This is a genomic window from Achromobacter deleyi, from assembly GCF_902859705.1.
Lineage (GTDB): Bacteria > Pseudomonadota > Gammaproteobacteria > Burkholderiales > Burkholderiaceae_B > Achromobacter > Achromobacter deleyi.
In genome coordinates this window covers 340,064-394,241 of the sequence record NZ_CADIJO010000004.1, presented here as the reverse complement: position 1 = coordinate 394,241, position 54,178 = coordinate 340,064, and the positions used below count along the sequence as shown (strand labels likewise).

The 54,178-nt window shown below is 65.1% G+C and carries 50 protein-coding genes (1 of these 50 only partly in view); 30 read left to right on the top strand and 20 right to left on the bottom strand.

Annotated features, from left to right (window positions below):
- From HV798_RS08940 to HV798_RS08925, 4 genes are all read left to right on the top strand, one after another.
- Positions 1–479 (top strand): SPOR domain-containing protein (locus HV798_RS08940; RefSeq protein WP_175216350.1); only part of this gene is annotated, 479 nt, incomplete at its 5' end.
- Between the two features lie 83 nt (positions 480–562).
- Complete coding sequence (locus tag HV798_RS08935; protein ID WP_025139995.1) at positions 563–1,195, top strand: thiol:disulfide interchange protein DsbA/DsbL; 633 nt, start codon at positions 563–565, stop codon at positions 1,193–1,195.
- A 164-nt stretch (positions 1,196–1,359) separates the two neighbouring features.
- Positions 1,360–2,571 carry an ABC transporter substrate-binding protein gene (locus HV798_RS08930; protein WP_175195780.1) on the top strand — a complete coding sequence of 404 codons (1,212 nt, stop codon included), beginning with the start codon at positions 1,360–1,362 and terminating at the stop codon, positions 2,569–2,571.
- Entirely contained in the window at positions 2,550–3,527 is a 978-nt protein-coding gene (locus HV798_RS08925; RefSeq protein WP_175195778.1) for an alpha/beta hydrolase, read from the top strand. Before HV798_RS08930 ends, HV798_RS08925 begins: the two co-directional genes overlap by 22 nt.
- A 34-nt stretch (positions 3,528–3,561) precedes the next feature.
- On the opposite strand, the gene metC is transcribed toward HV798_RS08925, so the two are convergent.
- On the bottom strand, positions 3,562–4,755 hold the full coding sequence (gene metC, locus HV798_RS08920) for a cystathionine beta-lyase (protein ID WP_425486132.1): 1,194 nt from the start codon (positions 4,753–4,755) through the stop codon (positions 3,562–3,564).
- 94 nt (positions 4,756–4,849) lie between these two features.
- Positions 4,850–5,545, bottom strand: coding sequence for a nitroreductase (locus HV798_RS08915; RefSeq protein ID WP_175195776.1), 696 nt, complete (start codon positions 5,543–5,545; stop codon positions 4,850–4,852).
- 92 nt (positions 5,546–5,637) lie between these two features.
- On the opposite strand from HV798_RS08915, the gene HV798_RS08910 reads away from it, so the two are divergent.
- A complete protein-coding gene (locus HV798_RS08910; RefSeq protein ID WP_025140000.1) occupies positions 5,638–6,264 on the top strand; it encodes a LysE family translocator in 627 nt (208 codons plus the stop codon).
- A gap of 73 nt (positions 6,265–6,337) precedes the next feature.
- Here HV798_RS08910 and HV798_RS08905 read toward each other — a convergent pair whose 3' ends face one another.
- A complete protein-coding gene (locus HV798_RS08905) occupies positions 6,338–7,405 on the bottom strand; it encodes an MBL fold metallo-hydrolase (protein ID WP_175195774.1) in 1,068 nt (355 codons plus the stop codon).
- Positions 7,406–7,478: 73 nt separating this feature from the next.
- Here HV798_RS08905 and HV798_RS08900 point away from each other — a divergent pair, with 73 nt between their 5' ends.
- Both HV798_RS08900 and HV798_RS08895 read left to right on the top strand, forming a co-directional pair.
- Positions 7,479–7,859 carry a MerR family transcriptional regulator gene (locus HV798_RS08900; protein WP_175195772.1) on the top strand — a complete coding sequence of 127 codons (381 nt, stop codon included), beginning with the start codon at positions 7,479–7,481 and terminating at the stop codon, positions 7,857–7,859.
- A gap of 10 nt (positions 7,860–7,869) precedes the next feature.
- The gene (locus HV798_RS08895; protein WP_025140003.1) at positions 7,870–8,202 is read left to right on the top strand and encodes a YnfA family protein; all 333 of its coding nucleotides are present in this window, start codon (positions 7,870–7,872) and stop codon (positions 8,200–8,202) included.
- A gap of 102 nt (positions 8,203–8,304) precedes the next feature.
- On the opposite strand, the gene HV798_RS08890 is transcribed toward HV798_RS08895, so the two are convergent.
- On the bottom strand, positions 8,305–9,273 hold the full coding sequence (locus HV798_RS08890; protein ID WP_025140004.1) for a Bug family tripartite tricarboxylate transporter substrate binding protein: 969 nt from the start codon (positions 9,271–9,273) through the stop codon (positions 8,305–8,307).
- A gap of 92 nt (positions 9,274–9,365) precedes the next feature.
- Positions 9,366–10,544: a M20 aminoacylase family protein gene (locus tag HV798_RS08885; protein ID WP_175195770.1), complete on the bottom strand. Its 1,179-nt coding sequence runs from the start codon at positions 10,542–10,544 to the stop codon at positions 9,366–9,368.
- Between the two features lie 246 nt (positions 10,545–10,790).
- Here HV798_RS08885 and HV798_RS08880 point away from each other — a divergent pair, with 246 nt between their 5' ends.
- The 7 genes from HV798_RS08880 (at position 10,791) to HV798_RS08850 (ending at position 21,312) form a co-directional block, all read left to right on the top strand.
- On the top strand, positions 10,791–11,969 hold the full coding sequence (locus tag HV798_RS08880) for an isovaleryl-CoA dehydrogenase (RefSeq protein ID WP_025140006.1): 1,179 nt from the start codon (positions 10,791–10,793) through the stop codon (positions 11,967–11,969).
- A 13-nt stretch (positions 11,970–11,982) separates the two neighbouring features.
- On the top strand, positions 11,983–13,830 hold the full coding sequence (gene aceK / locus HV798_RS08875) for a bifunctional isocitrate dehydrogenase kinase/phosphatase (protein WP_175195768.1): 1,848 nt from the start codon (positions 11,983–11,985) through the stop codon (positions 13,828–13,830).
- A gap of 34 nt (positions 13,831–13,864) precedes the next feature.
- A complete protein-coding gene (locus HV798_RS08870; RefSeq protein WP_025140008.1) occupies positions 13,865–15,046 on the top strand; it encodes an acetyl-CoA C-acetyltransferase in 1,182 nt (393 codons plus the stop codon).
- A gap of 289 nt (positions 15,047–15,335) precedes the next feature.
- Entirely contained in the window at positions 15,336–16,943 is a 1,608-nt protein-coding gene (locus HV798_RS08865; protein WP_025140009.1) for a carboxyl transferase domain-containing protein, read from the top strand.
- A 56-nt stretch (positions 16,944–16,999) separates the two neighbouring features.
- Positions 17,000–19,045 (top strand): acetyl-CoA carboxylase biotin carboxylase subunit, encoded by a 2,046-nt coding sequence (locus tag HV798_RS08860; protein WP_175195767.1) that lies wholly within the window; start codon positions 17,000–17,002, stop codon positions 19,043–19,045.
- A 129-nt stretch (positions 19,046–19,174) separates the two neighbouring features.
- Positions 19,175–20,407 carry an MFS transporter gene (locus HV798_RS08855; protein ID WP_025140013.1) on the top strand — a complete coding sequence of 411 codons (1,233 nt, stop codon included), beginning with the start codon at positions 19,175–19,177 and terminating at the stop codon, positions 20,405–20,407.
- A 143-nt stretch (positions 20,408–20,550) separates the two neighbouring features.
- Positions 20,551–21,312, top strand: coding sequence for an SDR family oxidoreductase (locus tag HV798_RS08850; protein WP_175195765.1), 762 nt, complete (start codon positions 20,551–20,553; stop codon positions 21,310–21,312).
- A 72-nt stretch (positions 21,313–21,384) separates the two neighbouring features.
- Here HV798_RS08850 and HV798_RS08845 read toward each other — a convergent pair whose 3' ends face one another.
- The 3 genes from HV798_RS08845 to HV798_RS08835 all read right to left on the bottom strand — a co-directional run bounded on the left by HV798_RS08845 (position 21,385) and on the right by HV798_RS08835 (position 23,184).
- Positions 21,385–21,699 carry a helix-turn-helix domain-containing protein gene (locus tag HV798_RS08845; RefSeq protein WP_175195763.1) on the bottom strand — a complete coding sequence of 105 codons (315 nt, stop codon included), beginning with the start codon at positions 21,697–21,699 and terminating at the stop codon, positions 21,385–21,387.
- Positions 21,696–22,034, bottom strand: coding sequence for a type II toxin-antitoxin system RelE/ParE family toxin (locus tag HV798_RS08840; protein ID WP_175195761.1), 339 nt, complete (start codon positions 22,032–22,034; stop codon positions 21,696–21,698). The genes HV798_RS08845 and HV798_RS08840 overlap by 4 nt, the downstream gene beginning before the upstream one ends.
- Positions 22,035–22,419: 385 nt before the next feature.
- A complete protein-coding gene (locus HV798_RS08835) occupies positions 22,420–23,184 on the bottom strand; it encodes a sulfite exporter TauE/SafE family protein (RefSeq protein ID WP_175195759.1) in 765 nt (254 codons plus the stop codon).
- 113 nt (positions 23,185–23,297) lie between these two features.
- On the opposite strand from HV798_RS08835, the gene HV798_RS08830 reads away from it, so the two are divergent.
- The 4 genes from HV798_RS08830 to HV798_RS08810 all read left to right on the top strand — a co-directional run bounded on the left by HV798_RS08830 (position 23,298) and on the right by HV798_RS08810 (position 27,355).
- A complete protein-coding gene (locus tag HV798_RS08830; protein ID WP_175195757.1) occupies positions 23,298–24,629 on the top strand; it encodes an aminotransferase-like domain-containing protein in 1,332 nt (443 codons plus the stop codon).
- Positions 24,630–24,771: 142 nt separating this feature from the next.
- Complete coding sequence (locus HV798_RS08825; protein WP_175195755.1) at positions 24,772–25,356, top strand: cysteine hydrolase family protein; 585 nt, start codon at positions 24,772–24,774, stop codon at positions 25,354–25,356.
- A gap of 268 nt (positions 25,357–25,624) precedes the next feature.
- On the top strand, positions 25,625–26,515 hold the full coding sequence (locus HV798_RS08815; protein WP_217481159.1) for a hypothetical protein: 891 nt from the start codon (positions 25,625–25,627) through the stop codon (positions 26,513–26,515).
- 72 nt (positions 26,516–26,587) lie between these two features.
- Complete coding sequence (locus HV798_RS08810) at positions 26,588–27,355, top strand: hypothetical protein (RefSeq protein ID WP_246288631.1); 768 nt, start codon at positions 26,588–26,590, stop codon at positions 27,353–27,355.
- Positions 27,356–27,357: 2 nt separating this feature from the next.
- Here HV798_RS08810 and HV798_RS08805 read toward each other — a convergent pair whose 3' ends face one another.
- The 3 genes from HV798_RS08805 to HV798_RS08795 all read right to left on the bottom strand — a co-directional run bounded on the left by HV798_RS08805 (position 27,358) and on the right by HV798_RS08795 (position 29,100).
- On the bottom strand, positions 27,358–27,972 hold the full coding sequence (locus HV798_RS08805) for an ABC transporter ATP-binding protein (protein WP_025140024.1): 615 nt from the start codon (positions 27,970–27,972) through the stop codon (positions 27,358–27,360).
- Between the two features lie 384 nt (positions 27,973–28,356).
- Positions 28,357–28,785, bottom strand: a complete 429-nt coding sequence (locus HV798_RS08800; RefSeq protein ID WP_175195753.1) for a CopD family protein — start codon at positions 28,783–28,785, stop codon at positions 28,357–28,359.
- A 3-nt stretch (positions 28,786–28,788) separates the two neighbouring features.
- Complete coding sequence (locus HV798_RS08795) at positions 28,789–29,100, bottom strand: DUF3817 domain-containing protein (protein WP_175195751.1); 312 nt, start codon at positions 29,098–29,100, stop codon at positions 28,789–28,791.
- A 296-nt stretch (positions 29,101–29,396) separates the two neighbouring features.
- On the opposite strand from HV798_RS08795, the gene HV798_RS08790 reads away from it, so the two are divergent.
- Entirely contained in the window at positions 29,397–30,353 is a 957-nt protein-coding gene (locus HV798_RS08790; protein ID WP_175195749.1) for a GlxA family transcriptional regulator, read from the top strand.
- Positions 30,354–30,444: 91 nt separating this feature from the next.
- On the opposite strand, the gene HV798_RS08785 is transcribed toward HV798_RS08790, so the two are convergent.
- From HV798_RS08785 to HV798_RS31920, 4 genes are all read right to left on the bottom strand, one after another.
- Positions 30,445–30,777 carry a hypothetical protein gene (locus HV798_RS08785; RefSeq protein WP_175195747.1) on the bottom strand — a complete coding sequence of 111 codons (333 nt, stop codon included), beginning with the start codon at positions 30,775–30,777 and terminating at the stop codon, positions 30,445–30,447.
- A 614-nt stretch (positions 30,778–31,391) separates the two neighbouring features.
- The gene (locus HV798_RS08780) at positions 31,392–31,889 is read right to left on the bottom strand and encodes a hypothetical protein (RefSeq protein ID WP_175195745.1); all 498 of its coding nucleotides are present in this window, start codon (positions 31,887–31,889) and stop codon (positions 31,392–31,394) included.
- Complete coding sequence (locus HV798_RS08775; protein WP_175195743.1) at positions 31,886–32,185, bottom strand: hypothetical protein; 300 nt, start codon at positions 32,183–32,185, stop codon at positions 31,886–31,888. The genes HV798_RS08780 and HV798_RS08775 overlap by 4 nt, the downstream gene beginning before the upstream one ends.
- Before the next feature lie 962 nt (positions 32,186–33,147).
- On the bottom strand, positions 33,148–33,387 hold the full coding sequence (locus HV798_RS31920; RefSeq protein ID WP_425486131.1) for a hypothetical protein: 240 nt from the start codon (positions 33,385–33,387) through the stop codon (positions 33,148–33,150).
- Between the two features lie 204 nt (positions 33,388–33,591).
- Between HV798_RS31920 and HV798_RS08770 the strand changes: the two genes are divergently transcribed.
- Entirely contained in the window at positions 33,592–36,333 is a 2,742-nt protein-coding gene (locus HV798_RS08770; RefSeq protein ID WP_175192238.1) for an nSTAND1 domain-containing NTPase, read from the top strand.
- Between the two features lie 255 nt (positions 36,334–36,588).
- On the opposite strand, the gene HV798_RS08765 is transcribed toward HV798_RS08770, so the two are convergent.
- Complete coding sequence (locus tag HV798_RS08765; protein WP_175192239.1) at positions 36,589–37,782, bottom strand: acetylornithine transaminase; 1,194 nt, start codon at positions 37,780–37,782, stop codon at positions 36,589–36,591.
- 212 nt (positions 37,783–37,994) lie between these two features.
- Here HV798_RS08765 and HV798_RS08760 point away from each other — a divergent pair, with 212 nt between their 5' ends.
- Complete coding sequence (locus HV798_RS08760) at positions 37,995–38,960, top strand: Bug family tripartite tricarboxylate transporter substrate binding protein (protein WP_175192240.1); 966 nt, start codon at positions 37,995–37,997, stop codon at positions 38,958–38,960.
- An 84-nt stretch (positions 38,961–39,044) separates the two neighbouring features.
- Here HV798_RS08760 and HV798_RS08755 read toward each other — a convergent pair whose 3' ends face one another.
- Positions 39,045–39,620: a TetR/AcrR family transcriptional regulator gene (locus tag HV798_RS08755; RefSeq protein ID WP_175192241.1), complete on the bottom strand. Its 576-nt coding sequence runs from the start codon at positions 39,618–39,620 to the stop codon at positions 39,045–39,047.
- A gap of 589 nt (positions 39,621–40,209) precedes the next feature.
- Between HV798_RS08755 and HV798_RS08750 the strand changes: the two genes are divergently transcribed.
- From HV798_RS08750 to HV798_RS08735, 4 genes are read left to right on the top strand one after another with little or no spacing between them, the layout of a single operon-like run.
- A complete protein-coding gene (locus HV798_RS08750; protein WP_175192242.1) occupies positions 40,210–40,992 on the top strand; it encodes a transporter substrate-binding domain-containing protein in 783 nt (260 codons plus the stop codon).
- 27 nt (positions 40,993–41,019) lie between these two features.
- Complete coding sequence (locus HV798_RS08745; RefSeq protein WP_175192243.1) at positions 41,020–41,688, top strand: amino acid ABC transporter permease; 669 nt, start codon at positions 41,020–41,022, stop codon at positions 41,686–41,688.
- Positions 41,685–42,341, top strand: coding sequence for an amino acid ABC transporter permease (locus HV798_RS08740; RefSeq protein WP_175192244.1), 657 nt, complete (start codon positions 41,685–41,687; stop codon positions 42,339–42,341). The genes HV798_RS08745 and HV798_RS08740 overlap by 4 nt, the downstream gene beginning before the upstream one ends.
- Entirely contained in the window at positions 42,322–43,059 is a 738-nt protein-coding gene (locus HV798_RS08735) for an amino acid ABC transporter ATP-binding protein (protein WP_175192245.1), read from the top strand. Before HV798_RS08740 ends, HV798_RS08735 begins: the two co-directional genes overlap by 20 nt.
- Before the next feature lie 19 nt (positions 43,060–43,078).
- Here HV798_RS08735 and HV798_RS08730 read toward each other — a convergent pair whose 3' ends face one another.
- A complete protein-coding gene (locus HV798_RS08730) occupies positions 43,079–44,449 on the bottom strand; it encodes a hypothetical protein (protein WP_246288628.1) in 1,371 nt (456 codons plus the stop codon).
- Positions 44,450–44,469: 20 nt separating this feature from the next.
- Positions 44,470–45,609 (bottom strand): DSD1 family PLP-dependent enzyme, encoded by a 1,140-nt coding sequence (locus HV798_RS08725; protein WP_175192246.1) that lies wholly within the window; start codon positions 45,607–45,609, stop codon positions 44,470–44,472.
- Between the two features lie 225 nt (positions 45,610–45,834).
- Here HV798_RS08725 and HV798_RS08720 point away from each other — a divergent pair, with 225 nt between their 5' ends.
- The 4 genes from HV798_RS08720 to gluQRS all read left to right on the top strand — a co-directional run bounded on the left by HV798_RS08720 (position 45,835) and on the right by gluQRS (position 50,671).
- Positions 45,835–46,794, top strand: a complete 960-nt coding sequence (locus HV798_RS08720) for a TAXI family TRAP transporter solute-binding subunit (RefSeq protein ID WP_175192247.1) — start codon at positions 45,835–45,837, stop codon at positions 46,792–46,794.
- 150 nt (positions 46,795–46,944) lie between these two features.
- Positions 46,945–48,984, top strand: a complete 2,040-nt coding sequence (locus HV798_RS08715; protein ID WP_175192248.1) for a TRAP transporter permease — start codon at positions 46,945–46,947, stop codon at positions 48,982–48,984.
- 248 nt (positions 48,985–49,232) lie between these two features.
- Positions 49,233–49,691, top strand: a complete 459-nt coding sequence (locus HV798_RS08710) for a Smg family protein (protein ID WP_025140043.1) — start codon at positions 49,233–49,235, stop codon at positions 49,689–49,691.
- A 104-nt stretch (positions 49,692–49,795) separates the two neighbouring features.
- Positions 49,796–50,671 (top strand): tRNA glutamyl-Q(34) synthetase GluQRS, encoded by an 876-nt coding sequence (gene gluQRS / locus HV798_RS08705; RefSeq protein ID WP_175192249.1) that lies wholly within the window; start codon positions 49,796–49,798, stop codon positions 50,669–50,671.
- 78 nt (positions 50,672–50,749) lie between these two features.
- On the opposite strand, the gene HV798_RS08700 is transcribed toward gluQRS, so the two are convergent.
- A complete protein-coding gene (locus HV798_RS08700; RefSeq protein ID WP_175192250.1) occupies positions 50,750–53,377 on the bottom strand; it encodes a GDYXXLXY domain-containing protein in 2,628 nt (875 codons plus the stop codon).
- A gap of 62 nt (positions 53,378–53,439) precedes the next feature.
- On the opposite strand from HV798_RS08700, the gene HV798_RS08695 reads away from it, so the two are divergent.
- Positions 53,440–54,178, top strand: partial view of a DNA topoisomerase III gene (locus HV798_RS08695; protein WP_175192251.1) — the 5' end (the start) only. The gene runs 1,916 nt beyond the window's last position; the window shows 739 of its 2,655 coding nt (coding positions 1–739); the start codon lies at positions 53,440–53,442; its stop codon lies beyond the right edge, outside the window.

Here is a 54,178-nt window from a genome sequence, read left to right as displayed (position 1 = left end):
CCACCGGCCCCACCGCCACGGCGCCCGCGCCGCTGCCGGGAGCCGGCACCGCACCGGCTGGCAAGTCCGACGACCTGGGCGCCCTGATCGCCACGCTGCCGACGTCCAACAACGCCCCCGCGGCCGCGCCGGCACAGGCCCCTGCGCCTGCCGCCATCGCGCCGCCCACGCCGATTGCCAAGATGGCGCCCAGCCCTGCGCCCGCAGCCAAGGCGCCAGCCGCATCGTCCGCCCCGGCGGCATCGGCCAATGGTTCGTACTACCTGCAGGCGGGCGCGTTCCGCGGCCAGGACGATGCCGAATCCCTGAAGGCCCGCATCATCCTGCTGGGCTTGCCCGTGGCGGTGCAAAAGGCCGAAGTGAACGGCAAGGCCATCAACCGCGTCCGCGTGGGGCCGTTTGCCCGCCTGGACGACATGAACCGCGCCCGCGGCCGGTTGGGCGAAAACAAGATTGAAACAGCGGTGGTGCGCCAGTAACACGGCGCGCCGATCATGGCTTTTTGATTGAACTTATCCGGGCCCGGCCCTGTCTGTAACCTTTTTGTTCAGGAACATCATCCATGCTGTCCCCCAAGCTCATCCGCATCCTGGCAGCCGCCGCGCTGACCGCCACCGCGTTCTTCAGCCCGGTCAGCCACGCCCAAGGCACCCAGGCCTACGTCGCCATCAATCCGCCGCTGCCGTCCGACACCCCGGGCAAGGTGGAAGTGCTGGAATTCTTCGCGTACACCTGCCCGCATTGCGCCGCCATGGAGCCGATGGTTGAAGACTGGGCCAAGACGGCCCCGGCCGACGTGGTGCTCAAGCAAGTGCCGATCGCCTTCAATGCCGGCATGAAGCCCCTGCAACAGCTGTATTACACCCTGATCGCGCTGGACCGCCCCGACCTGCACGCCAAGGTCTTCACCGCCATCCACGGCGAGCACAAGCGCCTGATCGACAAGAAGGCCATGGGCGACTGGGCCGCCGCGCAAGGCGTGGACCGCGCCAAGTTCGATTCGGTGTTCGATTCGTTCAGCGTCCAGACCCAGGTGCAACGCGCCAACCAGCTGGCCGAGGCCTACCGCATCGACGGCACGCCCTCGTTCGCCGTGGGCGGCAAGTTCATGACGTCGCCGGTGCTGGCGGGCAACAGCTACGAAGGCGCCCTGAAGGAAGTGAACCAACTGATCCCGATGGCGCGCGGCAACTGACCCGCACCTGAATCGCAGTACAAGAACGCCCCGCGCCGCATCGGCCGGGGCGTTTTTCATGGGGTCGTCCCTAAGGCCTGACTGCGTTCAACAGCGCCCGCCGCGGGCTACACTTCCCCCACAATAATTCGCCGCCGACGGCGGCATCCAAGGGTGGAAGACACATGAGACAGCAATTCCTGCGCCGCACGGCGCTGGGCCTGTGCCTGGCGCTTGCCGGCGCCTCTGCACTGGCCAATGACGCCGACGGCGTGAAGATCGGCGTCCTGACCGACATGGCCGGCGTCACCGCCGACGCCACCGGCCGCGGGTCCGTCGAGGCGGCCCGCCTGGCCATCGAAGAACTGGGCGGCACCGTGCTCGGCAAACCCGTCTCGCTGGTCTCGGGCGACCACCAGCACCGGCCCGACATCGGCAGCGGCATGGTGCGCAAGTGGTACGACACCGACGGCGTGGATGTCGTGGTGGACGTGCCCAATTCGTCGGTGGCGCTGGCGGTGCAGGGCATCGCGCGCGAAAAGAAAAAGCTGGTGCTGTTTTCCAGCCCCGGCACCACGGCGCTGACCCAGGCGCAATGCTCGCCCTATGGCGTGCAATGGACCTACACGACCTATGCCCTGTCGCGCGGCACGGCCACCGCCGTAGTCAACGAAGGCAACAAGCGCTGGTTCATCCTGGCATCCGACTACGCCTTCGGCAAGCAGTTGGCCGCCGACACCGAGGCGGTCGTCAAAGCCAACGGCGGCGAGATCGTGGGTACCGTGTTCCATCCGCTGAACGCGTCGGACTTCGCCTCGTTCCTGTTGCAGGCGCAGGCATCCAAGGCGCAGATCATCGCAGTGGCCAACGCGGGCGGCGACACCATTTCGGCGATCAAGCAGGCAGCCGAATTCGGCATCACCGGCGCCGGCCAGAAGCTGGCGGCGATGTTGCTGCTGATCACCGACGTACACAGCCTGGGCCTGCAAGCCGCGCAGCAGACCTACCTGACGGTGCCGTCGTACTGGGACATGAACGACGGCACGCGCGCCTTCACCAAGAAGTTCGAAGCCCGCCTGGGCCGTCCGCCCACCTTCCTGCAAGCGGGGGTCTACAGCTCGGTGCGCCACTACCTGCGCGCCGTGCAGGCGGCCGGCACGACGAATTCCGACGCCGTCATGGCCAAGATGAAATCGCTGCCCATCGACGACCCCTTCAGCCTGAACGCGCATATCCGCGAAGACGGCCTGGTGGTGCGCGACATGATGCTGGCGCAGGTGAAATCGCCGGCCCAGTCCAAGGCGCCCTGGGACTACTACAACATCGTGCGCACCATACCGGGCGATACCCTTGCCTGGCCCCTGTCGGAAAGCCAATGCCCGCTGGTCAAGAAATAAATCAGACGTTTTCCCCGCCGCTGGCGTTGGCCGACTTCGGCAGCTTCTACGCCGGCGGGCGGCAGGTGCGCATCGAAGGGCGCCCGCCGCGCGAGATCGCCTTTACCCGCACCGCGTCGCTGCCGTACGACCCCAACGGCCTGTATCACGTGGAACAGGCCTACGTGCAGTACTTCATTCCCGCCGAGCGGCGGCACCCGCTACCGCTGGTGTTGCTGCACGGCGGCGGCATGACCGGCGCCATGTGGGAACAGACGCCTGACGGGCGGCCCGGCTGGGTGCAGCACTTCCTGCGGCAAGGCCATGCGGTGTACGTGGTCGACAACGTCGAACGTGGCCGCGCGGGCTGGACGCCGTTCGAAGAGGTATGGCCCGAATCGCCCATCGTGCGCAACGCCGAAGAAAGCTGGTCGCTGTTTCGCTTCGGCCAAGCGAGCGACTATGCGCAGCGCCGCGCCTTCGATGGCCAGCGCTTTCCGGTGCAGGCCTTCGATGCCTTCATCCGCCACGCGGTACCGCGCTGGCTGGGCAACAACGATGCGGCGCTGGCCGGGTTTTGCGCGGCGCTGGAGCGCATCGGCCCGTGCCTGGTGCTGGCGCACAGCCATGGCGGCGAAGTCGCCTACCGCGCGCTGCAAGCGCGGCCGGACCTGGTGCAAGGGGTGATCGGCATCGAGCCGTCGGGGTTCTCGGAAGCGGTGGCGCCCGCCAGCGTGGCGGGCAAGCCGTTCCTGTTCGTCTATGGCGACTATCTGGACGCCACGCCGCTCTGGACCCGCCTGTGCCAGGCGGGGCAGGCCTATGCGGAACAACTGGCGGCGCACGGCGCGCACGTCGCGACGTGGCGCCTGGCCGGCATGGGCATCGCGGGCAATTCGCACATGCCCATGATGGACGACAACAGCGACGACATCGCGGCGCGCATCGGCGCCTGGATACGGGCCGAGGCGGTTTGAAGGCGAACTAGCCCGTTGCGCCCCATGAACGACGTCAACCTTGTACTGCCGCCGCCTTTTCCAGCGCCTGCGTCAGGTCGGCGATGATGTCCAGCGGCGACTCCAGGCCGATGTGCAGGCGCACCAGCGCGTTCTGGCCTTCGCCCCAATAGCGGTGATGCGACAGGTCCTTGGGCGACACCAGTTGCACCAGGCTTTCATAGCCGCCCCACGAGAAGCCGATGCCGAACAGTTCCAGCGCATCGACGAACGCACGCGCGGCCGCGGGCGACAGGCGCAGTTCGACCGACAGCATGCCGTTCGAACCGGTGCAATCGCGCTGCCACAGGGCGTGGCCCGGGTCTTCGGGCAGCGCCGGATGGAACAGGCGCACGGTTTCGGGGCGGCCCTTGAAGAACGCGCAGATTTCCAGCGCGTGGCGCGCATGCTGCGCCATGCGGATGGGCATGGTGCGCACGCCGCGCAGCGCCAGCCAGGCATCGTCGGCGCTGATGGAATAGCCCATCGCGTACTGCGTGCGGTTCAGTTGCTTGGCAATCTTTTCGTCATTGGTGACCACCGCGCCCAGCATCAGGTCGGAATGGCCGCCCACGTACTTGGTGCCGGCAATGATGGACACCTGCGCGCCCAGCGTCAGCGGCCGGTAGATGTAGCCCGAGCCCCAGGTGTTGTCGGTGGCCAGCACCAGGCCACGGCGCTGCGCGAACGCGGCCATGGCGCCCATGTCGAGCATCTCGAACAGCAGCGAGCCGGGTGATTCCACATACAGCAGCTTGGTGTTGGGCTGCACCAGCGCGTCCAGGTCTTCGCCCGCGGCGAAGTAGGTCACGCTGATGTTCATGCGCTTGAGCACGGCATCGTCAAGCTCGCGCATCGGGCCGTAGACGCAGTCGGAAATCAAGGCGTGGTCGCCCGCCGAGCACAGCGCCAGCATCACCATCGTCATGGCCGACAGGCCCGACGGCGCCAGGTAGGCATGCGTGCCGCCTTCCAGCTGCGCAAACACCTGTTCCAGCGCCGCGTGCGTGTCCATGCCCATGCGGCCATAGGTGGTGGCGCGGCCGCCCGCGGCCTTGCTGCGCTGGGCTTTTTCCAGCGCGGCCAGGTTCTCGAACCGTACGGTGCTGGCGCGCATCGGCGGCAGCGGCACCGGCGCCGTGCCGGTCTCGGGATTGAACGGGGCGGTGCCCGCATGCTGCAGAACCGTATCGATGTGTTTGGTAGGCATCTTCAGAGGGGAATGCTTGGCGTTAGGACGGGAATCCAGAACCATATCAGGAGCGGGCGGGGCTGTCGCCCCATGCCCTTGTGAACGAGCAGGCCTAGTCGACCCAGCGCACCGTCGATGCCAGGTCCGCGCGGCGGGTGCGGTAGCTGTTGGCGGGGTGGGCGGTATCGGCATAGCCGAACGAAATGGCGCACACCACGCGGCGGTCGGCCGCCAGGCCGAGTGCGTCGCGCAGCACCTCGGGGTACATCGCCAGCGACGCCTGGGCCACGGTGGCCACGCCATTGGCTTGCGCCGCCAGGAGGAAATTGGCGACGTATCCGCCGCAATCGATGGCGCCGTATTCGCCCAGGGCCTCGTCGGTCGTGATGATGGCCACGTGCGGCGCATCGAACAGCTGGAAGTTGCGCAGTTCCTGGCGGCGATAGGCCTCGCGGTCGCCGCGGGCCACGCCCACCGCGTTGTACAGCTGGAAGCCCGATTCGCGGCGCCGGGCCAGGTAGTCGCCCTGGTACTCGCGTGGAAACGGAAAGTCGGGCGTGAAACCCGGCTGCTGCGCACGTTGCTGCAATGCCTGGCTCAAGCGGCGGGCGCCTTCGCCCGAGGCCACCGTCACCTGCCAAGGCTGGCAGTTGCACCACGACGCGGTGCGCGCGGCCAGCGTCAGGATGCGTTCGATGACTGCACGCGGCACCGCATCGGGCAGGAAGGCGCGGCAGCTGTGGCGCGCGCGCAGCCAGTCTTCAAGCGCGGCATCGGGACGCGCGGTGGATTCCGGTACAGCGGACATGGTGTCTCCTTCGTGGCTTCGCATTTATTTCCTCGTATGATGCCAGTTCATTTCCGGCGCGCAAGGCGCCGGCCGACCTTCGCGAGACCCTCATGCTGCCCCTTGAATCCCTGACCGCGTTCTTCGGCATTGCCGTGCTGCTGTCCCTGACGCCCGGCCCCGACAACCTGTTCGTGCTGATGCAATCGGCCATCTGGGGACGCAAGGCCGGGCTGTTCGTGGTGCTGGGCCTGTGCACGGGCCTGATGGGCCACACCGCCGCGGTGGCGCTGGGCCTGGCCGCGCTGTTCGCCGCGTCGCCGGTGGCCTTCACCGTGCTCAAGCTGGCCGGCGCGGCCTACCTGGCTTATCTGGCCTGGCAGATCCTGCGCGCGCCGGTGCATGCCGAAGACGGCCAGCGGCCCGCACCGATGAAGACGTCGGCGCTGTATCGGCGCGGCATCGTCATGAACCTGACCAATCCCAAGGTGCTGCTGTTCTTCTTCGCGTTCCTGCCGCAGTTCACCTCGCCCAAGCTGGGCCCGGTGGGCTGGCAGACAGTGCAGCTGGGCGCCGTGTTCATGCTGGCGACGCTGCTGGTGTTCGGCGCCATCGCCTTCTTCTCGGGCGCGTTCGGCGAACTGCTGCAGCGCTCGGTCACGGCCAAGCGTTGGCTCAACCGCATTGCGGCCTTGGTGTTCGTGGGCCTGGCGGTGCGCCTGGCCACGTCGTCGCGCTAGCCGCGCTGTTCGGCGCGGGCCGGGCGTTCGCGCCAGGCCCCGCCAAGAACTCCGGTGACGACAACGGCGGCGATCAGGCCGCCGAGAACCGCACGATGCCGTCGGCGCCTTCTGCCCGAGTCAACTTGCCTTCGAAATACAGCGCGTGCAAGTGCGCCAGCGCCTCGCCCATGGCGAAGGTCAACTGGTGCAGGTCCAGCTTGCGCTTGAACAGCACCGGCACGATGTCCGAGGTGGACTGCGGCTGCACCGCACAGGCCTCCAGCACTTCGGCCAGGCGGTCGCGGTGGTGCTCGTGCTGCTGCGCGATGCGCTCGTGCAGGCCCTTGAACGGGCGGCCGTGCGAAGGCAACACCAGCGTGTCGCGCGGCACGTCGGCGTAGCCATCCAGCGACCTCAGGTACAGGGGCAGGGGGTTGGCGTCCGGCTCGTAGTCGAACACGCTGACGTTGGTGGAAATGCGCGGCAGCACCATGTCGCCCGAGATCAGCACGCCCAGGTCCGGCGAATGCAGCGAGGCGTGTTCGGGCGCGTGGCCGTAGCCCACGATGACGCGCCAATCGCGTCCGCCGATGCGCACCTGGTCGCCGTGCATGATGCGGGTGTAGCGCGACGGCACGGCCGGCACCAGGTTCGGGAAGTAGTTGGCACGCTGGCGGATCTGTTCCTGCGCGTCCGGGTCGGTCAGGCCGTGGCGCGCGAAGTGGTCCACCGCGGACTGGCCGCCGGGGCCGCCGCCGGCCTCATTGCGGCGCGACGACCACAGCGACGCCACCATGAAGTCGGTCATCGTCATCCAGAGCCGGGCGTTCCAGCGCTCGCACAGCCAATAGGCCAGGCCGATGTGGTCCGGATGCATGTGCGTGACCAGCACGCGCAGTACGGGCAGGCCCTCAAGCTCGTTCTTGAAAACGTCTTCCCACAGCGTCTTGACCTCGTCGCGCGAGATGCCGCAGTCGACGATGGTCCAGCCGTCGCGGCCGTCGATGTTGTCGCGCAGCAGCCAGAGGTTGATATGATCCAGCGCGAACGGCAGCGGCATGCGGATCCATTTCACGCCTTCGGCCACCGTGTGCGCCCGGCCGGCCTCGGGCTGGAAATCGGCCCAGGGATACTGCAGCTTCTGTTCGTTGGGGTTCATTGCCTCGCTCTCCACGCTTGACGATCGGGTCAAGTCATCATAATTTACGTTTACGTAAACTGCCACACGCCGCATGCCCTCGTCAACCTGGACCATCTCCGAGCTCGCCCGCGAGTTCGACGTCACGCCCCGCACGATCCGCTTCTATGAAGACCAGGGGATCGTCAGCCCGGCGCGCGAGGGCCGCAACCGCATCTTCGGGCCGCGCGACCGCACGCGCCTGAAACTGGCCCTGCGCGGCAAGCGCCTGGGCTTGCAGCTGTCCGAGATCCTGACGCTGATCGACATGTACGACGGTCCGGGCGACACCGAAGTGCAGCTGCGCCAATACCTGACCGTGCTGGAACAACACCGCGCCACGCTCGAACAGCAGCGCCGCGACATCGAAGACACCTTGCAGGAAATCGCGGTGCAGGAACGCCAGTGCCGCGACCTGCTCGCGCAGCATCCCTGAGGGCGGCATCATGGGCATGCTGCAAACCCTGGCGCTCTTCATCCTGACCGCCCTGGCCGAAATCGTCGGCTGCTACCTGCCTTACCTGTGGCTGCGGCGCGGCCATTCCATCTGGCTGCTCGCGCCCGCCGCGCTCAGCCTGGCGCTGTTCGCCTGGCTGCTGACCCTGCACCCCACGTCGTCCGGCCGCGTCTATGCGGCCTATGGCGGCGTCTATATCGGCATGGCGCTGCTGTGGCTGTGGGCGGTGGACGGCGTGCGGCCCAGCGCCAGCGACTACGTCGGCGTGGGCCTGTGCCTGGCCGGCATGCTGGTCATCATGTTCGGGCCGCGCGGCGGCTGACGCATCGTCCCTCGCGGCCTCGACCTGGCGTCAAGAAAAAGGCGCGCGATCCGCAAGGAACGCGCGCCTTTTTCTTGGCAGCGCCTGTTCAGGCGCCCCCGATCATTCGGCCTTGATGTTGCCTTCCTTGATCAGGCGGGCATTGTTGGCGAATTCGGCCTGCACCTGCTTGGCGAAGGCCTCGCCCGACGCGGTGCCCGGCTGCAGGTACGACTTGGCCAGCAGGTCCTTGAATTCCGGGCTGGCCACGGCCTTGGCCAGGGCGGCCTGCAAGGGGCCGGACACGGCCGGCGGCAGGTTGGCCGGCGCAAAGATGCCGAAGTTCGAGTAGTACTGGGCCTGCGGCAGCTTCAGTTCGGCCATGGTGGGCACATCGGGCCAGGCGGCCAGGCGTTCGGGCGCCATCACCGCCAGCGGCTTGAGCGCGCCGCTGGCCACGTGCGGCAGTACCACGTCGGTGTTCACCACCAGCAGTTCTACCACGCCGCCCAGGCCGTCGGTCAGCGCCTGGCTGTTGCCGCGGTAGGGCACGTGCAGCATCTTGGTGCCGGTCTGCGCCGTCAGCGCCGCCATGCCGATATGGGCCACGGTGCCTTGGCCGGGCGTACCGTAGCGCACGCCGTCCGGGTGCGACTTGGCGTAGTCAATCAGGCCGGCGAAGTCCTTCACCGGCAACGCCTTGGTGGCCACGATGGCGACAGGCGCCACGGCCACGCTGGCCACCGGCGTCAGGTCCTTCATCGGGTCGTAGTTGGTCTTGGCCAGATGCGGAAAGATGGTCAGCGGGCTGGTCGAAGCCAGCAGCAGCGTGGTGCCGTCAGGCTGGGCCCGCGCCACGAAATCGGTGCCCACGGATGCGCCCGCGCCCGGCTTGTTTTCCACGATGACGGTAGCGTTGGCTTCCTTGCGCAGCACGTCGCCCAGGCGGCGCCCGATCGCGTCGGCGCTGCCGCCGGCGGTGTAGGGCACGACCAGGGTGATGGGCTTGGCCGGCCAGGTCTGGGCCATTGCCCCGCCCGCCATGATTGCCAGGGCCGCCCCCGCGGCCGTGAACAGCATCTTCTTTTTCATACTTTCCTTGTGATGTTGCGTAGCACTGCGTCAGGTAAAGCGTGTTGCAAAAAAAGCGTCAGGGCGCCCCGGCGTCCGTAGTGATGCCGGAATCAGGCCGCGAGATAGCGCTGCGCCAGGCGGATCCAATAGGCCGCGCCGGCCGGAATCAGGGCGTCGTTGAAGTCGTAGCTGGCGTTGTGCAGCATGCATGGGCCCAGGCCGTGGCCCGCCATGCGGTGCTCGCCGTCGCCATTGCCCAGGAACACGTAGCAGCCGGGCTTGGCCTGCAGCAGGAAGGCGAAGTCTTCGGACGCCATCACGGGCTCGATGACGCGCGCGCCGTCGGCGCCGGCCACGTCGCGCATGACCTCCATGCAGAAATCCGTTTCGGCCGGGGTGTTCACCAGGGCCGGATAGCGGCGTTCGAAATACACGTCGGCCTCGCAGCCGTGGGCCGCGGCGATGCTGCCGGCAATCTCGTGCATGCGGCGTTCGATCAGGTCGACCACGTCGGTGCTGTAGGCGCGCACCGAACCGCCCAGCCAGGCGCTGCCGGGAATCACGTTGATCACGCTGCCGCCGGCCTGCACCTGGGTGATGGACAGCACGGCGGCGTCCAGCGGCCGCTTGCTGCGGGTCAGGATGGTCTGGAACGCCTGGCCGATGGCAAACAGCGCCGGCACGGGGTCGGCGCAGTCCTGCGGCGCGGCCGCGTGGCCGCCCTTGCCGCGCACGGTGATCTTGAAGCCATTGGCCGCCGCCATCATCGGGCCGGCGCAGACGCCGAACGTGCCGGCCGCCAGGCCCGGCCAGTTGTGCATGCCGAACACGGCTTCGCAGGGGAAGCGGTCGAACAGGCCGTCCTGGATCATCGCGCGCCCGCCCGCGCCGCCTTCTTCGGCGGGCTGGAAGCAGAAATACACCGTGCCGTCGAAACCGCCGGCCTGCTGCAGGTGGCGGGCCGCGGCCAGCAGCATGGCGGTGTGGCCGTCGTGGCCGCAGCCGTGCATCTTGCCGTCGTGGCGCGAGCGGTGGTCGAACTGGTTCTCTTCCTGCATCGGCAGGGCGTCCATGTCGGCGCGCAGCATGATGGCGCGGTCCGAGGTGCCGCGCTTGATCACCCCGACCACGCCCGTCTTGGCGATGCCGGTGTGCGTCTCGATGCCCCAGCCGCCCAGGGCGTCGGCCACCACCTTGGCGGTGCGGTGCTCTTCGTAGCAGAGCTCGGGATGGGCATGCAGGTCACGCCGCAGCGCCACAATATCGTCCAGATCGGATAGTTCGAGCACCGCTTACTCCGTCACAAATTTCAGGTTTCAAGGATCGGCTGGAATAGTACCCAGCGCGCTTCCCCCGGGACGCAAACATTTGCCTAGGGAAAACCCGACTCAAATTTACGTTTACGTAAACGTAATATTTGCGGTGCATCATTGCGTAGCCCCCGCCGATCGGCGCATCATGGGATCACGCGACGAACCGTGGCGCGGTAGCTGGCGCCCATAAAAATGTAAGTACCCACTATCACGGAGACAGCGATGAACCTTCCCGGCCTGAATTTCGACCTGGGCGAAGATCTCGACATGCTGCGCGACGCGGTGCGCACCTTCGCGCAAGCCGAGATCGCGCCGCGCGCCGCCGAAGTCGACCGCAGCGACCAGTTCCCCATGGATCTCTGGCGCAAATTCGGCGACCTGGGCGTGCTGGGCATGACGGTCGGCGAAGAGTACGGCGGCGCCAACATGGGCTATCTGGCCCACATGGTCGCGATGGAAGAAATCTCTCGCGCCAGCGCCTCCATCGGCCTGTCCTATGGCGCGCACTCCAATCTGTGCGTCAACCAGATCAACCGCAACGGCACCGCGGCCCAGAAGTCCAAGTACCTGCCCAAGCTGATCTCGGGCGAACACGTGGGCGCCCTGGCCATGAGCGAACCCGGCGCCGGTTCGGACGTCGTCAGCATGAAGCTGCGCGCCGACAAGAAGGGCGACCGCTACGTGCTCAACGGCACCAAGATGTGGATCACCAACGGCCCCGACGCCGACACCCTGGTGGTCTACGCCAAGACCGACCCCGAAGCGCACCAGCGCGGCATCACCGCCTTCCTGGTGGAAAAGGGCTTCAAGGGCTTTTCGGTGGCGCAGAAGCTGGACAAGCTGGGCATGCGCGGCAGCCACACCGGCGAACTGGTGTTCCAGGACTGCGAAATCCCCGAAGAAAACGTGCTGGGCCAGGTCAACGGCGGCGTGAAGGTGCTGATGAGCGGCCTGGACTACGAACGCGCCGTGCTGTCCGGCGGTCCGGTCGGCATCATGCAGGCCGTGATGGACGTGGTAGTGCCGTACATCCATGAACGCAAGCAGTTCGGCCAGGCCATCGGCGAATTCCAGCTGATCCAGGGCAAGGTCGCCGACCTGTACACCACCCTGCAAGCCAGCCGCGCCTTCTGCTACCAGGTGGGCAAGAACCTGGACCGCCTGGGCGCCGAACACGTGCGCCAGGTGCGCAAGGACTGCGCCGCGCTGATCCTGTACACGGCCGAAAAAGCCACCTGGATGGCAGGCGAGGGCGTGCAGATCCTGGGCGGCAACGGCTACATCAACGACTACCCGGTGGGCCGCCTGTGGCGCGACGCCAAGCTGTACGAGATCGGCGCCGGCACCAGCGAAATCCGCCGCATGCTGATCGGCCGCGAACTGTTCAACGAAACCGCCTGAGCCGCGCCGCGCCATGATCCGCACGTCCGACGTCCAGCACATCGAGCAGGCGCCCGCCAAGGGCCCCTCGCCGCTGGACGTCGCGCGGCTGATCCTGGCCGGGTTCGACCGCCACTACGCGCTGTTTCGCTACAGCGCGCAGCGTGCCAAGGCCTTGTTCGAATCGGGCGACTGGCACGGCATCCAGCACCTGTCGCGCGAACGCATCGAGTACTACGACATGCGGGTGCGCGAATGCGCCACCCAGCTCGAAGGCGTGCTGCGCGGGCGGCCTGAAGGCGCGGTGGGCGCCAACGGCGCGACCAGCCCGGCGCTGACCGAGGCGCAGACCGCCTACTGGCAGCAGATCAAGCAGGAATTCGTGGGCCTCTTGGCCGAGCACCGCCAGCCCGAATGCGCCGAGACCTTCTTCAATTCGGTGTCGTGCCGGCTGCTGCACCGCGACTACTTCCACAACGATTTCCTGTTCGTGCGGCCCGCGGTGGCGACCGAGTACCTGGATAGCCGCATGCCGTCGTACCGGGTCTACTACCCGGCCAGCGAAGGGCTGCAGAAAAGCCTGATCCGCATGGTGGCCGACTTCGGCCTGGCGCTGCCCTTCGAAGACCTGCCGCGCGATGCCCGCCTGCTGGCGCGCACCGCGGTGCACAAGCTGCGCACGCTGCTGCCCCGGCACGTCGGCCGCCGCATCGCCAGCGATTGCCAGGTGCATGCGCTGGGCTCGCTGTTCTTTCGCAACAAGGGCGCGTACATCGTCGGCCGCCTGGTCAACCAGACCACCGTCTACCCCTTTGCCGTGGCGCTGACGCGCAACCCGGCCGGGCAGGTGCGGCTGGATGCGCTGCTGCTGGGGTCGGATGACCTGAGCACGCTGTTCAGCTTCACCCGCGCGTATTTCCTGGTGGACATGGAAACGCCCGCCGCGGTGGTCAATTTCCTGTCCAGCCTGCTGCCGCGCAAACCCAAGGCCGAGCTCTACACCATGATCGGCCTGCAAAAGCAGGGCAAGACGCTGTTCTACCGCGACTTCCTGCACCACCTGGCGCATTCGCGCGATGCCTTCGACGTGGCCCCCGGCATCAAGGGCATGGTGATGTGCGTGTTCACGCTGCACTCGTACCCGTACGTGTTCAAGCTGATCAAGGACCGCATCGACAAAGACGGCATGGACCACGCCACCGTGCGGCGCAAATACCAGATGGTGAAACTGCACGACCGCGTCGGCCGCATGGCCGACACCTGGGAATACTCGCAGGTGGCGCTGCCGCGCAGCCGCTTCGCGCCGGCCTTGCTGGACGAATTGCGGCGCCTGGTGCCCAGCCTGATCGAAGAAACCGGGGACACGGTCGTCATCCGCCATGTCTACATCGAACGGCGCATGACGCCGCTGAACCTTTACCTGACGCAGGCGCCCGACGCGCTGCTCGAACCCGCCGTGCGGGAATATGGCGATGCCATCCGCCAGTTGGCCGCGGCCAATATCTTCCCCGGCGACATGCTTTACAAGAACTTCGGCGTGACGCGCCTGGGCCGGGTCGTGTTCTACGACTACGACGAAATCCAGCGCATGACCGAAATGAATTTCCGGCGGATTCCGCCCGCCCCGAACGAAGAAGCGGAAATGGCGTCCGAACCCTGGTATGCCGTCGGCCCGAACGACGTGTTTCCCGAGGAATTCGGCCGCTTCCTGCTGGGCGACGCGCGGGTGCGCGGCGCCTTCCTGCGCCATCACGCCGACCTGCTGGAACCGGCCTGGTGGCAGGCCTGCCGCGCCCAGGTGGCGCAGGGCCGGATTGAAGAATTTTTCCCTTACGATACGGACAGGCGCCTGCGTCCGGCACCAGCCGGCGCGGCCTCGTAAGCAGACGCTGTCCCGACCCTCACAGGAGCTAGTCATGTCAGATCCCGTTGTTATCGTTTCCATCGCCCGCACGCCCATGGGCGGCATGCTGGGCAGCCTGTCCGGCCTGGCCGCGCACGAGCTGGGCTCGGTCGCCATCAAGGCCGCCGTCGAACGCGCGGGCATCAAGCCCGAGCAGGTCGAAGAAGTCATCATGGGCAACGTGCTGCAGGCCGGCCAGGGCCAGGCGCCTGCCCGCCAGGCCGCGCTGGGCGCGGGCCTGCCGCTGGGCGTGGCGTGCACCACCATCCACAAGGTGTGCGGTTCGGGCCTGAAGGCCGCCATGTTCGGCCACGACCTCCTGGCAGCCGGTTCGGCCAACGTCATCGTCGCGGGCGGCCAGGAAAGCATGAGCAATGCCCCCTACCTGCTGCTCAAGGCGCGCCAGGGCTACCGCTTCGGCCACAACACCGTGTATGACCACATGGCGCTGGACGGCCTGGAAGACGCCTACGACAAGGGCAAGGCCATGGGCGTGTTCGCCGAAGACTGCGCCGCCAAGTACTCGTTCACCCGCGAGCAGCAGGACGCCTTCTCGCTGGAATCGCTGCGCCGCGCCCGCGCCGCCACCGAAGACGGCACCTTCAAGTGGGAAATCGCCCCCGTCACCGTGGCCGGCCGCAAGGGCGACACCGTGATCGACACCGACGAGGCCCCCACCAAGGCCATGCCGGAAAAGATCCCCACCCTCAAGCCCGCCTTCAAGAAGGACGGCACCATCACCGCCGCGAACTCGTCGTCGATCTCCGACGGCGCCGCCGCCATGGTGCTGATGCGCGCGTCCACCGCCGAGAAGCTTGGCGTCAAGCCGCTGGCCCGCATCGTGGCCCACAGCCAGCACTCGCAAGAGCCGGGCTGGTTCACCACCGCCCCCGTCGGCGCGCTGAAGAACCTGTTCGCCAAGACCGGCTGGAAGGCCGAGGACGTGGATCTGTACGAGATCAACGAAGCCTTCGCCGTGGTCACCATGGCCGCCATGGCCGACTTCAAGCTGCCGCATGAAAAGGTCAACGTCCACGGCGGCGCCACCGCCCTGGGCCACCCGATCGGCGCGTCCGGCGCCCGCCTGATGGCAACCCTGGTCGGCGCGCTGCGCAAGACCGGCGGCAAGCGCGGCGTTGCCACGCTGTGCATCGGCGGCGGCGAAGCCGTGGCCATGGCCATCGAAATGGTCTAAGCACGGCCCCACGACGCTGATATGTCCGCCCTGCCCAAATTTTCGGCAGGGCGGGGCCTTCAGCGTCGTGGACTGCCCGCCTGGCGGGCATGCATTCCGCTGCGCCTTTCCGGCATGGCGCTGTCCGCGGCGGGTCGGCCGCGGGCCGTGCAGGAAGGGCGCACAGGAATGCATACCGAAGACCGATAAGACATTGACAAGAAACGCCCGGCCCACCGGGCAGCGAGACAAACCGCTCTCACCCAGAGAGCGCCTTCAAATTCCAATCAAGCAGGACGGGTGGAACCCCATGCCCATCATCGAATCCCGCATCAATCCGCGGTCGCAGGACTACACCGACAACGCCCGCGCCATGCAGGCGCAGCTGGATGACCTGGCGCAGCAGCTGACGCAGACCGCTTTGGGCGGCAGCGAAGCCTCGCGCGCCAAGCACGTGGCGCGCGGCAAGCTGCTGCCGCGCGACCGCGTGGAACAATTGATCGACCCGGGTTCACCGTTCCTGGAACTGTCGCCCATGGCGGCGCACGGCATGTACGACGGCGACGCCCCCGGCGCGGGCGTCATCACCGGCATCGGCCGCATCGCCGGCACCGAATGCGTCATCGTCTGCAACGACGCCACGGTCAAGGGCGGCACCTACTACCCGATGACCGTCAAGAAGCACCTGCGTGCCCAGGAAATCGCCGCGCAGAACCACCTGCCGTGCGTCTACCTGGTCGACTCGGGCGGCGCCAACCTGCCGCAGCAGGACGAAGTCTTTCCCGACCGCGACCACTTCGGCCGCATCTTCTACAACCAGGCCCAGATGTCCGCGCAGGGCATCGCGCAGATCGCCGTGGTGATGGGGTCGTGCACGGCCGGCGGCGCCTACGTGCCCGCCATGAGCGACGAGTCCATCATCGTCAAGAACCAGGGCACCATCTTCCTGGGCGGCCCGCCGCTGGTGAAGGCCGCCACCGGCGAAGAAGTCAGCGCCGAAGACCTGGGCGGCGGCGACGTGCACACGCGCCTGTCCGGCGTGGTCGACCACCTGGCCGCCAACGACATGCATGCGCTGCAACTGGCGCGCGGCGCCGTGGCCCGCCTGAATCGCAAGAAGCCCGCGCCGCTGGCCACCGTGCCGGTGCGCGAACCGCGCTTCGACCCGCAGGAACTGAACGGCATCATTCCCGCCGACACGCGCAAGCCCTACGACGTGCGCGAAGTCATCGCGCGCATCGTCGACGGCTCGGAATTCGATGAATTCAAGGCCCGCTTCGGCCCCACGCTGGTCACCGGCTTTGCCCACATCCACGGCATGCCGGTGGGCATCGTCGCCAACAACGGCATCCTGTTTTCGGAATCGGCGCAAAAGGGCGCGCACTTCATCGAGCTGTGCGCCCAACGCAAGATTCCGCTGGTGTTCCTGCAGAACATCACCGGCTTCATGGTCGGGCGCAAATACGAAAACGAAGGCATCGCCCGCCACGGCGCCAAGATGGTGACCGCGGTGGCCACCGCCGCCGTACCCAAGTTCACCGTGCTCATCGGCGGCTCGTTCGGCGCCGGCAACTACGGCATGTGCGGCCGCGCCTATTCGCCGCGCATGCTGTTCATGTGGCCCAACGCCCGCATCTCGGTCATGGGCGGCGAACAGGCCGCCAGCGTGCTGGCCACCGTCAAGCGCGACGGCATCGAGGCGCGCGGCGGCAAGTGGTCGGCAGACGAAGAGGCCGCCTTCAAGGCGCCCATCCGCGAGCAGTACGAACACGAAGGCCACCCGTACTACGCCACCGCCCGGCTGTGGGACGACGGCATCATCGCCCCGGCCGACACGCGCCGCGTGCTGGGCCTGGCCCTGTCGGCCGCGCTGAACGCGCCCATCGAAGACACGCGCTTCGGCGTCTTCCGGATGTAGGGCGGCGCCCCCGCCCCACGACGCGTTCACGACGAATTCCAGCCAGGACCACATTCATGTTCGACACTTTGCTGATTGCCAACCGCGGTGAGATCGCCTGCCGCGTCGCCGCCACCGCCCGCCGCCTGGGCATCCGCACGGTTGCCGTGTACTCGGACGCGGACGCCAACGCCCGCCACGTGGCCGCCTGCGACATCGCCGTGCACATCGGCGGCCCGGAACCGCGCGCCAGCTACCTGCGCGCCGACGCCATCCTGCAAGCCGCGCGCGACACCGGCGCCGGCGCCATCCACCCCGGCTACGGTTTCCTGTCGGAAAACGAAGCCTTCGCCGAAGCCGCCGAAAAAGCCGGCATCGCCTTTGTCGGCCCGCCCGCATCGGCCATCGCCGCCATGGGCAGCAAGTCCGCCGCCAAGACCTTGATGGACAAGGCCGGCGTGCCGCTGGTGCCCGGCTACCACGGCGACAACCAGGACCCGCAGTTCCTGAAAGAGCAGGCCGACGGCATCGGCTACCCCGTGCTCATCAAGGCCAGCGCGGGTGGCGGCGGCAAGGGCATGCGCGTGGTCGAATCGTCGGCCGCGTTCCTGGACGCGCTGGCGTCCTGCCAACGCGAAGCCGCGTCCAGCTTCGGCGACGACCGCGTACTGATCGAACGCTACCTGCAAAAGCCGCGCCACATTGAAATCCAGGTGTTCGCCGACACGCACGGCAACTGCGTCTACCTGTTCGAGCGCGACTGCTCGGTGCAGCGCCGCCACCAGAAGGTCATCGAAGAAGCCCCCGCGCCCGGCATGACCGAAGAGCGCCGCCGCGCCATGGGCGAAGCCGCCGTTGCCGCGGCCCGCGCCGTGGGCTACGTGGGCGCTGGCACGGTGGAATTCATCGCCGAGCCCGACGGCCGTTTCTACTTCATGGAAATGAACACCCGCCTGCAGGTCGAGCACCCGGTGACCGAGATGATCACCGGCCACGACCTGGTCGAATGGCAGCTGCGCGTGGCCGCCGGCCAGCCGTTGCCGGCGCGCCAGGAAGACCTGCGCATCCAGGGCCACGCCATCGAGGCCCGCATCTACGCCGAGAACCCCGACAAGGGCTTCCTGCCGTCGATCGGCACGCTGGCCTACCTGGGCCTGCCGGCCCACACGGCGTTTGCCAACGGCGATATCCGCGTCGATGGCGGGGTGCGCACCGGCGACACCATCACGCCGTTCTACGACCCCATGATCGCCAAGCTGATCGTGCGCGGCGCCGACCGCGACCAGGCCCGCGCCCGCATGCTGCAAGCGCTGGCGCAGACCCAGGCGGTGGGCGTGCAGACCAACGTCGCCTTCCTGTCGCGCCTGATGCGCGACAGCGCCTTTGCCGCGGCCGACCTGGACACCGGCCTGATCGAACGCCAGCGCGCCACGCTGCTGCCCGAGCCCGCGCCCGCCGACCCGTTGGCGCTGGCCTTGGCCACGGCCGCGGTGCTGGTACGCCAAGGCCTGGCGCAGTCGCATGCCCCGGCCACGGCCCCACGCCCCGCCGACCCCTGGGACGCCCGCGACGGCTGGCGCCTGGGCAACCGCTACCAACGCACGCTGCAATGGATCGACAACGGCGAGACCCGCCACGTGGTGGTCACGCGCCAGGGCGGCGACTGGACCCTGGACAGCGGCGCCGGTGCGCAGCCGTTCACCTGGCGCGTGCAGGCCGACAACGCGGCCGGCACGCCGGGTTTCGTCCATGACGTGCGCGTCACCCTGGGCGGCCTGGAAAGCGCCGGCACGGTAGTGCTGCACGCCGACAAGGCCCACGTCTTCGGCACCGGGGACGCCGGCGGCGCCCACGTGCTGGACCTGTACGACCCGCTGGCGCACGCCCAGGACACCCAGGGCGAGCACGGCGGTGGCCTGACCGCCCCCATGCCGGGCAAGATCATCTCCATCGCCGTCAAGGCCGGCGACAGCGTCACCAAGGGCCAGCCGCTGCTGGTGATGGAGGCCATGAAAATGGAGCACACCATCTCCGCGCCCGCCGACGGCAAGGTCGAAGAACTGTTCTATGCCGTGGGCGACCAGGTCACCGAGGGCGCGGAGCTGGTCTCCATCGGCGCCTGAAGGGTTCCGGGGCCCTTCCGAGCCCCTGCAAGACCCTGCGGCCGGCTGGCGCTTTAGTTTCGCGTCAGCCGGCTGTTTATAGAATGGCGGATTCCGGCGCCGCCCGCGCCTGCCGCGCGTTCTTCCCCGATGCCTGCCCCAGACTCCCCCAGTCCGCTGTACCGTCCCGCATTCCTGCATTTCCTGTCCGCGCGCATCGGCGCGTCGCTGGCCTTCCAGATCGTCTCGGTGGCGGTGGGCTGGCAGATCTACGCCCTGTCCGGCAGCGCGCTCGACCTGGGCCTGATCGGCCTGGCGCAGTTCCTGCCCATGGCGGCCCTGACCCTGGTGGTGGGGCACGTGGCCGACCGCTACGACCGCCGCAAGATCGTCGCCATCTGCATGGCCATCGAAACCCTGGCCACTCTGCTGCTGGCCATTGCCGCGCTGCATGGCTTTGGCGGCAAGCCGCTGATCTACGCCACGCTCATCATCATGAGCTCGGCCCGCGCCTTCGAATCGCCCACCCTGTCCACCCTGATCCCCGCCGTGGTGCCACGCGAATGGCTGCCGCGCGCCACCGCGCTGTCCTCGTCGGCCGGCCAGATCGCGCAGATCGCCGGCCCGGCACTGGGCGGCATCGGCTACGGCCTGGGCGCCGGCTGGATCTACTGCGTCGCCGCGGCGCTGTACCTGTGCGGCTTCGCTTCTATCGCCAGCATGTCGATCGACCGTGCCCCCCCGCGCAAGGAACCCACCACCTGGCGCACCCTGTTCGCCGGCATCACCTTCATCTTCCAGCGGCGCCTGCTGCTGGGCACGCTGTCGCTGGACCTGTTCGCCGTGCTGCTGGGCGGCGCCACGGCCTTGCTGCCGATCTTTGCCAAAGACATCCTGGATGCCGGCCCCTGGGCGCTGGGCGCGCTGCGCGGCGCCCCCGCCTGCGGCGCCATGCTGATGTCGCTGACGCTGGCCCGCCTGAGCCTGGGCGAACACGTAGGCCGCCTGCTGTTCGGCGCGCTGATGCTGTTCGGACTGGCCACCACCGTGTTCGGCCTGTCCACGTCCATTCCGCTGTCGATCGGCGCGCTGGTCGTGCTGGGCGCGGCCGACGCCATCAGCGTGGTCGTGCGCTCGTCCCTGGTGCAGCTGAATACTCCCGACCACATGCTGGGCCGCGTCAGCGCCGTGAACACGCTGTTCATCGGCGCGTCGAACCAGCTGGGGGAATTTGAATCCGGCGTCATGGCCGCGCTGTTCGGCGCGGTACCGGCGGTGGTGATCGGCGGCGTCGGCACCATGGCGGTGGCGGGGCTGTGGATGCGGCTGTTTCCTGAACTGAGAAAGCTCAAGAGCCTGCACGGCGATTCAGCGCCGGTCTAGCTAGCGCCCTTCGCAGCAGGCGGCTCCGGCGGCCGCTTGGCGCCGAGCGCATTATCCTATTGCCACGCAGTACGCAGTGAACGCGCGGGGGTAACGCTCGATCGACCTTCGCGGCATCCTCTCATCACGAAAAGGTTCTTGCCATGACAGCTACTTCCCAGGCCCCGTTGATCCTGATCACAGGCGGCAGCCGCGGCGTGGGCGCCGCTACCGCGCGCCTGGCCGCCGAGCAGGGCTACGACGTCGCCATCAGCTTTGTCTCGAACGAGTCTGCCGCGTATGACGTCGCCGCACACGTCGAAGCCCATGGCCGCCGCGCGCTGGCCGTGCGTGCCGACAGCGCCGACCCCGGCCAGGTCACCGAGCTGTTCGCCGCCATCGACCGCGAATTCGGCCGCATCGACGTGCTGGTGAACAACGCCGGCATCATCGCGCAGCAATCGCGGCTGGAAGACCTGGGCTACGAGCGCATGCAACGCATCTTCGCCGTCAACGCCATCGGCCCCATCCTATGCGCCCAGCAGGCCATCAAGCGCATGTCCCAGCGCCACGGCGGCCGCGGCGGCGCCATCGTCAACGTGTCATCGGGCGCGGCGCGGCTGGGCAGCCCCAACGAATACGTCGACTACGCCGCATCCAAGGGCGCGCTGGAAACCTTCACCATCGGCCTGGCCAAGGAAGTGGCGCGCGAAGGCATCCGCGTGAACTGCGTGCGCCCCGGACACATCTACACCGAGATGCACGCCAGCGGCGGCGAACCGGGCAGGGTGGACCGAGTGAAGGATTCGATCCCGATGGGACGCGGCGGTCAGCCTGAGGAAGTGGCGCGCGCGATCCTGTGGCTGGCGGGTGCGGAAGCGTCGTTTGTGACGGGGACGTTTTTGGATGCGACGGGGGGGAAGTGAGGGGAGAGCTAACGCAGAGCGAGGAAACCTAGAGCAACGACGTCATTGAGCGGCGAACTGGCGCCGGGCTCCTCACACTGCCGCCAGCCGCTCTACCGTATCTGGAAACTTTTCAACCAGACGAATCAGCAATGCCGCCTGCGCGTTCGGCTTAGCGCGACCTTGCTCCCAGTTTTCCAAGGTGCGGGGATTCGTGCGTAGATAGTGGGCGAATACTTGCCTCGATAGATGCAGGCGCTCACGCAAAGCCAGCACCTCTTCAGCTGTCACGTCAGGTGCTGGATTCACTTCCAACTTATGCGTGCGTAAAGTCTGTTTTCCTTCGCGAGCACTCGATAGTGCATCGATGCCTTCGGAAAGCTCCGCATATAGATTTCGCTTCTTCATCTCCTGGCCTCCAGTTCAGCACTCAACATATTCTTAAACGCCTTTTTTTCCTTGGCGTTCAAATCGCTCATTTCATCCTTGTCGTATAGCGTGAACAACCAGAATTGCGAACCACCGTCCCACCAGTAGTAAATGACCCGCAAACCGCCGCGCTTACCCTTGCCGCGCCGCGTATCGCCGAAGCGTAGCTTGCGCAGGCCACCTGTGCCTTCGATCACGTCGCCAGCTTCGGGATTCTTCATCATGGTGTGTTGCAGGCTAAGAAAGCCGTCATCATCCAGATAGTCAGAGCGGTAACGGGAGAAGGCGGGGAGTTCAACGAACAAAGCTCTCATATAAATGTACGCAAGTTGCGTATAAAAATCAACCGACACGAAATGATGTGCGGGATCTACGCCCAATGGAGAAACCAGCGCTAGGCTGATGAATTAGCACGCACCAGCGCCTCGTTGCCTGAAATGCGCTCGCTCCATCATTGTGGCGAGACTTATCGTGCGGCTACGCGCATGAGCCCGGATATCGGACGATCGGAATGATGGGTACACCCCTACCGTATCGGGATTCGCTCAGCCAAATCCAACGAGTTGCGGCGTCTACTGACTGACGTGCCTCTCCAATCAGCCTAGGAATAGGAGAATCAGCTCAATTCAGCTCACCGGTTGAGCTGAATTGAGCTGAATTGGGTTCGAACTCCAAAACACACCGCGAGCAACGGCGCCTTCATCCCCACCCCATCACCCCCGCCACCCCATCCCACAACAGCTTCACCGCCGTCACCACCAGCAAGCCATAGCAAGCCCGCACCATCTGCGTCTGATTCAGCCGATGGTGCAGCCGCCACCCCGCCCACACCCCAAAAAACGCCGCCGGCAGGCAGATTGCCACCAGCCCCCAGAACCCCGCCGTCAGTTCCCCCACCGCCAGCCAAGGCCCCGCCTTGAGCAAGTTGCCGATGGTGAAGAACATGCTGGTCGTCCCGCCATACATTTCCTTGGACAGGCCCAATGGCAGCAGATACATGGCCAGCGGCGGCCCGCCCGAGTGCGCCACCATCGTCGTGATGCCGGACGCGCTGCCGGCCAGCAACGCCTTGTTCTTCGAGCGTGGGCGTTGGCCCGCCACCGCGCCGCCACGCCACCACAGCCAGGCGAAGAGCAGGGTGGTGACGGCCATCAATATCTCGACCACGTGCCGGTTCACGTGGCGCAGCACGACATAGCCAGCCACCACCCCCACCAGCAACCCTGGCACCAGGTACGCCAGGTCGGGCCGCGACCACGTGCGCGGACGCCAGTACCTGAACGCGTAGAAATCGGTCGCCACGAAGATCGGCGCCAGCAGGCTGCCTGCCTTGATCGGGTCCATCACCAACGCCAGCAAGGGAATGCCGATGATGGCGAAGCCGCCACCGAACGCCCCCTTCATGAAGCCGATGACACCGACCGCGACGACGGATACCGCGATGACCTGAAAACTGAAATCCATGATTGAGAACCGCTGACGCTGAAGATCGGATACGCACCGCCCGGTGCGTTGTGCGACGCCATCCTAGGCCCGATAATCGACGCATCCAAATAATCGTCATGGATACGCTTTCCGTGCCTCTGTCCCGCTACAAAGAAGTGGTGGATCGCCTGGCGTCCGACATCCGCGCCGGCCGCCTTCGCCCTGGCACGCGCCTGCCCACGCACCGCGACCTGGCTGCCAGCGAAGGGCTGGCGCTGGCCACCGCCACGCGCGTCTACGCCGAACTGCAGGTGATGGGACTGGTCAGCGGCGAGTCCGGCCGCGGCACCTTCGTCAAGGAAGCGCTACCGCGCGGCCACGGCATTGACCTGCGCGCCTGGAATGACGACACCACCGAACTCACCTTCAATTCCCCGACCCTGCCGGGCCAGTCCGACCTGTACCGCACCGCGCTGCGCCGGCTGGCCGCCAAGGGCGATGCCGATGCGCTGCTGCGCTATCGGCCCCACGGCGGCAGCGATGCCGAACGGGCGGTCGCCGCAGCCCATATGGCGGCCCGAGGCGTACCGGCATCCGCGGACTCAACCTTGCTGGTCAGCGGCGCACAGCATGGCTTGACCATCGCTGCGATGGCCTTGTTCGAACCGGGCGATGTGGTGGCCGTCGACGCGCTGACGTACCCCGGCTTCAAGCTGGCGGCGGAATTCTCGCGATTGGAACTGGCGCCCGTGCCGGCAACGCCAGACGGCATGGATCTGGATGCCCTGGCGGACCTGTGCCGTCGTCGGCGCGTGCGGGCGGTCTACACCATGCCCACCCTGCACAATCCGCTGGGCTGGGTCGCCAGCGACGCGTGGCGCGAAGCCTTGGCGGTCATCATTCGCCGGCACGCGCTGATCCTGATCGAAGACGGCGCCTATGCCTTTCTGGCGGAACACGCGCCGCCGCCCCTCGCGGCAAGAGTGCCGGAAGCCACCGTCTACGTATCCAGCCTGTCCAAGAGCGTGGCCACGGGCCTGCGCGTGGGCGCCATCAGCGCGCCGCCCGCCTGGGTGCCCCAGTTGGAACGCGCCATTCGCGCCACGACCTGGAACACGCCTGCCACCATGACGGCCATCGTCTGCGGCTGGATCGAAGACGGCACGGTCGCCCGGCTGGAAGCCGAGAAGCGGCGCGACGCAGCGCAGCGCCAACGCATCGCCGCCGAGATCCTGGGCAGACTCGGCCCCGTCAGCCATCCCACGTCCTACTTCGTCTGGCTGCCGCTGGCGCAAGAAGTGCGCGCCGACGCCATCGCGATGGCCTTGATGCTAGAGCGGATCTCGGTCTCTACCGCGCATCCCTTCGCCGTCACGCACGTGCCGCACGCCATCCGCCTGGCGTTGGGGTCGGTGGGGCTGGATGACCTGCGACGGTCGTTGACGGCAGTGGCACGCGTCATCGCGGACCAGACCGACCGTTAGCACCCGGGTAAAACCCGTAGGCGGCCCGCTGTGCCACCGCCCCGTTTCCCCCTTATGATCAATAACGCGCCGGCCCTGCCACCCGCGGCCGGCCGCCAGAACGTCACCCCCGTTCCCAGGACCTTCCTATCGGATACCCGCCATGTCCTCACGCGTTGAATCCGGCCATACCCTCGTGCCGGCAAAAACCGCCTTGCTGGTCATGCACTACCAGACCGACATCACCACGCTGTTCCCGTCGGTTGCCCCCACCTTGCTCGCCAACACGCGCCAGCTCTGCGATGCCGCGCGGCGCGCCGGCATTGCCGTCTATTTCGCCAAGATCCACTTCAGCCCCGACTACCCCGAGGTCAGCCCGCTGAACAAGAACGGGCAGGGCATCAAGCAGATGGGTCTGTTCACCGACGACGAAATCTCGCCCGAACTGGGCCGGCAGATCAGCGAACCCGTCATCATTGCCCACCGCGCCAGCGTGTTCTTCGGCACCGACCTGGAACTACGCCTGTCCGCACAGGGGGTCGATACCCTCATCATGGTTGGCATCGCGTCTACCGGCGTCATGCTGTCGTCCATCGCCTACGCCAGCGACGCGGACTTCCAGCTCTACACAGTCAAGGACTGTTGCTACGACCCGGACCCAGTCGTGCACGAACATCTGTTTGCCACGGCCTTCGCCTCGCGCACGCACGTGCTGTCGCTGGATCACGCCTTGTCGTTGCTGGCCTGACGACGCGTCGGCGCAGGCCGATATCAACGGCCGGCACCGGCCCGGCGCTCCGTGAGCCATGCCCAGCTCTTGCAGTCCGACACAATTGGCAAACTGCTGTCCGACGCGTAACCGGGCTGCCCACTAACATGGCGCCGCAGATTGCGCCAAGCCGCTGGCGGTACTGACGATCCAGGCCGTCTCCCGGGAGGGGCACCCTCTTGCAACCCAATGCAAGGGCAGGCAAGCACAAGGCGCTTTTCACGAGTCCGACAAGAAGATATCCAACATGCACACCCGTCTGAACGCCCGCTTTTCCGCCCGCCTGCGCACCGCCGTGGCCGGCCTGTGCGCTGCCACGCTGGCCGCCGCATTCGCCCCTGCCGCCCACGCCGCCGAGCCGGCCGCCCCCAAGCTGGACGTCGCCCAGGCCGCCGCCGTGACGCCGCCCGACGGCCCCACCGTCCTGTACTTCATCTACCAGATCGACGGCAAAGGCGCCGATTCCTATGAGGTCGCCAACGGCAGCGTCGCCACCTACTGGTTCGGCCACGCCTTCGACCTGGATGGCACCCGTTATTTCACCGGCTTTGCCTGGGACACCCGTGAAAAATACGGCAAGCCCGGCGAAGACGACGTCGGCCCCGACACCCAGGTCAACCTGGCCGAGGCCACCTTCACCCTGACCGGCTCGTCGCCCGAACGCCCCTGGAAGTTCCGCGGCATGGAGCACACGATCGGCCAATTCGGCGCCTACGAGCGCCCCGAAAACGTCGACACCCGCCGCAAGCCCCTCGAATACCGCACGCCCGCCGGCAAGCTGGTGCTGGCCGTGCCCACCGAAGGCTTCGAGAACGGCGTCAGCTTTGAAGGCTACGCCCTGTTCGTCTTCAACATCGGCCCGCGCGACGAGATCAAGGAAAACGTCTGGACCTACGTCGGCAGCATTCTCACCGGCGACGACAACGCTGCGGCCTGCGACGGCGGCGACGTCATGCCCTGCGCCACCCGCAGCGGCAAACTGGGCTTTGCTGCACAGGCCGGCAGCGACATGCCCCGCCTGACCGTCACGCCCAGCGGCACCATGATCACCGGCCCGGGCAAGACCCGACCGCTGAGCGCAGCCGACACCGTCACCTACGTCTACGACGCGGCCACGAAGAAGTACGCCGAGAAGTAAGCCGACAAGCAAGCCGAAAGGCGAGCCGCAAAGATCCCATCGCAATGCCTGCGGCCAGTACCGCGGCTTGCGATGCATAAGGCCACTTATGCCGACCCACGCATCGACCTGAACCAGCCAATGCGCGAGCAAACGATGCAGAAAATCGAAGGCGCGGCATTCCAGATGGCCCATGACAAGGGCCAATCCCACTTTCAAGACCTGCATCTGCACGACTGCACGTTCGACAACTGCAGTCTGTCGATGGTGAAGATTCCCGCACGCATGTCGCGGGTGCAACACGTCCACCTGTCCGGCTGCCGCGCCGTCAATTCGATGATCATGCCCTGCGTGTTCGAAGACGTGGTGGTGCAGGACCTGACCACCAACCCCATCCTGCTCGTGTGGGCCTCGTTCTTTCGGCGCGTGAAACTGGTTGGCAAGATCGGCAAGATCAACCTCAACCTCACGCCCGAAGCCTTCTGCCAGGACGCCTCGCGCCTGGCGCAGTTCGACGCCGCCCGCGCCGCGTTTTACGCCGACACCGACTGGGCCCTGGACATCAGCGACGCCAAGCTGCTGGGCCTGCGCTGCGAAGGCGTGCCCCTGCACCTGATCAAGCGCGATCCGCAGACCCAGGTCATTTTGGACAAGCGCGGCCGCTATCCCGGCCACCAGGCCTTGGACAAACGCTTTGCGCAGGCCTTTCCCGTCGCTGACAGCGTGCTGAGGGGATTCGACGAATCCGACCGCCCCGCCATGCTGATGGCCGCGTCGCTGGCCGCGCCCAAGAAGCGGCGCGACGAAGAGCTGGGCGCGATTGCCGAGCTGCGAACGTTGGGATTTCTGGAAGACGCTTGACGCTAGCGCAGCGCCGCGACTTCAACCGAGCGGGCGCCGCACGCCTGCACCAGTTCGGGATCATGGCTGGCGAACAGCACCACGCGATCCTTGGCCCAGGTCTTGAACACATCGGCCAGCACATTGCGCGCCGCCGTATCCAACCCGTTGCTCGCGCCATCGGCAATCACCACCGCCGGATGCCCCAGGTTTGCCGCCGTCAGGTAAACCTTGCGGCGCGTGCCCGTCGACATCTGCTCGAAGCGCTTGTCCAGGTGCGGTTCCAGGCCCAGGCGGCGGGCCAGGTCTAGCGTGGCGTCGTCCAGCGGCACACCTTTTTCGGCGGCCACCTGCTCAAGCAAGCCGCGGCCCGTCTGCATCGGCGCCGTCAGGCAGTTGTCGGGCACATAGGCCAGCCGGGCACGAGCTGCTTGCGGCGCATGGGTCAACGAATGGCCGTCGATCCAGACGTCGCCGGCATCCGGCGCGATCACGCCCGCGATGATGCCCAGCAGGCTGGACTTGCCCGTGCTGTCTTCTTCGCACAGCGCCACGCAGCCCGGCGGGAACGTGTGCGTCAGGCCCTGGAAGACGAGATAGTCGCCGTAGCGCTTGGTGAGGTTTTCGATGCGTAGCATGCGGGCAAGTTTACGCAGGAATACTGTGCGCGGCCAGATCGACGGGTCTTCGGACAGAGCTAATCGCGTGACAGTGCGCATACCCGCCCGCACGGGCGGATCAGGGCCGCCTGTTCACCGCGGGGGTAGTAGATGGGTGCCAGGCCGAAGCAGCAGAACGAGTTGCTGCGGTGAGTCATCCGCGCAAATACACCTGGTTTTTTGCCGGTTTATTTTCCAACTGGGAGGTCTATATTTCATTGATTTTTCAATGCCGTAGACGATCCTAGCCGAATCGTATTTGCCGATTATTCTGCCAGTATTGAGCGATTGTTCGGTCCTCTTTTTGCAGGGTCCATAATTTTCGGCCCGCACTGGCCATGCGCTCGCGCGCCCAGGCCCGCGTCAGAACGGCTTCACCACCACCAGCAGCACAATCAACACCGGCGCCGTCAGCACCACAGGCAATAGCCGTCCGCGTCCCACCTCGCCCGCATCCCCCGCCGCCTCGGCCAAACGCCGCAGCCGCCCCGCCTGCATGCCATGCACCGCCGCCAAGCCCAGCACCAGCGCCAGCTTCACCGACAGCCACACGCTGCCAAACCACTCCGCGCTGGTCGCAAGATACACCCCGCTGGCCAGCGCGCCCACCATCGCCGGCGTCGTCAGCATGCGTTCCCACTTGCGCAGCAAACGCAGCCGCGCCAGTTCCTGCGGCAACGCCGGCCCCGGCAGCTTGTCGGCCGCCGCCAGCACGAACGCCTGCACCACCATCCCCGACACCCAGAACAGCACCAACACCACGTGCAGCGACTTGATCAGCAGATACGCCATCGCCTACCCCCGCACCGTGCGGCCCAGCGACCGCGCAATCACAAAGCCGCCAAACGGCACCACCGTCGCCACCAACGTCCACACCAGCCGCTTGCGCGGCCAGCCCTGCGCCGCCGCCACATTGCAGGCCAGCGCGAGGTAGACCATGAACGCCACGCCGTGCACCGGCCCCACCCACGACACCACATTCGGCACACCGGCCAGGTGCTTGAGCGGCACCGCAATGCCCAGCAGCACCAGCAGCGTCACGCCTTCCAGCATGGCCGCCCACTTGAACAGGGCAGGGGTTGAGGGGTCGGGGTCTTTCAGTGGCATGGCGGTTGTGGCTTGTGATGGGACCAGCCGCATTGTCGGGGGTGGCGGCATTGACGGCCATTGGCCAAAATGCCAATCTTCGAAAGAAATCGGCCAAGTGGGTTTTATCGGTGGATGCGTCGGCCGCTGTCGTCCAAAGTGGGGCTGGCGTCCTTATCCGGCGGCTATTGCCGCCTCAAGGGGGCCTGGCGCCCAGATTCGCCTGTCCCTGCCATCCCAAACGGGTCTGGCCCTCTGCTCTGCCGGCCCCTGCCGTCCCAATTGGCCCTCCAGCGCAACCCTTCGGAACTTGATGCATGCCCAAGCCAGCTCCCCACCGCGTCGCCGTCCTCGCCTTTGACGGCCTGGTCGCGGGCGACCTCGCCATGCCTTGCGAGATCTTCCAGCTTGCCGAAACGCTGGACGGAGGTTTGCCGTACCAGGTCGACGTCTGCGCCAGCCGGCCGCGGGTCAAGACCCATGCCTACGACCTGCACGTTCGCGCGCGGCTGGACGTGGCGCGTGCGGCGGATACCGTTGTCATTCCCGGGTTGGCAGACCCCAGGCAAGACATACCGAAAGACATCGTGGACGTCGTGCGACACGCCCATTCAGCGGGCGCGCGGATTGCCTCCATCTGCACGGGCGCGTTCGTCCTGGCCGCCAGCGGCATCCTAGACGGCCTGAAGGCCACCACGCACTGGAAAGCCGCCGACCTGTTGGCACAGCGCTATCCGAAGATTCAGGTAAACCCCAATGTGCTGTTCGTCGACAACGGCCAGGTGCTCACGTCCGCGGGCGCGGCGGCCGGCATGGATCTGTGCCTGCACATGATCAAGCGCGATCACGGCACGGCCGTCGCGGCCAATAGCGCGCGCTTGGCGGTGGTGCCGTTGGAACGCGCGGGCGGTCAGGCGCAGTTCATCGTCAGGCCGACGCCGACATCGCATACGGATCTGACGCAGTTGCTGCATTGGATAGAGGGCCGGCTGGGCGAGAACCTGACCGTACGCGCGCTGGCCGACCAGGCTGCGGTCAGCGTCAGGACGTTGAATCGGCGGTTTCAGGAACTGCTGGGGGTGAGTCCGCTGCAGTGGGTGATCCAGGCCAGGGTGAATCGTGCGCGGGGGATGCTGGAGACGACGGACCTGCCGGTGGAACGGGTCGCGATGGAGGTGGGGTTTGGATCAGCGGTGTCGCTGCGGGAGCATTTCTTGGGGATCGTGGGGACGAGCCCGATGATGTATCGACGGGCGTTTCGGAAGGTGGGGTGAGCGGTTGGGTGGCGGCTGGTATGACGGATCGAAGATGACGGCTGGGGCTTGATGCGTGTTGCGTTGTCAGGCCCAAGCCGTCACAGCAGACCTACTGCATCGACCTGGGCGCGTCGTGGGTAGGGCAGCTGAAACTTGCATCATCCGCGCAGGCTCGCGCCGATTCCAGCAGGGCGTCGGTCAACGTGCCCACATGAGCACACAGGCCTTCTACGCCGCCCATCAATGCAGCGACGGTCCATGCATCCAGCGGCTGTGCGCCGGTCGCGTCAGGCTCAGAAGCGCTGTTGCCGACGAGGCGCGCAATGGTCTCGATCGCGAAGCGGGCGCGTTCGATGTTGTAGAGCGGGGCAAGGGGAACCAGGCCGTGTTCAGGATCAGTGTCGATTAGCCACGGGTTTTGGGTGAGGGGGTGGGATTGCATGAAAGGCTCCAAAGACTGATGAAGCCCGCTCCCCACTTCCAAATGGGGTGGGCGGGCACGAGGCAAGGTTGGAAGACCGGCGTCTTTGGAAACCGGCGTGCGCGAACGCACCCTCGCCAAGGCCCGCCCATAGGGACGTGCAAAGGCGCTCGGACATGAAAAAGCCGCCAGAACGGCGGCAGTCCGCCAAAGACATTGCCGGCTTCCAAACCGGGCTACCGGTGGTGCGGTAGTGGGGAAAGTATACGGCGATGACGTTAGACGTACGAGTGATGCGAGACAAATTAGCTGCACGAGTAAAGTGGCCCACACGGGACAGCACCCCCCTTTACCGCCTACTTGCGCATCAAGCTACGTCAGGTCAGCCTTCATACTGCAAGCATCCGGCGTAGTAGCCACTCCGCACCCCAGCGCCCTATTTTTTGCCCGATTCGAGCCTATTGAAGTCGTCTACAAGCGGCAACTTAACCGGCTCTGCAAAAAACAAACGGAAAATATTAAATCCAACAGGATTCTCACGGATCATGCCGAAATATTAACGTAATTCTGACGCCCGAGCTAAGCTCAGTTGGAAAAATAGGCGAACCCATAGCTTGGAAAAACTTCCTCTCAAGTCATTCCAAACTCTCCCATTCCTTGTAAACATTTAAAATTGGTTTATAAGAAGAGGTTATGGGATGAAAATGTTCTTGAAGATCTTTATTTTCTACCAAATTGCGAATCTCATTTCTATAGGTCTTTTTAAAACGTTCTTTATCAAGTTTTTCGTCTACGTATTTCGAACACGCATCATCATACGTATTGATTAAAGTTTGAATGGCGGCTTCAAAACTTTTTTTGTACGAGTCCAAAGTGATTGCATTTTCAACAGTAATGGTCTCACTTTGCTTTTGAGATAAAAATGGAGCCATGATTACAGCTATGTCATTGACCTTAGTCTTGGCATTTTCAATAGCTTGTCGAATTTCGAGCTCTATCATGCCATTTTGCAATTTCAGATTCGCCTTTGCTGCCCCGTTCGCCGCAGAAGAGGATTTCCACGCAAAAATCGCCGAAACAAAAGAAACAAGAAGACTTAAGCTGGCAATAATATCACTAGTTTCGATTGTCATTTTGCATACGCCTGTTTCATTGCACTAATAACATCCAAAATACTGCTGTTATCTGAAGCAGTAATGCTTTTTTCAAAAGTTTTAAATTCAATACTCTCAGCTGAGTATCGCGTATTTTTCGCTTGAAGCTCAAGCTCCTCAATAATACGGAGCTTATCTTCCGTGGTTAGCGCAGCCTGATTTTTTGAAAAAACCAGGCTATCCAACTCCGCCTTGATACTTTGGATTGCTGCATACTTATCTTTTGCAGCCAGCAATTTCTCCAAAAAGTAAGCAGCTCTTTGTTCTGTAGTCATGGATGCCAACGTCTTCACCTTAATTAGAGGATTGGCTTACAGCGGATTGTAAGCAAGAGCACATTTGTATCTCTTTGATACTCATATGTCAAGATGAGTGTAGACTTTATCGGAACCACAACCGCTTCACTTTCTTCAGTCTTCAAGTATTTCAGCTAACGGTGAAATCCAGCTTAAAAAGATTAGTTTGAACCTGAGGAATCAAAGAAATTATCCGAGAAACTTATTTTTAATCAATGACTTGCTGTGTGAGCTGGGACCTGCAGTCACTCTTGTAAATGATCGAGGTGTACGTAGCCGCAGTCCTCAATCCCTCATGGAGCTGATAAATAGAATCGCGGTTTTGCGTCTTCTAGGTCTCGCAGGCACGTCACCCCCCACCTATGCATCAACGATAGATTTCATAATCAAACAGAGCCCACTAATTGGTGCACTGCTATTCATGCCTTCGTATGCCCTTCGAGATGTAGGCAGTTCCCCCTCAGAAGTGGCTAGCAGGTGATTGATGTATTAGTGCCAAATTAAGAGTGTCAAACTACGGTTTCGCCCTCGAAAGTTCAGTCTGGACTAACCCGGATTTCTCGGGCCGGGCGGTTAAGTAGCTCGCGCACTCATGGCTATGGAAGACCTGATAGTGTGTTAACTCGTTCTCCTGGTTGCTAGAGATGCTCTCCGCTACCGTGCTGTCGTAGGAACCGCCTTTGGCGCTCGTGCTGATGGCAATACCGTGCTCGGCCAGCAGTCCGTAATATCGTGCAGAGCTGTACTGAACACCGCGGGCACTGTGGTTGATCAAGCCCTAGCCGCGTTGCGCGTGGCAATAGCCATTTGCAGTGCACTGATAAGCAGATTTCGATTGACCGTTTCCACCATGCTCCAACCGACCAAGTAAAGATTGAACAGCACCGCCATATATGGCCCGCCTGCCCGCTTCGGAACGACCGTGATATCCCCGCACTTTATTAAGGCATAGCACGGTGAGCGGCAACTGCAGATGGTTGGATGCCGGTCTGAGCAGCGAGTGTTTTCCCAAACCAGCGGAGCCGTTGCTCGCGCAGTGCCTTGACATCTGCTTGGCTCTTTAATCGCACGACCCGGTGCTTGGCGCAAGCGATCCCATTGGTATTGAGCACAGGCCAGGCTCTGTCAGCCCCGTACGCCTCCCGGTTGGCGTGATGCGTGCATTCAATGACCGCTAGCAATCTGGCGTCCCCTTGCGCATGCTCGCATGGCAATCGACGCAGCCAATCGTGGAAATAGAAACAATAAAAAGGTGTCAGACTACAGTTTTCGCTCGAGGGACGATTCGGCAACTTGACAGCTCGCGATGCCTCAAGAATGGTCCGCCTCTGGGATAGAGGTTGCTCTCGCTTACACTCTACGCAAAGCTACAGGAGAAGAGAAGGATGACCGAGTCAGTTCCAATTCTGGATATCGCTGCGCCTCAACTGGTTATCGTTGCTGAGGGCGAAACTTCTGGCGCACAGTCCAATGCGCGTGGCCACTTGTTCGAGCAGTTCATCGCACGCCTATTTCAATCTCTAGGTTGCGAGTCACCCTCCGCAAGCTCACTCAACGTCAAGCAGAATGGCTATGAGTTGGATGTAGCTATGCGCATTGCGTTGACCGGCGAACCTGCTATCGCCGAGTGCAAGGCCTATAGCTCGCCTCTGCCCTCTCACGCACTGAGCGCCTTCTATGGCAAATTGCACACGGAGCGCCTCGATTCGCCTGAGACGCGAGGCTGGTTTGTAGCGATCCCCGGTCTGACCTCCGACGGCCATACTCTGGCGCGTAGGCTGGAGAAGGGCGACACAAAGTTTCGTCTTTTGACTGCGACAAATATCTATGCACTTGTGCAGGAGCGTGGATGGGTCGAGCCTATACAAGAAGACGAGTCAACCACGCTTTCGGATCACGCAATATTGATCTCGGTGCACGGCGTAGCTGCTCTCGCCAAGCAAATCGACCGTTCGACTCGATTGCCGATACGGGTCTTAGTGAGCCGTTCGAGCGAAGCAGTCTCCCAACCAGAGTTACGTCTGCTCGCCATGTCCGACTATGCCGCCGGTTTGGACGTCTACGATATACACGTACCGAGAACCGAGGACGTGCATGCAACTCCCAGCGAGGCGATAACGCTGGTCACGGTGTTTGGAAGCCGGGAAGACTTCGAATATCAATTTCCGGCTTCACCTGCGTATTTTGTTGGCCGTGAGTCGTTGCTTGCACAGGTCCGGCGTGCTTCGGACGAGAATCGTGATCGCGGAAGTTCCATTGTCTTGAATGCGCAGTCAGGATGGGGAAAGAGCTCACTCGCCTTACGAATCGCTCACGAAATAGAGCGCGGAGGTGGCTCTTCTATCGTCTTTGATTCACGCACTGCGTCATCCGTACCATTTGTAGCTTCTGCACTTCGCCGAGCGCTGGAAGAAGCTAAGAACTCCAAATTACTGCAACTTCCTGCGGACGCCTCATTTGCATCGTTACAGAGTGCTGTACGCACGCTACAGTCATGTCAGTGGATGAGGCGCGCACAGTTGCTCATTTTCTTCGATCAGTTTGAGAACGTTTTTCGTGATCAGCGCCTGACGCAAGAGTTCAGGGACTTAGTCCTTGCCGTTCGGGAAGTCACGTCGCCGGTAATGCTCGGTTTCTGCTGGAAAACAGATCTTGTCGGAATGACGGAAAACTACCCCTATCGGCTTCGGGACGAAATACGAAGCGTTTCTCTCGTGCTCAATGTCGAGCCATTCGGTCCGAAGGATGTAAACACTCTTCTTGGTCGATTGGCCAAGGCGGCCGGCCATGATCTCTCTGCGGATCTGAAACAGCGGCTGCGAGAATACTCGCAAGGTTTGCCCTGGCTCTTGAAGAAGCTAGCAAGTCACATCCTCAAGGAATTGCAGAGCGGAACTTCCGAAGAAGCACTTCTGGCTGATTCACTGAATATTGAGAGCCTGTTCCAACAGGATCTGGCAACTCTAGAAGCCCGGGAACAGGAGGCACTCCGTACGATTGCGCGCGAAGCGCCTGTTCTCGTGTCTGACATAGTCGAGCGTGTTCATCCAGGCGTCATTCAGTCGCTTGTTGATCAACGCTTGGTCGTACGTGTCGGCGAGCGAATCGACGTGTACTGGGACACCTTCCGGGAATTCCTGATAACGGGAAAACTGGCGGTGGAAGACACTTATATCCTACGCCTTCGCGCTGCTTCAACCAGCAAATTGCTGCAGTTGATTGTTCGCCAAGGTGGCGAAGCGACAGTGCAGGAAGCTACGGCCAGTCTATCAACAACGCAGCACGTGATCTTTAACAGTTCACGCGAGTTGCGACTCTTGGGAATTTTGTCCCCGAGATCGGGTGTCCTCATGCTGTCGGAGCAATTTAGAGGACGAGAGCCGAGAGAGGCCGAAATACGCGAGCGAGTCGCTCGATCGCTCCGGCGCCACGCCGTTTTCGGGAAGGTCCAGCAACTGATCTCTACTTCGGCAAAGGACGAGACTTCGATCGATGCCTTAGCGGCCGAAATGCCAGCACTGTTTCCTGCGGTCGCAGCAACGCCAAAGACCTGGCGTCTCTATGCGTTCGCCTTTGGTACTTGGCTCGATTACAGTGGCCTTTTGCGACTGCGGGGACAAATGCTGTCTTCGGCCGACACGGGGAGCAAGGTAGCGTTGCTTGCTTCAATTGAGTCACATCGACGCGGCAAGACTTTCCCTCACAGCCGACCCGATGCTTCGCTCGCCTACCTCCGATCACTGCGAGCATCGCAACCGACCGAGTTGACGAAATCGGTACATCAGAAAGTGTTGACTGACCTATTTGTTCTCGGTGTCCTGGACGTGAATGGTCTCCTAGTCGATGACCAGCACGAGTTGATCGATAAATTGGCCTCCGAACCGCCTGACGCAGCCGCGATAAGACAAGTTCTCATGCGAGTGCCCGGCGGAGCCGAAGCGCTGGCCCAATTGACCGCAAACCCAGCAGCCAGGCCCGAATTGATTGGCACCACACTTCGCGACGCGTTTGGCCTACCGTGGGCATCCAGCACTACGAAGATGGCCGGTAATAAATTCCGCGCCTGGGCTCGATCAGCGGGCGTCTCAGTTATGAACCTACCCCGAAGACCGGTGGGCGCGCCCTAACACGACTAGCCCGCAGTCGGTTAGGGACGGCGACCGGGGGGAGCTAGAGGGCAGCTACGCAGCGGGCGGGTATATGACGACATTCCAGTATTCTGAAAATCTCTCGACTTACTTGCCTGAAAGCAACCACAGGCCAATGTCAGCTTGTGGCCGAAAGCGGGCTTTAACTCATTGCCGACGCTACATAAATAACCATGTAAACAAAAACAAGGGTCGCAAAATGCGACCCTTGTTTTATCTACCATCAAACTCCAATCAAGCCTTACGCACCTGCGCAATCAACCCATCCAGCTGCGTCAGCATCGTCTCAATCTCCTCACCCGTCACATTCAACGCCGGCATAAAGCGCAGCAAATTCGGACGCGGCGCATTCAGCAGCAACCCGGCCGGCGCGAGGTTACGCGCAGCTTCGACGATCGCGGGGCCGTCGTCCCGGTCCATGATCAAGGCACGCAGCAGGCCCATCCCACGCTCGCCCTTCATGCCGTACTTGGCCGACAGCGCCAACAGCCCTTCCGACAACTGCTTGGCACGCGCATTAACCGACTCCATAAAGCCAGGCGCAGCCAGCGCATCAAACACCGCCACACCCACCGCAGCCATCAACGGATTGCCGTTATACGTACCGCCCTGGTCGCCGTGCGAGAACACGCAGACTTCCTGACGCGCCAACAAAGCCGCTAGCGGCACGCCGCCGCCAATGCCCTTGGCCAGCGTCATGATGTCCGGCACCACATCCGACTGCTGATAAGCGAACATCGTGCCCGTACGGCCCATACCCGTCTGCACTTCATCCACGATGAACAGCAGCTTGTGCTCATCAGCCAGCTTGCGCAGGCCCTGCATGAATTCCTTGGTGGCAGGGATGACACCAGCCTCGCCCTGGACGGGTTCGAGCATGATCGCGACGGTCTGGTCGTCGATCAGCGCGCGCACCGATTCCAGATCATTGATCTCGGCCTTGGGGAAACCTTCGACCTGCGGCGCGAACATCTTGTCCCAGCCCGGCTTGCCCGACGCGGACATAGTCGCCAGCGTGCGGCCGTGGAAGCCGTGGTTCATGGTGATGATCTTGTAGGCGCCTTTCTTGTTGACCTGGCCCCATTTGCGAGCGAGCTTGATGGCGCCTTCGTTGGCTTCGCCGCCGCTGTTGGCGAAGAAGACGCGGTCAAACACCGATGCGCCGGTCAGGCGCTGGGCCAGCTCGATGGACGGCAGGTTGTAGAACGCCGGGGACGGGTTCATCAGCAGCTTGGACTGGTCGAGCAGGGCTTTCTGCATTTCCGGGGCGCTGTGGCCCAGGGTGTTGACGGCCCAGCCCTGGACGAAGTCCAGGTATCGCTTGCCCGCGTGATCCTCCAGCCAGGATCCCTGGCCTCGCACGAACACGAGGTCCGGGCGGGAGGTGATCTCCATGAGGGCGTTGACGTTGAACTGGCTGAATTCCATGGCGGTTCCTGCGGAATGAGAGAACAGGGGTTGAAAAAGGGTGGGAAACGCTAAAAGGTGAATTTAGCACCGGCGGGGGAATGCTATCGTGACGCACCCCCAGCCGATCCGCCCCAGGGCCGCCCCAAAAGGGCCGCCAGCGCGGGGCTCTCTATTTTATGCAACAGGCGCGGCCCTGCGCGGCGCCTTCTGTCGCTTTTTACTGACCGATCATGACAAGAATTCTTTCCAGTCTCGCTGCCGGCCTGGTGCTGGCCGCGGCCGCGACCGCGGCGCATGCCGAGTATCCCGACCGTCCCATCCGCCTGATCGTGCCTTTCCCGCCGGGGCAGGCCACCGACATTTTTGCCCGCGCCCTGGCCGAAAAGCTGGGCACGGCGCTGAAGCAGCCCATCGTGGTGGAAAACCGCGCAGGTGCCGGCAGCAATATCGGCATGGAGCAGGCCGCGCGCGCGACGCCGGACGGCTACACGCTGGTGATCGCGGGCTCTGCCGCGGCGGTGAACCAGACGCTGTACAAGACCATCAACTACAGCCTGACGAACGATTTCGCGCCGGTGTCGGGGGTGTTTTCGGTGCCGCTGATGTTCCTGGCGACGCCGGCATCGGGCATTACGTCGCTCAAGCAACTGGTGACGCAGGCGCGCGCCAATCCGGGCGAGCTGGCCTACGCCAGCGCGGGGATCGGCGGCACGCAGCATCTGTCGGCCGAGATGTTCAAGGCGGCGGCCAATATCGATATCCGCCACATTCCGTACAAGGGCAGCGGCCCGGCGCAGGCGGATTTCCTGGGGCACCAGGTGCCGCTGATGGTGGATTCGGTGACGGCGGGCCTGCCGCACGTGCAAAGCAAGAAGGCGGTGGCGCTGGCGGTGACGACGGCCAAGCGCCTGCCGCAGCTGCCGGACGTGCCGACGGTGGCGGAAAGCGGTTATCCGGGTTTTGAGGCGATTGGCTGGGCGTCGGTGCTGGCCCCGCGCGGCACGCCGCCGGCGGTGACGGGCTATCTCAGCCAGCAGATCGGCCATGTGCTGAGCACGCCGGAAATGCAGAAGTTCTTCCGTGATCGCGGCGCAGAACCGATGCCGCTGACGCCCGAGGCCACCGGCACGTTCATTGCCGGCGAGGTCGACAAGTGGGGCAAGGCGGTGAAGCAGTCCGGCGCGCAGGTGGATTGATCGGCCGCTGAATCTCGGTGATGACAGGCCCGCCAGCGTCGCGGGTCTGGCATGCAATCCCAGCCCCGCCGACCCGTTTGCCGATCAGCGCCCCTTGCGGGCGCTTTTTGCTGTGTGGCCCAGCGCATCCATGGCGGACGCGATGATATGGCCGCGCCATTCACGTTTGACGTCCATGCGCGCGGCCGTGAGGGCGGCGATGCCCAGGCCACAGAAGGCGCTGGTGACGCGGACCACGCGTTCCAGTTCCAGGTTGGCCATGTCGATGCCCAGTGCGGCGTACAAGGTGACGCCGATCTTGATCAGTTCGGGTTCGACGTCGGCACCCTGGTCGGACAAACGGTTGGCCAGGGCGGACAGGCCGGGCCAGTCGTAGGTGAAGTCGACCGAGGCTTCGACCACGGCGCGGTCTCGTTCGATGCCGACGGGGATGTCCTGGACGCTTTCCAGCAGGGCCTGCATGTGGTCCGAACCGGTCTTGAGCGCCGCTTCGTAGATGGCCTGTTTGCTGGGGTAGTGGTGCAGCAGGCCGGCCTTGGAGTAGTTCACGGCGTCGGCGATCTGCTGCAGCGAGGTGTGCGCAAAACCGTGGCGGGCGAAGAGGCCGGCGGCACGGTCGAGGATCTCGGCGTCTATTTCGGATTTGGTGGGTTTAGGCATGGTCGATTCTTCCGGTACGGCGCATTTTGCCTGATGCGGCCCTATAGCGCTGTGCGGGGCAGCGCCGACATGATGCCGAAGAAGGGCACCACGCGGGGTGGCGGCTCTGCCAGGCACAGGTAGGCGGCCAGACCAAGGAGTAGCGCGAGCGCAAGGGCCATCTTCAAGGATCCAGGGTGACGGGCCGCGCCAAACCTGCGGGCAGGGCGCGGCCGGGCGGACGGGATGCGGGAACGGGTCAATGCGGGTTCCTGGTCGTTCGAACAATCCGGCCCGCGGTCTGCATCCCGGGCCAGGCACATTCCCAGAACGGGGCGTGCCTGGCCATATTAAACCAAATTGGTATTTTTCCAACCATTATGGTTGGTTTGTACTGAAAACCGGGCTGCCCGGCGTCGGTGCCATTCCAGTGCGCACGATGCGCCGTGACGACGCAGCGGGCACCACACTGGTGCGTATCCGGGAGCCTGCTTCATGCCGTCCACGGCAGCGCCGAAATGGCACGGAACTTGCTTTTCCAGTTTTGTATACCGAATTGGTGTGCAACGCCGAACCCCGTCCGGGGACGGCGCGCCCTGGAGAGTTCCTCATGAAGCGTAGAACCCTGTTGCTGTCCCTTTGCGCCGCCGCCAGCCTGTTGGCCGCGCCGCTTTCGCATGCCGACACGCTGGACGACATCGTCAAGAGCGGCACCATCAAGATCGCCGTGCCGCAGGACTTTCCGCCGTTCGGGTCGGTGGGCTCGGACATGAAGCCGCTGGGCTACGACATCGATACCGCCGCGCTGATCGCCAAGCAGCTGGGCGTGAAGCTGGAACTGGTGCCGGTGACCAGCGCCAACCGGGTGCCGTATTTGCAGACGCGCAAGGTGGACCTGGTGATTTCCAGCCTGGGCAAGAATCCGGAACGCGAGAAGGCGATCGACTTCTCGGACGCGTATGCGCCGTTCTTCAATGGCGTGTTCGGCCCGGCCGACCTGAAGGTGGCGTCGGCCGCGGACCTGGCCGGCAAGACGATTGGCGTGACGCGCGGCGCGGTGGAAGACATCGAGCTGACCAAGATTGCGCCGCCCACGGCCACGCTCAAGCGCTATGAAGACAACAACGGCACCATCACGGCCTTTCTGTCGGGCCAGGTGCCGCTGATTGCGACGGGCAACGTGGTGGCCGCCGCCATCCTGGCGCGCAACCCGCCCAAGAAGCCCGAGACCAAGTTCCTGATCAAGGATTCGCCCTGCTACATCGGCCTGAACAAGGACGAGCCGAAGTTGCGCGCCAAGGTCAACGAGATTCTGGCGGGCGCCAAGCGCGACGGTTCGCTGGCGGCGATCTCGAAGAAGTGGCTGGGCGCCGACCTGCCCAAGGATCTGTAAGGCAGGCGCGAGCGCCGGGGCGCCCTGATGGCTTACCAATTCGACTTCGCTTCCGTGCTGGACTACACGCCGGTGCTCATCAAGGGCATCGGCGTGACGGTCGAGCTGATCGCCTTTGGCGCCGTGGCCGGTGTGGCGCTGGGCATCGGCTGCGCCTGGGCGCGCACGCAGGGCCCGCGCTGGCTGCGCGCGCCGGTGACGGCGTATGTAGAGGCGGTGCGCAACACGCCTTTCCTGATTCAGCTGTTCTTCGTGTTCTTTGGCCTGCCGTCGCTGGGCATCCAGCTGGGCGAGATGCAAGCGGCCTGCCTGGCGATGGCGCTGAACCTGGGCGCGTACAGCGCCGAGATCATCCGCGCGGGCATCGATGCCACGCCCAAGGGCCAGTACGAGGCCGGTGCTAGCCTGGCGATGACGCGCTGGCAGGTGTTCCGGCACATCGTGCTGAAACCCGCGCTGGCGCGCATCTGGCCGGCGCTGTCGTCGCAGATCGTGATCGTGATGCTGGGGTCGGCAGTGTGTTCGCAGATCGCGGCTGAAGACCTGACGTTTGCGGCGAACTTCATTCAGTCGCGCAATTTTCGCGCGTTCGAAGTCTATTTCGTCACCACCGGCATCTACCTGGCGTTGTCGGTGCTGCTGCGCCAATTGCTGCGCATGACCGGCAGACGGCTGTTTCGCAAGGCGGCGCGATGATCGAGTTTTCAACCTGGGACATTGTCCGCAACCTGCTGCTGGCCGCGCGCTGGACCGTCGTGCTGTCGCTGGTGGCGTTCGTGGGCGGCGCGCTGATGGGGTCGCTGGCGCTGATGATGCGCACGTCGCGCGTGACGCTGATGCGGCGCATCAGCTGGGCCTACATCGAGCTTTTTCAGGGCACGCCGCTGTTGATGCAGCTGTTCCTGGCGTTCTTCGGGCTGTCGCTGGCGGGCATCGAGGTGCCGCCGTGGCTGGCCGCGGGCGCGGCGCTGACGCTGTGGTCGGGGGCCTTTCTGGCCGAGATCTGGCGCGGCTGCGTCGAGGCGATTCCGAAAGGGCAGTGGGAGGCCTCGGCCAGCCTGGCGCTGGGCTACGTGCAGCAGATGCGCTACGTGGTGCTGCCGCAGGCGCTGCGCATCGGTGTTGCGCCTACCGTCGGCTTTGCCGTGCAGATCGTCAAGAGCACGGCGCTGACCTCGATCATCGGCTTCACCGAGCTGTCCAAGGCCAGCACGGTGATCACCAACGCCACCTTCAGCCCCTTCACCGTCTATGCCTGCGCCGCGCTCATCTACTTTGCGCTGTGCTGGCCCCTGTCGCGCCTCAGCCTTTTGCTGGAAAGGAAGTTGCATGCCCCTCATCGCCCTTGAAGACGTCCGCAAGAAGTTCGGCGACAACGAAGTCCTGAAAGGGGTGACGTTGCGCGTAGAGCCCGGCGAGGTGATCGCCATCATCGGCAAGAGCGGCTCGGGCAAGAGCACGCTGCTGCGCTGCGTGAACGGGCTGGAACAGATCGACAGCGGCGCCATCATGGTGGCCGACGCCCAGCTGGGCGATGACGAACTGCGGTTGCGCGCCTTGCGGCTCAAGGTGGGCATGATCTTTCAGCAGTTCAACCTGTTTCCGCACCTGACGGTGGGACGCAACGTGATGCTGTCGCCGATGGTGGCCAAGCGGCTGCCGGAAGCGCAGGCGGCGGACCTGGCGCGCGCCATGCTGACGCGCGTGGGGCTGGGCCACAAGTTCGATGCCTGGCCCGAGGAATTGTCGGGCGGGCAGCAGCAACGCGTGGCGATTGCCCGCGCGCTGGCGATGCAGCCGCTGGCGCTGCTGTGCGATGAAATCACGTCGGCGCTGGACCCGGAGCTGGTCAACGAGGTGCTGGCGGTGGTGCGCGAGCTGGCTGCCGACGGCATGACGCTGCTGATGGTGACGCACGAAATGCGCTTTGCGCGCGAGGTCTGCGACCGCGTGGTGTTCATGCACCAGGGCAAGGTGCACGAGATCGGCCCGCCCGAAGAACTGTTCACGTCGCCGGCCACGCCGGAACTGCGGCAGTTTCTGGGGATGACGGATCTGGCGCGATAGGGTGCCTGGGGGGTGCGGCTCAGGCGGCTGACAGCCGGCCCGGCAGGGCATCGAATTGGCCCAGGCGCACGTGACGCTGTTGCCCGCCTGCCACCACCTCGCCATCCGGCAGGATGAAGACACGCTGGATGCCGCTGTCCAGGTCAAGCGCGCCATGGCGGATGCGCAGGACCTGGCCGGATTCAAGATGCCATAGCTGACCCAGGTCCAGGCTGCGATGGGGCGCATGCCAATGGCCCAGCAGCAGCCAGCCCTGCGGCAACGGCTGCAAGGTCATGCCGCCGCAGGGCAGGTGTTGGGGCTGCTGCCGGCTTACGGCCAGGGCATCCAGGTTCGCGTGGCAAAGCGTATCGTCTTCGAGCCACGCGAGGCTGGCGTCACCACAGGCCACGGGGTACGAGATATCCCCGGATGCGATATCGGGATAGCGCCATGCCAAGGGCTGCAATTGGCCGTCGCGCCAAAGCAGCAGCTGGCCCCGGCACAACACGCAGAGACGCCCGTCTGCCAGCGGTATCACGGCCGAGCGGTCGCTGACGGGGCGCCGTTGCGGCGGCGCGGTGTAACGCAGCGTGGGCTCGATCGTGGCCGGGTCGTCCTGCGTGGCGAAAGCCTGATACGCGAACACCATGCCGCGGTCGACCAGCAGCAGATCATCGCCCGCAAAGCCCAGGCTGAATTCCGGCGTGCGGCGTTGCGCCTGCGACGCACGCGGCGGCAGCGCGATGCCGGGCCGGTCGGGTGACACGCCATCGACCTGCCGCGCACGCAGCAAGTGGGCGTAGGGCGTGCTGGCGATGCCGTCGGGGCCTTGTTCGATCCATGCATGCACGCCATTCGCGGCCACCGCCGACGCCAGCAAGCCGCGACGCGGCTGGAACTTGCCGGCAACGGCATGCAAGGTTGGCCAGTCGCGCAGATCCATCAACTCCGGCGTTGCCGTGTCACGATTGGCCACGCAGGCCCAACCCGGCGCCAGCGGAACGCATTGAGACAGGTCCAGATAGTCGCTGGTCCGGGCTAGCGGGCCGGATGCGGGAAGGGGCAGCGCGGCCTGGGCGCCCTGCTGTGCGCCGTCCTGCCGACGCCGCACGGCTTGCCCGCCTTGCCCGATGATTCGTGCCACGGTGTCGCGGGCGTCGGCCAACGGCACGATCAGCAGATGAATGCCGTCGTCGCCTTCGTCCTGCTCGATCAGCGCCAGGCCCAGCGCTTCGAGGTCCTGGCCCAGCAGGGGCAGGTAATGGTCGGCGCCGTCATCGCGCAACGCGGCGCACAGCACATCCAGCCGCGCGGCGGCCAGGGCCGGGTAGCGCGTGGCATACGCCTGCCGCAGTGTGCCCAGCAGCTCCGGCAGCGGCGCTTTCCAGTCGAAGGACAACGGCTCCATCACGATCTGCCAGGCCGGTATCAGCGCGAGAAGCCGCGCGCCGAGATTTCCCAGATGTCTTGCACGATGCCGTCGCGAACCACCACCAGGCCGTCGTGCAGGTTGAAGGTGGGGTCGACGTGCGACGGCACCAGCAGCAGTGTGTCGCCCAGCGCGGGGGGCTGCGTGCCTTCGGCGACGCGCACCACGCCGTGCTCGTCGTTGATGGCCGCGTACTTCAGGCCCGGCGCGCCGTGGATTGCAGGCGGGCCGCATTCGGCAGTGGTGGATTTCAAGCCTGCGTCCAGGATGACGCGGTCGGGCGCGGGCGTGCTCATCACGGTGGACAGCACGAAGAGGCTGTTCTTGAAGGTGAGCGGGCCGTCCCATTCATTGGCGCCGTAGTCGCCGTCCATGAACGCGTACGACCCGGCCTGCAATTCGGTGAAGACGCCGCTGGCGGCGTCGAATTCGGCGCTGCCGGTGCCGCCGCCCGTGATGGTGTCGCAGGCGATGCCGCTTTCACGCAGCAGCAGCTGGTATGACGCAGCGATGCGCGCGGCCTGGCGGCAGACCTCGGCGCGTTCCTGGCGGGTGCGGAAATGCTGCACCGACCCGTGATAGGCCTGCAGGCCGGCGAATTCCACGCCCGGCAGCGCCCGTGCCTGTTGCGCCAGCGCCAGCACGGTGGCGTCGTCCGCGACGCCGCAGCGGCCCTGGCCGACGTCCACTTCTACCAGCACGTCGACCTGCGCGCCGGCCGCGGCCATGGCTTGCGAGATCTGCGCCAGGTTGGCAGCGTTGTCGACACAGACGCTGATCTTGGCCACGCGCGCCGACTGGGCCAGCAGTTTCAGCTTGGCGGGGCCGACGACTTCGTTGCTGATGTGGATGTCGCGGATGCCGGCAGCCACGAAGGGCAAGGCCTCGCTGACTTTCTGGCAGCAGATGCCGCGCGCGCCCAGCGCCAGTTGGCGCAGGGCGATTTCGGGGCATTTGTGGGCCTTGGCATGCGGGCGCAGCGCGACCTCGTGGCGGTCGGCCCAGGCCTGCATGGCGCGCAGGTTGGCCTCGAACGCGGCCAGGTCGAGCACCAGGCTGGGCGTATCGACGCTGGCCAAGGGGTCGCCCACCTGGGCGGGCGGGGGCAGCGCGATGCCGCGTATGACTTCCTGGGACATCTGGAAACTCCGTTTTCTGCTGTGCGAGAGAAGTCGCCACCCCCAGGTAAACGATAGCCCTGCAAGCATTGGCTGGGGGGTGCCGCCATGCCAGAATTTCACCACAAATAGAGCCCCTCACGGCGGGCCCGCGACAAGCGGGCCTTTTGCTCGATAGAGGGGCCAGGTCACGAAATGGCAACGCAGCACAAAGCATGCCCCTTATCGAACCCTGGAGAAGCTCGCATGAAATCAAAAAGCTGGATCACCACCCTGGCCCTGGCGCTGTCCCTGACGGCCGCGGCCGGCGCGGCGCAGGCGCAGCAGTTCTTCCGCATCGGCACCGGCGGCACCGCCGGCACCTACTACCCCATCGGCGGCATCATCGGCAACGCGGTGTCGCAGCCGGGCAAGCTGATCGCCACCGCGGTGGCGTCCAACGGCTCAGTCGCCAACATCAACGGCATCATCGGCGGCTCGTTCGAAGCCGGCTTCACGCAATCCGACGTGGCGTTCTGGGCCTATAGCGGCACCGGTACGTTCGAAGGCAAGCCCAAAGCGCAAGACCTGCGCTTGATCGCCACGCTGTATCCGGAAAGCATCCACCTGGTGACGCGCAAGGGCGCGGGCATCAAGGGCGTGGCCGACCTGAAGGGCAAGCGCGTGTCGATGGACGAGCCCGGTTCGGGCACGCTGGTCGACGTGCGCCTGATCCTGGGCGCCTACGGCCTGACCGACAAGGACATCAAGGCCGAATACCTCAAGCCCAACCAGGCGGGCGACAAGCTCAAGGACGGCGGGCTGGACGCGTTCTTCTTCGTGGGCGGCGCCCCCGCCGGCGCCATTGCCGAACTGGCGTCCACCGGCGGCATCGAATTGGTGCCGCTGGTGGGGCCGGAAATCGACGCGCTGCGGGCCAAGCAGGAATTCTTCACGCCTGACGTGATTGCCGCCAACACGTACCAGAACGTGCCCGAGGTGAAGACCATCTCGGTCAACGCGCAGATGGTCACGTCGGCCAAGATCCCCGAGCAGACCGTGTACGAGGTCACCAAGGCGCTGTACAGCGACGCCACCCGCAAGACGCTGGATTCGGGCCACGCCAAGGGCAAGCTCATCACGCGCGATAACGCGGTCAAGGGCGCGGGCATTCCGTTCCATCCGGGCGCCGAGAAGTTCTACAAGGAAGTGGGTCTGCTGAAGTAGTCCGCGGTAGTCCGCGAACGCAGTCCGCGCTCCGCAGGCCGCGACCAGCAGGTCTGAGACCGGACCGCAACACCCCGCGCGCATTGCCGCGCGGCGTCTGGGCAGGGCCACGCGGCCCTGCCCGCGCAGCCCTTGCCGAGAACCATGGTTATGGAAATCGACCACCAGAAGACCCAGCAGTTGGCGGAAAAGTACGATTCGGAAATCCGCTTTCGGCCGCTGGACAAGACCGCCACGTGGATCGTGTCCGGCCTGCTCGTCACGCTGTCCCTGTTCCACTACTACACGGCGGGCTTCGGCTTGCTGCGCGAGGCCACGCACCGCGGGGTGCACCTGGCCTTCGTGCTGAGCCTGATCTTCCTGGTGTTCGGGTTTTCCAAATCGCACTACCAGCGCGAGCCGCGTTCGACCTGGTACGCGCCGGGCGGCATTCCGCTGTACGACTGGATCATCGCCGTGGCGCTGGCGCTGTCGGTGCTGTACATCCCGTACATCTTCGAAGACCTGGCCTTCCGGGTGGGCAATCCGCTGCCGATCGATGTGTTCATGGGATCGATTCTGCTGATCGGGCTGCTGGAAGCCACGCGCCGCGCCATGGGCTGGCCGCTGCCCATCATTGCGCTGGTCTTCATGGCCTATGCGATGTTCGGGCCGTATTTCCCCGGGCTGCTCAAGCACGCGGGCAACAACTGGTCCCAGATCGTCAACCACATGTACCTGACCAGCCAGGGCGTCTACGGGGTGGCGGTGGGCGTGGTGGCGACGTACGTCTTTCACTTCGTGCTGTTCGGCGTGCTGGCCACGCGCATCGGGCTGGGCCAGCTGTTTCTGGACGTGGCGTCCACCATTGCGGGGCGCTATGCCGGCGGCCCGGCCAAGGTATCGGTGTTTGGCTCGGCCATGTTCGGCATGCTGTCGGGTTCGTCGGTGGCCAACGCCGTGACGGTGGGCTCGCTGACGATTCCGGCGATGATCCGCATCGGCTATCCACGGCATTTCGCGGCGGGGGTCGAAGCGGCCAGCAGCACCGGCGGCCAGATCACGCCGCCCATCATGGGCGCGGCCGCTTTCCTGATGATCGAATTCCTGGGCATTCCGTATCAGCAGATCGCCATCGCGGGCATCTTCCCGGCGTTTCTGTATTTCTTCGGCATGTTCATGCAGGTGCACTTCGAGGCCAAGCGCGAAGGCCTGCGCGGGCTGACCGAAGCCGAAATGCCCAAGCTCAAGCAATCGTTCAAGATGCGCTGGCCCACGCTGATTCCGCTGTTCCTGTTGATCGGGGTGCTGGCCAGCGGCCGCACGCCCTACCTGGCGGCGTTCGCCGGCATCACGGGCTGCATCGTGGTGGGATTGTTCAACCCGTTCCAGCGGCTGCGCCTGCGCGACCTGTACGAGGCCTTCGAGACCGGCGCCAAATACGCGCTGGCGGTGGGCGCCGCGGCCGGCACGGTCGGTATCGTGATCGGCGTGGTGACGCTGACGGGCGTGGGCTTCAAGATCTCGTACATCGTGATCGCGGCGTCCCAGGCGCTGGCCGGCGGCGCGGCGATGTTCATTCCCGATGCCCTGGCCGACATGCAGTCGCTGACGCTGATCGCCGCGCTGATCATGACGGGCGTGGTGTGCATCCTGATGGGCTGCGGCGTGCCCACCACGGCCAACTACCTGATCATGGTCGCGGTGGCCGCGCCCACGCTGGTGCAGCTGGGCGTGCAGCCGATTGCCGCGCACTTCTTCGTGTTCTATTTCGGCATCCTGGCCGACATCACGCCCCCCGTGGCGCTGGCGGCCTACGCGGCCGCAGGCATGGCGGGCAGCGATCCGTTCAAGACCGGCAACACCGCGTTCAGGCTGGGCATCACCAAACTGATCGTGCCGTTCGTGTTCGTGTTTTCGCCATCGCTGCTGATTTCGGTGCAGGGCTTCACCTGGTACGACTTCTTCGTGACGCTGTTCGGCTGCATGGTCGGCCTGGTGCTGCTGTCGGCGGCGTTCTCGCGCTACATGCTGGTGGGCATGAAAAGCTGGGAACGCTGGCTGTGCACGGTGGGCGCGCTGCTGACCATCATTCCGGGCCTGGCAAGCGGGCTGGTCGGCCTGGTCATCTGCATACCGGTGTTCATCCGCCAGCTTGCCCAGCTCAAGCTGCAGGCCGCCCCCAAGGCGGCCGAAGGGGTAGGGCCTTGAGGGGGACGCAAGGCGCCCGGGCGTTAAAAAGGGGCAGACCCTCAAAGGCTGCCCCTGGCGTAGGGGAATCGCTTATTTTGTCAGCATCGAGGCGCAGAATGTGTGACTGTAGCGGGCCGGCGACGGCCCGCGCCATTCCGCCTTTTCGCCGGTTGCCCGGCTAAATAAATCAGCGTAAAGTAAAATTCATGTTTGCTGGTCTGCCGATATGCGGGCCGACTGTGCAAACAGGCACAAAACTGCGCCATATGTTCGATATCCTGGTTTATCTGTACGAGAATTACTACACGCCGCAAGCCTGTCCCGCCGCTGACGTGCTGGCCAAACGGCTGGCCGCTGCCGGGTTCGAGCACGAAGACATCGACGATGCGCTCGGGTGGCTTTACGGCTTGGCCGAAACCACCGAACGTTGCGTCGATCTCGCCCAGGCGCCCACCACCGGCACCCGGATCTACACCGATAACGAATACCAGCAGCTGGGTTCCGAATCCATCGGCTTCATCGCCTTCCTGGAATCGGCCGGCGTGCTGCCCGCGCCGCTGCGCGAGATCGTCATCGACCGGGGCCTGGCTTCGCCGGAATCGCCCGTGCCGCTGTCCAAGATCAAGATCATCGCCCTCATGGTTCTCTGGAGCCAGGAAGCCGAGATCGACAACCTGGTCCTGGAAGAGCTGCTCGACGAAGACGGCGTGCGCTTGCTGCACTGAACGACAGGCGCCGGCCCGCGCCTGGTTCTGTATTTCGAAGGCGCCGCGTGCCTTTGCGCGCGGCGCCTTCACGTCTCAACTCCGTTGATCCCCATCGCCGCACCGTGACCTACATCGGCCGCTTCGCCCCCAGCCCCAGCGGCCCGCTGCACGCGGGGTCGCTGGTCGCCGCCCTGGCCAGTTGGCTGGACGCCCGCGCCCATGACGGCCGCTGGCTCTTGCGCATCGAAGACGTGGACACACCGCGCACGGTGCCGGGCGCGGCCGAATTCATCATGCAGCAGCTGCGGGCACTGGGCCTGCACTGGGATGGCGACGTCATCTGGCAATCGCAGCGCGGCGACGCCTACCAGGCGGCCTTCGATGCGCTGGCGGCCCGTGGCCTGGTGTACGGCTGCGGCTGCACCCGCCGCGAAATCGCCGATTCCGCCCTGCGCGGCCAGACCGCCCCCGGCGCGGACGGAGAACGCCCGTATCCCGGCACCTGCCGCCATGGCCTGCCGCCCGGCCGCGAGGCTCGCGCCTGGCGCCTGGTGATGCCGGACGGGCTGGAACGCTTCGACGACCGCTGGCTGGGCCCGCAAGAGCAGGACGTGGCCCAGGCGGTAGGCGACATCGCCCTGAAGCGCGCGGACGGCCTGTGGGCCTACCAGCTGGCGGTGGTGGTGGATGATGGCTTCCAGGGCGTGACCGACGTGGTGCGCGGTGCGGATCTGCTCAGTTCCACGGCGCGCCAGCGCGTGCTGGGCCGGCTGCTGGGGCTGCCCCCGGTGCGCTACCTGCACGTGCCGCTGATTCTGGACCCCGCCAGCGGCCTGAAACTGTCCAAGCAGAACGGAGCCCCGCCCATCGACATCGACGCGCCCCTGGCGTCGCTACAGGCCGCCTGGCGCGCCTTGGGCTTTGCGCCCTTGGCGGCCGACAACGTGGCGGCCTTTCTGCGCGAGGCCACGGCGGGCTGGGCGGCGCGCTTTCCCTAGGCCCTGTCGGCACCCCCGCGCGCCGTACGTGCCGGCTCGGGTTTGCACCGCGACGGCCGTGGCGCCGCGGCCCGTCCGCTACAGCGGCTGCAAGTCTTCGCCCAGCATCCGCACCAGCAGCGCTTCGCCGTTTTCGGCCACGCGCAGTTCACCGAACCTGGCGACCTGATAGCGTTCGGCCTGGCCTTCGGGGAAGAAGTAGGCGTTGGTGACGATGCGCACGCCGTTGTCGCGCACGCGGTAGCGCAACGGCACTTCGATATCGGCGTGCGGCTGCGCATCAGGCTGGATGCGCACGGCCTGCGACACGCCGCGCGCATCGGCGGTCAGCATCACGTAGCCGTCGGGCTCGAAGCCCATGATCGAGTCGTCGTCTTTGCGCTCGCCGCCCAGCCGCATCCGGGTGACTTCGCGGCCCGCGGCGAAATTGAGCGCCATGTAGTCGCCCTGCATCAGGGACCGGGGGTCGACCGGGGCGAGCTCCAGGATCACGACCTTGCCGGTGGCCAGCAGCTTTTCACGCTGCCAGATGCCGCCGTTGGCCACCACCAGCACCAGCGCCAGGCCGCCCAGGATGGCCAGGGTGCGCCAGCGCAGGGCGCCGGACACCGGCGGCAGGGGCGCGCGATGCGACGGCGCCTGGGTGCGCATCAGGCGCGGCACCAGCCACACCAGGCCGCGCAGCACGAACAGCAGCACGGCCGCGCCGCCCAGCCACAGGGCCTTTTGCAAGAGCGGCACGTCCAGCTGGTAATAATAGATACCCAGGTAGGCCAGCAGGCTCAGCACCCCGAACAGCGCCACCCGCGGCTGGTTCAGGCCAAAGCCCAGCAACAGCCAGGCCAGCGCAAAGCCCACGCCGGGGCTCGGCAGCCAGAACAGCGCCAGCAGCAACAAGGCAATGGGCACGCCAACGGTCACGCCGGCCGTCAGCAGGCGACGGCGCGGCCACAGCACCGCCAGGGCCGCGGCCGCGGGCAGCAACGCGCCCGCGCACACCAGCACCGCGGTCGGCGCATTGACCTGCCACATGGCCGGCAGCTGCAGCACCGACAGGCCGCTGGCCAGCCAGACCATGCCTTGCACCGACAGCAGGAAAGCCCAGGCCAGCGGTTGCAGCGCGTGGCTGCGCTTGCCGCCCAGGCGATGGCTGACGGTCAGGAGCACCGCCGTGGCCCAGGCCCCGGTCACCGCGATGGGCAGCCAGACGAAGGCGGCATGCGCCATGTCGAAGTCCAGCAGGGCGTCCAGCATGTCGCGGCGTATCAGTTCAGGCGCCAGACCGCGCCAGATCAGGCCGGCGCCGGCCATGGCGATGAGCAGGCCGCTGAGAAAGCGCAGGATCACGTCCGGCCCCAGCACGTAGACCGCGGTGGCCAGCAGCAACACGAACAGGCACGCATTGACGAACGAGGCCGAGCTGGACATGCCGTAGATGATGAGGATCTGCCCCGCAAAGGCCATGGCCGTGCCGCACTGGCGCCAGAACGGCCCGGCGTCGCTGCGCAGCACCGCCACGCCGGCCGCGCACAGCACCAGCCCGGCGATCAGCGCGCCTTCCTCTGAATTGATCACGCCGGAGAACGCCACGAACACCAGCAGCAGCAGCGTCGCCAGCCAGGCACTCAGGCCCAGCAGGCACTGCACGTACCAGGGCGGTTCGGTATGCGGCACGGCGGGCGGGGTCACCTGGGCGACGGGTTCGCCCGCCTCGGCGGGGTCGACCGCGTTGCCGGCCGAGGCGGCGGCAGGCTCGGCGTCCGCGGGCGCCACGGCTGCTTGTGGCGACTGGGCGGCCAGGCTGCGCAGCCAGCGGGCCGCCAAGACGGCTTCGGCGATCAGCAGCGCCGCCAGGGGCAGGGCCGCCCAGACGCCGGGTTCCAGGCGCATCAGCCATTCGCCCACGATCGGCAGTGTCACGCAGATGACGCCGGCGGCCAGCATGGCCAGGATGACCAGGTCGCGCCGACCGCGCTGATAGTAGAAACCCAGGCCCAGCGTGACGGCCAGCCAGGCGATGCCGTTGGTGGCGTTGGAACCGCCGAAGATGAAATCGCCGACCATCCGCGCCGAGACCAGCACGCCGATCACCAGCGCGGCCAGGACCCGCGGCCCGACGAGTGTGCTGGCGCGCCAGCGGCGGGCGGCGATTTCCCAGCCCAGCAGCATGAGCAGGTTCAACCCCGCCACGAACAGGCTGACCAGGCCCGGCCCGCCCAGGATCAGCCACCCGTTGAAGGCGCGTTCGCCCAGCCACAGGACCAGCGCCACGTTCATGACCAGCGCCCACAGCAGCCAGACGGCCTGGCTGGCGGCGGCCAGCGCCCAGGGCAGCAGCAGGACCGCCCACCAGGCGAACAATTCCCAGGTATCGGCGCCAGTCTGGTAAGTTTGGCCTAATAACGCGAGCAGGGCGCCGAGCAACATGCCCGCCAAAGCCAGCAGGGCGCCGGGAATGCTGCGGCGCACGCCCGGGGTGCCGCGAAGGCGCAGTCCGGACCAGGCGGCCACCAGCGCGCTGACGGCCAAAAGGCCTTGCACGCCGGCAAAGCGCTGCACTTTTGTCATGTCTTGCCAGTTGGCCGCCACCCAGCAGACGGCGGCGCTGCCGAGCAGCAAAACGCCCAGCCACAGCGTGCTTCGCGCCAGAAATTGACGCCAAGCGTGCAGTTCGGATCCCGCTTGTCTTTCAGTGCCGACTTGCATCTGGCGAATCTCCGATCTTATTATCCGCGCTACTAAGGCGGGACTACCGCCACTGGATACACATGAATAAAACGCTGATTATTGCCGAGAAGCCCTCGGTGGCCCTTGATATATCACGCGCCTTGGGAGGCTTTGCGCGCGAGGGCGACTATTTTGAAAGCGAACGTTACGTACTCGCGTCCAGCATAGGCCATTTGCTGAGCCTGGTCGCGCCCAACGATCCGGTCAAGGGAAAGTGGAGCTTCACGCACCTGCCCGTGATTCCGCCTGAATTCGAACTGGGCCCGACCGACAAGAAGTCGGCCGAGCGCCTGAAGCTGCTGGTCCGCCTGGCCAAGCGCAAGGACGTCGATGCCATCATCAACGCCTGTGACGCGGGACGAGAAGGCGAACTGATCTTCCGCTACATCATTCAGTACGCTGGCGTGAAAAAGCCGATCCAGCGCCTGTGGCTGCAATCGATGACGCAGGCCGCCATCCGCGAGGCCTTCGCCAACCTGCGCGACGACAGCCAGCTCAAGCCGCTGGAGGCCGCCGCGCGCTCGCGCGCCGAAGCCGACTGGCTGGTGGGCATCAACGGCACGCGCGCCATGACCGCCTTCAACAGCAAGGACGGCGGCTTTTTCAAGACGCCGGTGGGCCGGGTGCAGACCCCCACGCTGGCGATCGTGGCCGAGCGCGAAGAGCGCATCCGCCGCTTCGTGCCGCGCGACTACTGGGAAGTGCGCGCCACCTTCGTGGCGGCCGCCGGCCTGTACGAAGGCCGCTGGATCGACCCGGATTTCAAGAAAGACGACCGCG

What these genes read in the sequence shown, in the direction of transcription:
- HV798_RS08935 (WP_025139995.1), top strand. Translation starts at nt 563, where the DNA reads ATGCTGTCCCCCAAGCTCATCCGCATCCTGGCAGCCGCCGCGCTGACC.
- HV798_RS08930 (WP_175195780.1), top strand. Translation starts at nt 1,360, where the DNA reads ATGAGACAGCAATTCCTGCGCCGCACGGCGCTGGGCCTGTGCCTGGCG.
- HV798_RS08925 (WP_175195778.1), top strand. Translation starts at nt 2,550, where the DNA reads ATGCCCGCTGGTCAAGAAATAAATCAGACGTTTTCCCCGCCGCTGGCG.
- metC (WP_425486132.1), bottom strand. Translation starts at nt 4,755, where the DNA reads ATGCCTACCAAACACATCGATACGGTTCTGCAGCATGCGGGCACCGCC.
- HV798_RS08915 (WP_175195776.1), bottom strand. Translation starts at nt 5,545, where the DNA reads ATGTCCGCTGTACCGGAATCCACCGCGCGTCCCGATGCCGCGCTTGAA.
- HV798_RS08910 (WP_025140000.1), top strand. Translation starts at nt 5,638, where the DNA reads ATGCTGCCCCTTGAATCCCTGACCGCGTTCTTCGGCATTGCCGTGCTG.
- HV798_RS08905 (WP_175195774.1), bottom strand. Translation starts at nt 7,405, where the DNA reads ATGAACCCCAACGAACAGAAGCTGCAGTATCCCTGGGCCGATTTCCAG.
- HV798_RS08900 (WP_175195772.1), top strand. Translation starts at nt 7,479, where the DNA reads ATGCCCTCGTCAACCTGGACCATCTCCGAGCTCGCCCGCGAGTTCGAC.
- HV798_RS08895 (WP_025140003.1), top strand. Translation starts at nt 7,870, where the DNA reads ATGGGCATGCTGCAAACCCTGGCGCTCTTCATCCTGACCGCCCTGGCC.
- HV798_RS08890 (WP_025140004.1), bottom strand. Translation starts at nt 9,273, where the DNA reads ATGAAAAAGAAGATGCTGTTCACGGCCGCGGGGGCGGCCCTGGCAATC.
- HV798_RS08880 (WP_025140006.1), top strand. Translation starts at nt 10,791, where the DNA reads ATGAACCTTCCCGGCCTGAATTTCGACCTGGGCGAAGATCTCGACATG.
- aceK (WP_175195768.1), top strand. Translation starts at nt 11,983, where the DNA reads ATGATCCGCACGTCCGACGTCCAGCACATCGAGCAGGCGCCCGCCAAG.
- HV798_RS08870 (WP_025140008.1), top strand. Translation starts at nt 13,865, where the DNA reads ATGTCAGATCCCGTTGTTATCGTTTCCATCGCCCGCACGCCCATGGGC.
- HV798_RS08865 (WP_025140009.1), top strand. Translation starts at nt 15,336, where the DNA reads ATGCCCATCATCGAATCCCGCATCAATCCGCGGTCGCAGGACTACACC.
- HV798_RS08860 (WP_175195767.1), top strand. Translation starts at nt 17,000, where the DNA reads ATGTTCGACACTTTGCTGATTGCCAACCGCGGTGAGATCGCCTGCCGC.
- HV798_RS08855 (WP_025140013.1), top strand. Translation starts at nt 19,175, where the DNA reads ATGCCTGCCCCAGACTCCCCCAGTCCGCTGTACCGTCCCGCATTCCTG.
- HV798_RS08850 (WP_175195765.1), top strand. Translation starts at nt 20,551, where the DNA reads ATGACAGCTACTTCCCAGGCCCCGTTGATCCTGATCACAGGCGGCAGC.
- HV798_RS08845 (WP_175195763.1), bottom strand. Translation starts at nt 21,699, where the DNA reads ATGAAGAAGCGAAATCTATATGCGGAGCTTTCCGAAGGCATCGATGCA.
- HV798_RS08840 (WP_175195761.1), bottom strand. Translation starts at nt 22,034, where the DNA reads ATGAGAGCTTTGTTCGTTGAACTCCCCGCCTTCTCCCGTTACCGCTCT.
- HV798_RS08835 (WP_175195759.1), bottom strand. Translation starts at nt 23,184, where the DNA reads ATGGATTTCAGTTTTCAGGTCATCGCGGTATCCGTCGTCGCGGTCGGT.
- HV798_RS08825 (WP_175195755.1), top strand. Translation starts at nt 24,772, where the DNA reads ATGTCCTCACGCGTTGAATCCGGCCATACCCTCGTGCCGGCAAAAACC.
- HV798_RS08815 (WP_217481159.1), top strand. Translation starts at nt 25,625, where the DNA reads ATGCACACCCGTCTGAACGCCCGCTTTTCCGCCCGCCTGCGCACCGCC.
- HV798_RS08810 (WP_246288631.1), top strand. Translation starts at nt 26,588, where the DNA reads ATGCATAAGGCCACTTATGCCGACCCACGCATCGACCTGAACCAGCCA.
- HV798_RS08805 (WP_025140024.1), bottom strand. Translation starts at nt 27,972, where the DNA reads ATGCTACGCATCGAAAACCTCACCAAGCGCTACGGCGACTATCTCGTC.
- HV798_RS08800 (WP_175195753.1), bottom strand. Translation starts at nt 28,785, where the DNA reads ATGGCGTATCTGCTGATCAAGTCGCTGCACGTGGTGTTGGTGCTGTTC.
- HV798_RS08795 (WP_175195751.1), bottom strand. Translation starts at nt 29,100, where the DNA reads ATGCCACTGAAAGACCCCGACCCCTCAACCCCTGCCCTGTTCAAGTGG.
- HV798_RS08790 (WP_175195749.1), top strand. Translation starts at nt 29,397, where the DNA reads ATGCCCAAGCCAGCTCCCCACCGCGTCGCCGTCCTCGCCTTTGACGGC.
- HV798_RS08785 (WP_175195747.1), bottom strand. Translation starts at nt 30,777, where the DNA reads ATGCAATCCCACCCCCTCACCCAAAACCCGTGGCTAATCGACACTGAT.
- HV798_RS08780 (WP_175195745.1), bottom strand. Translation starts at nt 31,889, where the DNA reads ATGACAATCGAAACTAGTGATATTATTGCCAGCTTAAGTCTTCTTGTT.
- HV798_RS08775 (WP_175195743.1), bottom strand. Translation starts at nt 32,185, where the DNA reads ATGACTACAGAACAAAGAGCTGCTTACTTTTTGGAGAAATTGCTGGCT.
- HV798_RS08770 (WP_175192238.1), top strand. Translation starts at nt 33,592, where the DNA reads ATGACCGAGTCAGTTCCAATTCTGGATATCGCTGCGCCTCAACTGGTT.
- HV798_RS08765 (WP_175192239.1), bottom strand. Translation starts at nt 37,782, where the DNA reads ATGGAATTCAGCCAGTTCAACGTCAACGCCCTCATGGAGATCACCTCC.
- HV798_RS08760 (WP_175192240.1), top strand. Translation starts at nt 37,995, where the DNA reads ATGACAAGAATTCTTTCCAGTCTCGCTGCCGGCCTGGTGCTGGCCGCG.
- HV798_RS08755 (WP_175192241.1), bottom strand. Translation starts at nt 39,620, where the DNA reads ATGCCTAAACCCACCAAATCCGAAATAGACGCCGAGATCCTCGACCGT.
- HV798_RS08750 (WP_175192242.1), top strand. Translation starts at nt 40,210, where the DNA reads ATGAAGCGTAGAACCCTGTTGCTGTCCCTTTGCGCCGCCGCCAGCCTG.
- HV798_RS08745 (WP_175192243.1), top strand. Translation starts at nt 41,020, where the DNA reads ATGGCTTACCAATTCGACTTCGCTTCCGTGCTGGACTACACGCCGGTG.
- HV798_RS08740 (WP_175192244.1), top strand. Translation starts at nt 41,685, where the DNA reads ATGATCGAGTTTTCAACCTGGGACATTGTCCGCAACCTGCTGCTGGCC.
- HV798_RS08735 (WP_175192245.1), top strand. Translation starts at nt 42,322, where the DNA reads ATGCCCCTCATCGCCCTTGAAGACGTCCGCAAGAAGTTCGGCGACAAC.
- HV798_RS08730 (WP_246288628.1), bottom strand. Translation starts at nt 44,449, where the DNA reads ATGGAGCCGTTGTCCTTCGACTGGAAAGCGCCGCTGCCGGAGCTGCTG.
- HV798_RS08725 (WP_175192246.1), bottom strand. Translation starts at nt 45,609, where the DNA reads ATGTCCCAGGAAGTCATACGCGGCATCGCGCTGCCCCCGCCCGCCCAG.
- HV798_RS08720 (WP_175192247.1), top strand. Translation starts at nt 45,835, where the DNA reads ATGAAATCAAAAAGCTGGATCACCACCCTGGCCCTGGCGCTGTCCCTG.
- HV798_RS08715 (WP_175192248.1), top strand. Translation starts at nt 46,945, where the DNA reads ATGGAAATCGACCACCAGAAGACCCAGCAGTTGGCGGAAAAGTACGAT.
- HV798_RS08710 (WP_025140043.1), top strand. Translation starts at nt 49,233, where the DNA reads ATGTTCGATATCCTGGTTTATCTGTACGAGAATTACTACACGCCGCAA.
- HV798_RS08700 (WP_175192250.1), bottom strand. Translation starts at nt 53,377, where the DNA reads ATGCAAGTCGGCACTGAAAGACAAGCGGGATCCGAACTGCACGCTTGG.